Source organism: Bradyrhizobium sp. IAR9, from assembly GCF_013408065.1.
Lineage (GTDB): Bacteria > Pseudomonadota > Alphaproteobacteria > Rhizobiales > Xanthobacteraceae > Bradyrhizobium.
The window spans coordinates 57,672-115,342 of sequence record NZ_JACBZW010000021.1; the positions used below are offsets into that span (position 1 = coordinate 57,672).

50 protein-coding genes (2 of these 50 cut by a window edge) are annotated in these 57,671 nt (G+C 65.1%); 27 read left to right on the forward strand and 23 right to left on the reverse strand.

Going from position 1 to position 57,671, the window contains the following annotated elements; genetic code table 11:
* The 4 genes from GGD67_RS36600 to GGD67_RS36615 form a co-directional block, all read left to right on the forward strand.
* On the forward strand, positions 1-162 hold the 3' end of the coding sequence (locus GGD67_RS36600; RefSeq protein ID WP_179739717.1) for a caspase family protein. 1,380 nt of this gene lie to the left of the window's left edge; 162 of the gene's 1,542 nt are visible here — the last part of the coding sequence; the start codon falls outside the window, past its left edge; its stop codon occupies positions 160-162.
* Between the two features lie 159 nt (positions 163-321).
* Positions 322-984, forward strand: a complete 663-nt coding sequence (locus tag GGD67_RS36605) for an OmpA family protein (protein ID WP_026202583.1) — start codon at positions 322-324, stop codon at positions 982-984.
* 158 nt (positions 985-1,142) lie between these two features.
* Positions 1,143-2,072 (forward strand): efflux RND transporter periplasmic adaptor subunit, encoded by a 930-nt coding sequence (locus GGD67_RS36610; protein ID WP_018321581.1) that lies wholly within the window; start codon positions 1,143-1,145, stop codon positions 2,070-2,072.
* A complete protein-coding gene (locus GGD67_RS36615) occupies positions 2,072-5,206 on the forward strand; it encodes an efflux RND transporter permease subunit (RefSeq protein ID WP_092261379.1) in 3,135 nt (1,044 codons plus the stop codon). Before GGD67_RS36610 ends, GGD67_RS36615 begins: the two co-directional genes overlap by 1 nt.
* A gap of 146 nt (positions 5,207-5,352) precedes the next feature.
* Here GGD67_RS36615 and GGD67_RS36620 read toward each other — a convergent pair whose 3' ends face one another.
* Positions 5,353-6,027 (reverse strand): Crp/Fnr family transcriptional regulator, encoded by a 675-nt coding sequence (locus GGD67_RS36620; RefSeq protein WP_018321583.1) that lies wholly within the window; start codon positions 6,025-6,027, stop codon positions 5,353-5,355.
* A 245-nt stretch (positions 6,028-6,272) separates the two neighbouring features.
* On the opposite strand from GGD67_RS36620, the gene GGD67_RS36625 reads away from it, so the two are divergent.
* From GGD67_RS36625 to GGD67_RS36635, 3 genes are all read left to right on the forward strand, one after another.
* Entirely contained in the window at positions 6,273-8,339 is a 2,067-nt protein-coding gene (locus tag GGD67_RS36625; protein WP_179739719.1) for an AsmA family protein, read from the forward strand.
* Positions 8,340-8,584: 245 nt separating this feature from the next.
* The gene (locus tag GGD67_RS36630; protein ID WP_179739721.1) at positions 8,585-11,032 is read left to right on the forward strand and encodes an adenylate/guanylate cyclase domain-containing protein; all 2,448 of its coding nucleotides are present in this window, start codon (positions 8,585-8,587) and stop codon (positions 11,030-11,032) included.
* Between the two features lie 1,157 nt (positions 11,033-12,189).
* Complete coding sequence (locus GGD67_RS36635) at positions 12,190-13,017, forward strand: hypothetical protein (RefSeq protein ID WP_210286769.1); 828 nt, start codon at positions 12,190-12,192, stop codon at positions 13,015-13,017.
* On the opposite strand, the gene GGD67_RS36640 is transcribed toward GGD67_RS36635, so the two are convergent.
* Together GGD67_RS36640 and GGD67_RS36645 are read right to left on the reverse strand one after the other, a co-directional pair.
* The gene (locus GGD67_RS36640) at positions 13,018-14,328 is read right to left on the reverse strand and encodes a Spy/CpxP family protein refolding chaperone (protein WP_179739727.1); all 1,311 of its coding nucleotides are present in this window, start codon (positions 14,326-14,328) and stop codon (positions 13,018-13,020) included.
* 187 nt (positions 14,329-14,515) lie between these two features.
* A complete protein-coding gene (locus GGD67_RS36645; protein ID WP_179739729.1) occupies positions 14,516-15,559 on the reverse strand; it encodes a LysM peptidoglycan-binding domain-containing protein in 1,044 nt (347 codons plus the stop codon).
* Between the two features lie 179 nt (positions 15,560-15,738).
* Here GGD67_RS36645 and GGD67_RS36650 point away from each other — a divergent pair, with 179 nt between their 5' ends.
* Together GGD67_RS36650 and GGD67_RS36655 are read left to right on the forward strand one after the other, a co-directional pair.
* The gene (locus GGD67_RS36650; protein WP_409411134.1) at positions 15,739-16,458 is read left to right on the forward strand and encodes a hypothetical protein; all 720 of its coding nucleotides are present in this window, start codon (positions 15,739-15,741) and stop codon (positions 16,456-16,458) included.
* A gap of 231 nt (positions 16,459-16,689) precedes the next feature.
* Complete coding sequence (locus GGD67_RS36655) at positions 16,690-19,353, forward strand: EAL domain-containing protein (RefSeq protein ID WP_179739731.1); 2,664 nt, start codon at positions 16,690-16,692, stop codon at positions 19,351-19,353.
* Between the two features lie 55 nt (positions 19,354-19,408).
* Here the strand turns inward: GGD67_RS36655 and GGD67_RS36660 are convergent, their stop codons facing one another.
* On the reverse strand, positions 19,409-19,990 hold the full coding sequence (locus GGD67_RS36660) for a hypothetical protein (RefSeq protein ID WP_179739733.1): 582 nt from the start codon (positions 19,988-19,990) through the stop codon (positions 19,409-19,411).
* A 136-nt stretch (positions 19,991-20,126) separates the two neighbouring features.
* The gene (locus tag GGD67_RS39845) at positions 20,127-20,249 is read right to left on the reverse strand and encodes a hypothetical protein (protein WP_256375112.1); all 123 of its coding nucleotides are present in this window, start codon (positions 20,247-20,249) and stop codon (positions 20,127-20,129) included.
* 131 nt (positions 20,250-20,380) lie between these two features.
* Between GGD67_RS39845 and GGD67_RS36665 the strand changes: the two genes are divergently transcribed.
* The 5 genes from GGD67_RS36665 (at position 20,381) to GGD67_RS36680 (ending at position 23,461) form a co-directional block, all read left to right on the forward strand.
* Positions 20,381-20,590 (forward strand): hypothetical protein, encoded by a 210-nt coding sequence (locus GGD67_RS36665; protein ID WP_179739735.1) that lies wholly within the window; start codon positions 20,381-20,383, stop codon positions 20,588-20,590.
* A gap of 81 nt (positions 20,591-20,671) precedes the next feature.
* Entirely contained in the window at positions 20,672-20,803 is a 132-nt protein-coding gene (locus GGD67_RS39850; RefSeq protein WP_256375113.1) for a hypothetical protein, read from the forward strand.
* Between the two features lie 127 nt (positions 20,804-20,930).
* Positions 20,931-22,073: a lactonase family protein gene (locus GGD67_RS36670; RefSeq protein ID WP_179739737.1), complete on the forward strand. Its 1,143-nt coding sequence runs from the start codon at positions 20,931-20,933 to the stop codon at positions 22,071-22,073.
* 72 nt (positions 22,074-22,145) lie between these two features.
* Positions 22,146-22,316 (forward strand): hypothetical protein, encoded by a 171-nt coding sequence (locus GGD67_RS36675; RefSeq protein WP_018321596.1) that lies wholly within the window; start codon positions 22,146-22,148, stop codon positions 22,314-22,316.
* A 254-nt stretch (positions 22,317-22,570) separates the two neighbouring features.
* Complete coding sequence (locus GGD67_RS36680; RefSeq protein WP_179739739.1) at positions 22,571-23,461, forward strand: efflux RND transporter periplasmic adaptor subunit; 891 nt, start codon at positions 22,571-22,573, stop codon at positions 23,459-23,461.
* 129 nt (positions 23,462-23,590) lie between these two features.
* Here GGD67_RS36680 and GGD67_RS36685 read toward each other — a convergent pair whose 3' ends face one another.
* Positions 23,591-24,439, reverse strand: a complete 849-nt coding sequence (locus tag GGD67_RS36685; protein WP_018321598.1) for a caspase family protein — start codon at positions 24,437-24,439, stop codon at positions 23,591-23,593.
* Between the two features lie 423 nt (positions 24,440-24,862).
* Here GGD67_RS36685 and GGD67_RS36690 point away from each other — a divergent pair, with 423 nt between their 5' ends.
* From GGD67_RS36690 to GGD67_RS36700, 3 genes are all read left to right on the forward strand, one after another.
* Positions 24,863-26,590: a hypothetical protein gene (locus GGD67_RS36690; protein ID WP_018321599.1), complete on the forward strand. Its 1,728-nt coding sequence runs from the start codon at positions 24,863-24,865 to the stop codon at positions 26,588-26,590.
* 235 nt (positions 26,591-26,825) lie between these two features.
* The gene (locus GGD67_RS36695; RefSeq protein ID WP_179739741.1) at positions 26,826-27,551 is read left to right on the forward strand and encodes a thermonuclease family protein; all 726 of its coding nucleotides are present in this window, start codon (positions 26,826-26,828) and stop codon (positions 27,549-27,551) included.
* A gap of 106 nt (positions 27,552-27,657) precedes the next feature.
* A complete protein-coding gene (locus GGD67_RS36700; RefSeq protein WP_179739743.1) occupies positions 27,658-28,845 on the forward strand; it encodes an alanine--glyoxylate aminotransferase family protein in 1,188 nt (395 codons plus the stop codon).
* A gap of 205 nt (positions 28,846-29,050) precedes the next feature.
* Here the strand turns inward: GGD67_RS36700 and GGD67_RS36705 are convergent, their stop codons facing one another.
* A complete protein-coding gene (locus GGD67_RS36705) occupies positions 29,051-30,151 on the reverse strand; it encodes a hypothetical protein (RefSeq protein ID WP_179739745.1) in 1,101 nt (366 codons plus the stop codon).
* The gene (locus tag GGD67_RS36710; protein ID WP_179739747.1) at positions 30,151-31,587 is read right to left on the reverse strand and encodes an MBOAT family protein; all 1,437 of its coding nucleotides are present in this window, start codon (positions 31,585-31,587) and stop codon (positions 30,151-30,153) included. The genes GGD67_RS36705 and GGD67_RS36710 overlap by 1 nt, the downstream gene beginning before the upstream one ends.
* A gap of 313 nt (positions 31,588-31,900) precedes the next feature.
* Here GGD67_RS36710 and GGD67_RS36715 point away from each other — a divergent pair, with 313 nt between their 5' ends.
* The gene (locus GGD67_RS36715) at positions 31,901-34,006 is read left to right on the forward strand and encodes a S9 family peptidase (protein ID WP_179739749.1); all 2,106 of its coding nucleotides are present in this window, start codon (positions 31,901-31,903) and stop codon (positions 34,004-34,006) included.
* Positions 34,007-34,207: 201 nt separating this feature from the next.
* Here the strand turns inward: GGD67_RS36715 and GGD67_RS36720 are convergent, their stop codons facing one another.
* From GGD67_RS36720 to GGD67_RS36745, 6 genes are all read right to left on the reverse strand, one after another.
* Positions 34,208-35,299 carry an SMP-30/gluconolactonase/LRE family protein gene (locus GGD67_RS36720; protein ID WP_179739751.1) on the reverse strand — a complete coding sequence of 364 codons (1,092 nt, stop codon included), beginning with the start codon at positions 35,297-35,299 and terminating at the stop codon, positions 34,208-34,210.
* A 76-nt stretch (positions 35,300-35,375) separates the two neighbouring features.
* On the reverse strand, positions 35,376-36,095 hold the full coding sequence (locus GGD67_RS36725) for a ribonuclease activity regulator RraA (protein ID WP_179739753.1): 720 nt from the start codon (positions 36,093-36,095) through the stop codon (positions 35,376-35,378).
* Between the two features lie 9 nt (positions 36,096-36,104).
* Complete coding sequence (araD, locus tag GGD67_RS36730) at positions 36,105-37,844, reverse strand: L-arabinonate dehydratase (protein WP_179739755.1); 1,740 nt, start codon at positions 37,842-37,844, stop codon at positions 36,105-36,107.
* A complete protein-coding gene (locus GGD67_RS36735; RefSeq protein ID WP_179739756.1) occupies positions 37,841-38,704 on the reverse strand; it encodes an ABC transporter permease in 864 nt (287 codons plus the stop codon). Before GGD67_RS36735 ends, araD begins: the two co-directional genes overlap by 4 nt.
* A 10-nt stretch (positions 38,705-38,714) precedes the next feature.
* Positions 38,715-39,476, reverse strand: a complete 762-nt coding sequence (locus GGD67_RS36740; protein ID WP_018321609.1) for an ABC transporter ATP-binding protein — start codon at positions 39,474-39,476, stop codon at positions 38,715-38,717.
* The gene (locus tag GGD67_RS36745) at positions 39,476-40,495 is read right to left on the reverse strand and encodes an ABC transporter substrate-binding protein (RefSeq protein WP_092263098.1); all 1,020 of its coding nucleotides are present in this window, start codon (positions 40,493-40,495) and stop codon (positions 39,476-39,478) included. Before GGD67_RS36745 ends, GGD67_RS36740 begins: the two co-directional genes overlap by 1 nt.
* A 93-nt stretch (positions 40,496-40,588) precedes the next feature.
* On the opposite strand from GGD67_RS36745, the gene GGD67_RS36750 reads away from it, so the two are divergent.
* From GGD67_RS36750 to GGD67_RS36760, 3 genes are all read left to right on the forward strand, one after another.
* Positions 40,589-41,302: a GntR family transcriptional regulator gene (locus GGD67_RS36750; RefSeq protein WP_179739758.1), complete on the forward strand. Its 714-nt coding sequence runs from the start codon at positions 40,589-40,591 to the stop codon at positions 41,300-41,302.
* A gap of 187 nt (positions 41,303-41,489) precedes the next feature.
* Positions 41,490-41,909 (forward strand): response regulator, encoded by a 420-nt coding sequence (locus tag GGD67_RS36755; protein WP_018321612.1) that lies wholly within the window; start codon positions 41,490-41,492, stop codon positions 41,907-41,909.
* The gene (locus tag GGD67_RS36760; protein WP_179739760.1) at positions 41,887-45,474 is read left to right on the forward strand and encodes a PAS domain S-box protein; all 3,588 of its coding nucleotides are present in this window, start codon (positions 41,887-41,889) and stop codon (positions 45,472-45,474) included. Before GGD67_RS36755 ends, GGD67_RS36760 begins: the two co-directional genes overlap by 23 nt.
* A 161-nt stretch (positions 45,475-45,635) precedes the next feature.
* On the opposite strand, the gene GGD67_RS36765 is transcribed toward GGD67_RS36760, so the two are convergent.
* A complete protein-coding gene (locus GGD67_RS36765) occupies positions 45,636-46,271 on the reverse strand; it encodes a response regulator transcription factor (protein ID WP_026202588.1) in 636 nt (211 codons plus the stop codon).
* A gap of 150 nt (positions 46,272-46,421) precedes the next feature.
* On the opposite strand from GGD67_RS36765, the gene GGD67_RS36770 reads away from it, so the two are divergent.
* Positions 46,422-46,742: a hypothetical protein gene (locus GGD67_RS36770; protein WP_179739762.1), complete on the forward strand. Its 321-nt coding sequence runs from the start codon at positions 46,422-46,424 to the stop codon at positions 46,740-46,742.
* Between the two features lie 53 nt (positions 46,743-46,795).
* Here GGD67_RS36770 and GGD67_RS36775 read toward each other — a convergent pair whose 3' ends face one another.
* The 7 genes from GGD67_RS36775 to GGD67_RS36805 form a co-directional block, all read right to left on the reverse strand.
* The gene (locus GGD67_RS36775; RefSeq protein WP_018321616.1) at positions 46,796-47,299 is read right to left on the reverse strand and encodes a response regulator; all 504 of its coding nucleotides are present in this window, start codon (positions 47,297-47,299) and stop codon (positions 46,796-46,798) included.
* A 141-nt stretch (positions 47,300-47,440) separates the two neighbouring features.
* Complete coding sequence (locus GGD67_RS36780) at positions 47,441-47,758, reverse strand: hypothetical protein (RefSeq protein ID WP_018321617.1); 318 nt, start codon at positions 47,756-47,758, stop codon at positions 47,441-47,443.
* Between the two features lie 2 nt (positions 47,759-47,760).
* The gene (locus GGD67_RS36785) at positions 47,761-48,639 is read right to left on the reverse strand and encodes a protein-glutamate O-methyltransferase CheR (protein WP_179739764.1); all 879 of its coding nucleotides are present in this window, start codon (positions 48,637-48,639) and stop codon (positions 47,761-47,763) included.
* Positions 48,640-48,700: 61 nt separating this feature from the next.
* Positions 48,701-49,087, reverse strand: coding sequence for a response regulator (locus tag GGD67_RS36790; protein ID WP_018321619.1), 387 nt, complete (start codon positions 49,085-49,087; stop codon positions 48,701-48,703).
* Between the two features lie 31 nt (positions 49,088-49,118).
* Positions 49,119-49,595, reverse strand: a complete 477-nt coding sequence (locus GGD67_RS36795; RefSeq protein WP_179739766.1) for a chemotaxis protein CheW — start codon at positions 49,593-49,595, stop codon at positions 49,119-49,121.
* A 24-nt stretch (positions 49,596-49,619) separates the two neighbouring features.
* Positions 49,620-52,415, reverse strand: a complete 2,796-nt coding sequence (locus GGD67_RS36800) for a hybrid sensor histidine kinase/response regulator (RefSeq protein WP_179739768.1) — start codon at positions 52,413-52,415, stop codon at positions 49,620-49,622.
* Positions 52,416-52,842: 427 nt separating this feature from the next.
* On the reverse strand, positions 52,843-53,265 hold the full coding sequence (locus tag GGD67_RS36805; RefSeq protein WP_179739803.1) for a response regulator: 423 nt from the start codon (positions 53,263-53,265) through the stop codon (positions 52,843-52,845).
* Positions 53,266-53,759: 494 nt separating this feature from the next.
* Between GGD67_RS36805 and GGD67_RS36810 the strand changes: the two genes are divergently transcribed.
* From GGD67_RS36810 to GGD67_RS36825, 4 genes are all read left to right on the forward strand, one after another.
* Positions 53,760-54,470, forward strand: coding sequence for a Crp/Fnr family transcriptional regulator (locus GGD67_RS36810; RefSeq protein WP_179739770.1), 711 nt, complete (start codon positions 53,760-53,762; stop codon positions 54,468-54,470).
* A 187-nt stretch (positions 54,471-54,657) separates the two neighbouring features.
* A complete protein-coding gene (locus GGD67_RS36815; RefSeq protein ID WP_179739805.1) occupies positions 54,658-55,356 on the forward strand; it encodes a Crp/Fnr family transcriptional regulator in 699 nt (232 codons plus the stop codon).
* Positions 55,357-55,512: 156 nt separating this feature from the next.
* Positions 55,513-55,890 carry an Hpt domain-containing protein gene (locus tag GGD67_RS36820; RefSeq protein ID WP_179739772.1) on the forward strand — a complete coding sequence of 126 codons (378 nt, stop codon included), beginning with the start codon at positions 55,513-55,515 and terminating at the stop codon, positions 55,888-55,890.
* 99 nt (positions 55,891-55,989) lie between these two features.
* Positions 55,990-56,238, forward strand: coding sequence for a hypothetical protein (locus GGD67_RS36825; protein WP_018322868.1), 249 nt, complete (start codon positions 55,990-55,992; stop codon positions 56,236-56,238).
* Positions 56,239-56,320: 82 nt separating this feature from the next.
* Here the strand turns inward: GGD67_RS36825 and GGD67_RS36830 are convergent, their stop codons facing one another.
* Positions 56,321-56,944, reverse strand: coding sequence for a helix-turn-helix transcriptional regulator (locus tag GGD67_RS36830; RefSeq protein WP_018322867.1), 624 nt, complete (start codon positions 56,942-56,944; stop codon positions 56,321-56,323).
* A 337-nt stretch (positions 56,945-57,281) separates the two neighbouring features.
* On the opposite strand from GGD67_RS36830, the gene GGD67_RS36835 reads away from it, so the two are divergent.
* A protein-coding gene (locus GGD67_RS36835; RefSeq protein WP_179739774.1) for a hypothetical protein crosses the window boundary here: on the forward strand, positions 57,282-57,671 show its 5' end (the start). The gene runs 774 nt beyond the window's last position; only the first 390 of its 1,164 coding nucleotides appear in the window; the start codon lies at positions 57,282-57,284; the stop codon falls past the right edge of the window.

The following is a 57,671-nucleotide window of genomic DNA, read 5'->3' on the forward strand; positions in this document are numbered from 1 at the left end:
GCGGCCCTGAGGATCAACCCGCGTCTGACCTCCTCGCTTTATGGGCGCGGCCTCGCCAAGCAGCGCAATGGCTCCGCCCAGGAAGGCGCGCTTGATATCGCCAATGCCAAAGCGATGGATCCGAACATCGTTCAGGAGTTCGCAAGCTACGGAGTGCGCTAGGATTTTTTTGAATTGAGGCAGGCGGCGCCTCGAACCCCTGGCGGCCCAGGGAAGACTAACGAACGGATGCCGCAGGCAGCCTTCCCCGGGGGGCTCATTGCAGGAACTTTGGCAGGAATTTTCGAACCGCGCGAGCTCGCTGCGCAGGAGGGACTGGCTATGAAATCGGCTGCAAAGGGACTTACCGCGATTCTGTCCATCATCACTCTTGGCGCTGCGCTGTCGCTGCCGGCCTTCGCCGGCGATGACGGCAACAGCAAGAACGTCACCGAGGACGACATCGTCCGCGCGCTGGCGCCGCCGGCCAAGAAGCCCCTGACCCGCGGCCTCTCGCTCGCCCCCCAGGCCGATCCCGCGCCGAACGCCGCCGAGAGCAAGCTGATCCAGTCGGTGCGCGGCCGCTCGACGCGTTCGCTGTCCTCGACCGAGCGCGAGGAAATCGCATCGGTCGCCAAGGACAAGCCGAACATCGATCTCGAAATCACGTTCGACTACAACTCCGCCAATATCAGCGCCAAGTCGATGCCATCCGTGCAGGCGCTCGGTCGCGCGCTGACCAGTCCCGACCTGAAGGGCTCCACCTTCGTGGTGGCCGGCCACACCGATGCCGCCGGCGGCGAAACCTACAACCAGGACCTGTCGGAACGCCGCGCGGATGCGATCAAGCGCTACCTCGTCGACAAGTACAGCATCTCCGCCACCGACCTCGTCACCGTCGGCTACGGCAAGAGCAAGCTGAAAAATCCGAGCCAGCCGATGGCCGAGGCCAACCGCCGCGTGCAGGTCGTCAACATGGAAAACAAGACCACCGCATCGAAGTGAGCACGACAAAATCCTCTGAAGTGACAAGTCGTGATGTGGTGTAAAGTCTCGCTTCCAGAGCGCGTCCCGCAGCCTTGCGGGACGCCGCTTTGTTTCAGGGAAATGCTCTCGATGGGCCTCGCGCGGATGGCCGTGAGCCAGGCCAGGATGATCCGGCGATGAACCTCTCCGAATATCTCAAGCCTGCCGGAACCGTGATGTTCGTCGTCGCGCTCGGCGTCGGCTATTACCTGTTCGAGCATCGCAAGCGCGCCGAGCCGAAGGAGACGCAGAGCGAGGCGCTCGTCATCGTGACGAAGTCGACCAATGCCTGCTTCTCCGACCTTGTACGGGTGACCGGCTTCTTCGTGCCGCGCCGCGAGGCCGTGGTCATCGCCGACCAGGAGGGATCCAAGGTCACCGATCTCTTCGTCACCGAGGGCACCGTCGTTGCCGACAACCAGGAGCTGGCGCGCCTGACGGCGCCGCCGCAGATCCCGGGCCAGCCGCAGAGACCCGGTCCGCAAGGTCCGATCTCGCTGAAATCACCTGCGCCGGGCCTCATCACCGAGGTCCGCACCATCGTCGGCGCGCCTGCTTCCCCGCAGGCCGGCCCGATGTTCCGCATCGCCGTCAACAACGAGATCGAGCTCGATGCTCAGGTTCCGGCGGTGCACATGCCCAAGCTCAACTCCGGCGCCACCGTGCGCATCAGCCGCGATGACGCGCCCGATCTGATCGGCCGGGTCCGGCTGGTTGCGCCCGAGATCGACCGCGCCACGCAGCTCGGCCGCGTCCGCATCAGCGTCACCAACAATCCGTCGCTGAAGGTCGGCGTGTTCGCCCGCGCCTCTATCGACGCCAAGCGAAGCTGCGGCGTCTCGATCCCCAAGACCGCGATCGACCATCTCACCATTCAGGTCGTCAAGGGCAACATCATCGAGACGCGCAAGGTGCGGGTCGGGCTCTCGTCCGACAACGCGACGGAAATCCTGGAAGGCCTCGACGTCGGCGAAATCGTCGTGGCCGACGCCGGCTCTTCGCTCCATGACGGCGACCAGATCAAGACCATGTTCGCCGATGAACTCGATCGCACGCGGGTACGCTGATGGCTCTCAATATCTCGGCTTGGTCGATCCGGAATCCGCTGCCGTCGGTCGTCTTCTCGATCATTCTTCTGATCCTCGGCTGGGTGTCTTTCACCAAGCTCGCGGTGACGCGGCTGCCTTCGGCCGACATTCCCGTGATCTCGGTCGTGGTGTCGCAGTTCGGCGCGGCGCCCGCCGAGCTCGAATCGCAGGTGACCAAGACGGTCGAAGACGCCGTCTCCGGCGTCGAGGGCGTGCGGCACATTACCTCACAGATCACCGACGGTGTGTCGGTCACCACCATCCAGTTCGCGCTGGAGACCAACACCGACCGCGCGCTCAACGACGTCAAGGACGCGGTGACGCGTGTGCGCTCGAACCTGCCGCAGAACGTCACCGAGCCGCTGATCCAGCGCGTCGACGTCATCGGCCTGCCGATCGTCACCTATGCCGCGATCTCGCCCGGCAAGACGCCGGAGCAGCTCTCCTACTTCGTCGACGACGTGGTCAAGCGCGCACTGCAAGGCGTGCGCGGCGTCGCCCAGGTCGAGCGCATCGGCGGTGTCGAGCGCGAAATTCTGGTCTCGCTCGATCCCGACCGTTTGCAGGCAATGGGGCTGACCGCGGTCAATGTCAGCCAGAGCCTGCGCGGCACCAATGTCGACGTCGCCGGCGGCCGCGCCGAGATCGGCAAGAACGACCAGGCGATCCGCACGCTCGCCGGCGCCAAGACGCTGAGCGACCTTGCCGGCACCATGATCCCGCTGTTCGGCGGCGGCGAGGTCCGGCTCGACGACCTCGGTACCGTCACTGACACCATCGCCGACCGCCGCACCTTCGCCCGCTTCAACGGCGAGCCGATCGTCGCGCTCGGTATCAAGCGCTCCAAGGGCGCCAGCGACGTCAAGGTGGCCGAGGCCGTGCAGAAGCGCATCGACGTACTCAAGGCCGCCTATCCCGACGTCGACCTGAAGGTGATCGACACCTCGGTCGAATATACCAACGGCAATTACCACGCGGCGATCTCGACCCTGTTCGAAGGCGCCATCCTCGCCGTCGTCATCGTGCTCTTGTTCCTGCGCGACCTGCGCGCCACCATCATCGCCGCGATCTCGCTGCCCTTGTCGATCTTCCCGGCGTTCTGGGCGATGGACCTGCTCGGCTTCTCGCTGAACCTCGTCAGCTTCCTCGCCATTACGCTATCGACGGGTATTCTGGTCGACGACGCCATCGTCGAGATCGAGAACATCGTCAGGCACATGAACATGGGCAAGTCGCCCTATCGTGCCGCCCTCGAAGCCGCCGACGAGATCGGCCTCGCGGTGATCGCGATCTCGCTCACCATCATCGCGATCTTCGCACCGGCGAGCTTCATGTCGGGCATCGCCGGACAGTTCTTCAAGCAGTTCGGCATCACCGTCTCGGTGCAGGTGTTCTTCTCGCTGCTCGCCGCGCGCTTCGTCACGCCGGTGCTCGCCGCCTACTTCCTCAAGCCCGGCACTCACGAAGAACCGCCGCCCGGCCGCGTGCTGCGGGCCTATCACCGGATCGTGGCCTGGTCGGTAAAACACTATTTCATCACGGTGCTGGTCGGCTTCGGCATCTTCGCCGCCTCGATCTGGAGCATTACACTGCTGCCGCAGGGTTTTCTGCCGGCGCAGGATAGTTCGCGCTCACTGCTGGCCCTCGAGCTGCCGCCGGGCACCCAGCTTGCCTATACCGAAAAGGTCACCGAGGACATCGTCGCGCGGCTGCGCAAGCGGCCCGAGGTGAAGAGCATCTTCGTCGACGGCGGGCGCGTCCCGCCGGGCACCCAGGAAGTCCGGCGCGCCGCACTGATCATCAACTACACGCCCAAGGATGCCCGCGACATCACCCAGCGCGAGCTCGAATTCTCGATCAGCCAGGAGCTGGAGAACATTCCAGACATCCGCTTCTGGTTCCTCGACGAGAACGGTCTGCGCGCCATCTCGCTGGTCGTGACCGGTGTCGACGCCAACATCGTCAACAATTTCGCGAGCGAGCTCGCGACGCAGATGAAGCGGATTCCGACCATCTCCAACGTGATCTCGGAAACCACGCTGGAGCGGCCCGAGCTGCGCGTCGAACCGCGCGCCGATCTCGCGGCGCGGCTCGGCGTCTCGACCGAAAGCCTGTCGCAGACCATCCGCGTCGCCACCATCGGCGACGTCGGACCCGCCCTCGCCAAGTTCGACGTCGGCGACCGTCTGGTGCCTATCCGCGTGCAGCTCGAGGATGCCGCGCGCGGCAATCTGAAGACGCTGGAACAGCTGCGCGTGCCGCTCGGCGAGCACGGCGAGAAGGGCGGCGTGCCGCTCTCGGTCATCGCCGACGTCAAGCTCGACCAGGGCCCGACCAGCATCAACCGCTACGATCGCGAGCGGCAGGCGACGGTCGCCGCCGACCTCGTCGGCTCCGCCGCACTCGGCGACGCCACCAAGAAGATCTACGATCTGCCGGTGATGAAGAGCCGGCCGAAGGGCGTGAAGGTCTCTCCCTCCGGCGACGCCGAAAGCCTCAACGAGCTGTCCGACGGCTTCGCCACCGCTATCACGGCGGGCCTGATGATGGTCTACGCCGTGCTGGTGCTGCTGTTCGGCACCTTCCTGCAGCCGATCACCATCCTGTTCTCGCTGCCGCTCTCGATCGGCGGCGCGATCGCGGCCCTGCTCCTCACCGGCAAGCAGCTGACCACGCCGGTGTGGATCGGCATTCTGATGCTGATGGGCATCGTCACCAAGAACGCGATCATGCTGGTGGAATTCGCGATCGAAGCCATTCACGCCGGCAAGCCGCGCGAAGAGGCGATGATCGACGCCGGCATGAAGCGCGCCCGGCCGATCGTGATGACCACGATCGCGATGGCCGCGGGCATGATGCCGAGCGCGCTCGCGGTCGGCGCCGGCGGCGAGTTCCGCTCGCCGATGGCGCTCGCGGTGATCGGCGGCCTGATCTTCTCCACCATCCTGTCGCTGGTGTTCGTGCCCGCGATGTTCATGGTGATGGACGATTTTGGCGCCCTGATCTGGCGCTTCGCCAAGCGGCTGATCGTGCACAGCGAGGACGCCGAGACGGACAGTCATCACGGCGCGGCGCCGGCATCGAAAGACGTTGCCCACCGTGCTGCGGAGTAAGATTTCGGGCGAGTGGCCGGAGGGGCGCGTTAACGCAGGGCGCCTTCAAGGCGCTATGTTACCCCAATAGCTTTCACGCGGATCACGCTCGGCCCTGGGTCTGCACCGGCAAGCCCTGCATTCGCGGGCTGCTGTGCGGCTGAGCCCTACTCGTTCCGCGCGATCGCGGTCAGCTTGGTCATGTTCCTGAGCAGGATGCGGCCACGCTGAAGATCGAGGATCGCTTCCTTGCGCCAGGCCTGGAGCTGGCGGTTGACGCTCTCGCGGGCGGCGCCGACGAAGACGCCGAGCTGCTCCTGCGAGATGTGCACCTCGGAACCGAAATCGGCGGCCAGCGCGCAGAGCCGCCGCGCCAGGCGCACCGGCAGCGGCTGCAGCATCGATTCCTCCATGCGCTCGCTCTGCCAGCGGATGCGCTGGCACAGCAATGCGATGATCTTGATCGCGACCTTCGGCTCGCGCTCGAGGAAGCTGAGGAAATCTTCGCGCCGCAGCACGAACAATTCGCTGGCCTCGCCAGCGGTCGCATCCGCGGTCCGATTCTGGCCGTCCAGCACCGCGACTTCGCCGAACAGGTCGCCGGGGCCCATGAAATTGAGCGTGAGCCGGCTGCCGTCGGAGGCACCTGTCTCGATGCGGACCTGGCCGCGGCGCACGCCGAACAGCGCGTTGCCAGGATCGCCCTTCTGGAACAGCACCTCGCCATTCCCCAGATGCTGGGTGTGACAGAGATTGGACAGCCGCTGGAGCTCGTCTGCACCGAGATCCGCGAACATCGCGTTCATCTTCAAAATGACCGCAAATTCGGCCTGCTTGCTCATTTCAATGTCCTTGTGAAGTCCTGGTCAGTCATCTTGTCAGACGCTTGGCAAATCGCTTGAAACCATCACCATCAGGATCGCGTAAAACCGCGCCGGGGAAGTGTGTCATAAGTCACATAACTTTGCAGCACCCCCTGACTATTTTTACGCGCTTGGAGCCGCTTCCCGTCCGGGGATAAACTCGGCCGCGAAGGATGGATAACCGGCGGGATTCGACGCCGATTGTCCGTCAGTGGAAAGTCGAGATGAGAGCAGTAAAATTCGCCGGCGCGGCATTGGCCGCGGTCATCATCGTGATCGCACTCCTGCTGGTGGTCGGAATCCCCTCGGGCTTCCTGACGTCGACGATTGCCTCGCGCGTCGAGAGCGCGACCGGCTATCGTCTGTCGATCGACGGCACCACCAAGATCAGCCTGTGGCCGACGCTGAACGTCACCCTGAACGACCTCTCGCTTGCCGATCCCCGGGATCGCAGCGGCATCACGCGCCTGACGATCGACAGCGTGCAGGCCGACATGTCGCTCTCCAGCGTGTGGTCGGGCCGCCCTGAGATCCGCGAGCTGATCGTCACCCATCCGGTGCTTTACCAGCCGCTGCTGCGGGAGCGCCTGCCGAATGCGGGAGGCTCGTCGAAGCCGCCACTCGCGCTCGACGCGGATGGCGCGACCATCGACCGCGTCAAGATCACCGACGGCGAAGTCGCATTCTCGCGCGTGCGCGACCGCGTCGAGGGCCGCATCAGCGCCATCAACGCCGACGCGACGATCGGCCGCGACCGCAAGGTCAATGTCACTGGCACCGCGCGCGTCGGCGACCACCCGACCAAGTTCGACATCAAGGCGACCACGCCGGCGCCGCCGGCCGACCGGCCGACGATCCCGGTGGATTTCGCCATCGACATGCCCGACGTGTTGAAGTCTCAGCTCAACGGTCATGCCGAGATGCGAATGAACGGCGACGTCGTGATGATCAACGGCGTGAATGGCCGGCTCGGCGATGGCACATTCAACGGCTGGGCTTCGGTCGACATTGCCAGCAAGCCGCTGGTCAAGCTCGACCTCGACTTCCAGCGGCTGGCGATTCCGCTGGCGAAATCGCCGGAGGGCGCCGCCGGGCAGCCCTGGAGCAATGCGCCGATCGACGTCTCCGGGCTCAATTATGTCGATGCGCAAGTGCGGATCTCCGCGAACGAAGCCGTGATCGGTGATGCCCGCATCGCGCCTCTGGCGGTCGATGCGAAGCTCGCCGGCGGGGTGCTGAAGGCGGGGACCGCCAATCTCGGCGCCTATGGCGGCCAGGTCTCCGGCGAGGTGATCCTCGATGCAACCACCGGCGCGTCGAGCTTTGCCATGCATTCCGATCTCGTCGGCGTGCGTGCGCTGCCGCTGCTTCAGAGCCTCGCCGAATTCGACCGCATCGACGGCAAGCTGCAGGCCAAGCTCGCCTTGCGCAGCGCGGGCACCAGCCAGCGCGCGCTGATGGCGAACATGCAGGGCACGGCCTTCGTCAATTTCCAGGACGGCGCCATCCGCGGCATCAATGTCGCGCAGATGATCCGTTCGCTGACATCGGGCACGCTGTCCGGCTGGCAGGACAACCAGAATGCCGGCCAGGAGCAAAGCACCGACCTGTCGCAGCTTTCGGCCTCGTTCCGCATCGACAAGGGCCAGGCCGTGACGACGGATCTCAACCTGATCGGGCCGCTGGTGCGCGTCACCGGCGCGGGCACCATCGCCCTCGACACCAAGATGATGGGTTTTCGCGTCGAGCCGAAGCTGGTGATGACGACCGAAGGTCAGGGCCGCGCCAATGAGCCGGTCGGCTTCGGCATTCCCGTGATGATCCAGGGCAGCTGGTCGCAGCCCAAGATCTACCCCGACATGGCCGGCATGCTGGACAATCCGGATGCCGCCTATGCCAAGCTGCGCGAGATGGGCAAGGGCCTGTTCGGTCCTGATGGCGCCGGGCTCGGCAACATTCTGGGCAGCCTCGGTCTCGGCGGCACGACTGCGCCCGGCGGCAATGCGGCCGGCAACGCCAATCCGCAAGCCCAGCAGCCGGGCCAGAACAATCTGCTCGGCGGCCCACTGGGCGAGGCGATCGGCAATTTGATTCAGCAGGGGCTGTCCAGCGGCGCGGGAAGCAGCACCGGCGCCGCGCCGGGCAGTGGCCGCAGCCGCAGCCTGCCGGCAACGCCCTCCACGCCCGCGCCGCAGGCCTCGCCCGCGGCTCCGGCCCTTGCGGACCCGCCGGTCGCGCAGCAGGACAGTCAGCCAATGAACGACGTGCTGCGGCAACTCTTTAACCGGTGATTGGCGGATTGGCGGGCTTAGCTCCACGGCAATCCCCTTACATCAGCTTCCCCGCCACCGGCTTCCTCCGAACGGATGAGGCAACTCACCGGCCTTTCGCCGGCCCCCGCGTCCACAGGGAGTAACCACGCCGGCCGGTCCCCGGCCCGCGCGGCGGTCCTTTGGCCCAAATTGTGATAGAACGGCCGGGAAGGGCCTGCGCGGCCCGTGAGCGCCGGCGTCGATGGCGGCGCGAGAGGATCGGGATGGCAGGAGCGAACGACAAGACACGGTTTCTGCGCGAGGGCCTGTTCGCCAAATACGTCGTCTCCCTCGTCGGCCTCGTCGTGTTCGTGCTCGCCGTCAACGGCGCGATGGAGACCTGGATCTCCTACCGCGCCACCAAGACCCAGCTGACCGACGGGCTGGAGGACAAGGCGCAAGCCGCCGCCCGGCGGATCGAGCAGTCGATCTCGGAGCTCGATCGCCAGATCAGCTGGGTGACGCGGGCGAGCCAGGACACCCTCGAAAAGCGCCGTGCCGACTACGCATCGCTGCTGCACCAGGTCTCGGTCGTCAACCAGCTGTTCCAGCTCAACGGCGAGGGCCGCGAGGTGCTGCGCGTCTCGCGCCAGTCGACCACGACCGGGAGCAACGCCGACCTCTCCCGCGACATGCGCTTCACCGACACCGTCGCCCGCGGCGTCAGCTATGCGCCGGCCTGGTTCGCCGACCGGACGCCGTTCATGTCGATCTCGGTGGCGCATTCCGGCTTCAATGCCGGCGTCACCGTGGCAGAGATCGACCTCAGCTTTCTCTCCGACTTCCTGTCCGACGCGCAGGTCGGCAAGGCCGCCTTCGCCTATGTCGTCGACCCCCGCGGCCGCGTGCTGGCGACGTCGTCGAAAGGGCCGGATGTCGGCAAGGATTTGTCGAAGCTGCCGCAGGTGGCGGCCGCGATCGCGCCCGGCCATGAGGGCGACAGTTCGGGCACCGACTTCAACGGCCATGCGGTGATGAGCGCCGCGAGCACGGTGCCGAAACTCGGCTGGAGCGTGCTGTTCGAGCAGCCGACCACGCAGGCCCTGACGCCGATACGCGACCAGCTGGTGCGCATCGCGCTCTTGATCGGCATGGGCCTCATGGTCGCGATCCTCGCCGGCACGCTGCTCGCCCGCCGCATGATCATTCCGATCACGGCGCTGCGCGACGGCGCCTACAGGCTCGGCGAGGGCGATTTCAATCACCGCATCGAAGTGCGCACCTCGGACGAGCTGGAAGACCTCGCCGGCCAGTTCAACCGCATGGCCGGCCAGATCCAGGAGACCTATTCGGACCTGGAGACCAAGGTCGAGGAGCGCACGCGCGATCTGGCGCAGTCGATCAACGAGCTGAAGGTGCTGGAGGAGGTCGGCCGCGCCGTCGCCTCCTCGCTCGATCTCAACGCCGTGCTGCCGACGATCGCCGCGCGCGCGATCGAGATCACCCATGCCGATGCGGTGCTGATCTACGGCTTCGATGCCGAGACGCGCCGCTTCAAACTGGTCGAGGCCAACGGTATCGACAAATCCGCCGACGGCGCCCATGTCACCATCGACGAAGGCCAGAACATCCTGAGCGATGCCGCCGAAAGCGGCGAACCGATCGCGATCGCCGAGCTTGGCGCCGCCGCCGAGCAGCCGCTGCGCGAGGTCGCGATCGCGGCCGGCTTCCACTCGGTGCTGGTGGTGCCGCTGGTCGACCAGCAGGGCACGCTCGGCTCGCTGGTGGTGCTGCGCCGCGCGAGCGGCGAGTTCGCCGCCAGCATCATCGGCCTGATGCGCACCTTCGCCAACCAGGCCGTGCTGGCGATGCGCAATGCGCGGCTGTTCACCGAGGTCGACCACAAGAGCCACGCCCTGGAGACGGCCAACGAGACCGTGCGCGCCCAGGCCGACAAGCTGCGCGAACAGACCGAGCAATTGAAGAACTGGAACAAGTCGCTCGAGGAGCGCGTCAAGACCCAGCTCGGCGAGATCGAGCGCATCCGCAAGCTCGAGCGTTTCCTGGCGCCGCAGGTGGCGCAGCTGATCGCCTCCTCCGACAGCCCGGAAGGGCTGCTCACCAGCCAGCGCCGCGAGGTGACCGTGGTGTTCTGCGATTTGCGCGGCTTCACCGCGTTCACGGAGGCGACCGAGCCGGAAGAGGCGATGAACGTACTGCGCGAATATCACGCCGCGCTCGGCAAGCTGATCTTCAAATATGAAGGCACGCTCGACAAATATGCCGGCGACGGCGTGATGATCCTGTTCAACGCGCCGATCCAGTTCGAGGACCACACCAAGCGCGCCGTGAAGATGGCGGTGGAGATGCGCGACACCATCGGCCCGCTGACCGAGCGCTGGCGCAACCGCGGGCACAGCCTCGGCTTCGGCATCGGCATCGCGGTCGGCTATGCCACGCTCGGCCAGGTCGGCTTCGAGCAGCGGCTGGAATATGCCGCGATCGGCAGCGTCACCAACCTCGCCTCGCGCCTCTGCGGCGAAGCCAAGCCCAACCAGATCGTGGTGAGCCGCCGCGTCTACGGCATCGTCGAGCCCTGGGTCGAAGCGCGCGCCCTCGACGATCTCCAGCTCAAGGGCTTCAATCACCCCGTGCTGGCGATGGAGATCTTGAACTGGCGCGAGGAAGTCGAGAACGTGGTGGACGCCTCGGCGGTGCGGCGAAGGGGGTAAAGCTGGCGTTGGCGCTGGTGTAGCCCGGATGGAGCGAAGCGAAATCCGGGGTCGTGCCACAAGCGACGGCAGTCCCGGATTGCGCTTCGCTCCATCCGGGCTACAGGCCCTTGTATCGCTCACCGACAGCATTTCACGATCCCGCGGCACATTGCGCCCGGGTTTTGCTTAGGTCTCGCTACCCTTCGAAATGGAAGGGCGCAGGGAAGACCGGGCACCGGCTGGCACCCGCAAGACCCCTGTGCATGAGTGCGTGATAGTCGCTCACAGGGGAGAAACAGGTGCGGCCGAATGCCCGGCCTTCCCTGCGCAGTGGTTGAAACGGCTTATGTCGCGCTCTCGCCGGTGAGACGATCCCTTTGCCACCGTCGCCTTGCGGCTTTCATGGGATGCACAGGTCCGGTCGGACCAGCGCACCGCTGCAAGACTTGACGCCGGATATTCGGGCGTCACGACCACACGATTTTGCCGTACGCGAGGCAAGCACCGTCGTACACGCGCCCGCTGATCGCTCACGGGGACAACCCGCCCTGCGACCGCTCTGGCGCCAACGCCGCCCGCGTCCACCGCCCCCCACCCCACGAACCCTGACGATCGCGATCCGTCCCTTACCATGGGATGAGTTGGGAGGAGCATAGGGTGTTTCGTTTTTCCAGTAAAGCGAATTTTGGATTATTCGAATGACAAATTCTGATACCGAGCAAACAACCCCATGCACAGTAGACGGGGGTTGTCGGATCAATGGGTTATGAGAGACTGGGAACACCACCCAACACGCCGTACTCGGGCCCGCCTGCGGAGCTTTACAGCAAACCCGGTGACTTGCGGCGTCGATCCGCTCGATGTCAGGCGCGGGGGACAGTGGGCCCCTTCCGGGGTCGTCCCCGCGAACGCCGGGCCCCATACCGCGTGATCTATCGGTTGCGTGAGGTAGAAGTACCGAACACCTCATCTTCGCCAAACTTCTCCCTGTGCTTATGGGTCCCGGCGTTCGCCGGGACGACAGCGGAGCGTGAGGCGACGGCGGTGGCAACAATCCCCTTCCCCCGAACCATATCCCTGCTCCCCGCGACTAACCCTCGCCTTAACGGCGAGGCGATTCCAATGGAGACCCACCTGTGGCGCTTGCCTTGCCTTCGCGCGCTTATGATCTGCAGATGCTGGACCGTCCCGCCGATCGCGCGCGTGACCACGGCTGGGTCTTTGGCCTGCCGCCGGGCATCAGCAGCGAGCAATGGCCGCTCGATCCCGTCACCGGCTATCCGCTGATGCACGGCTTCACGCTGCTGCTGCCGGAGGATTATCGCGTCCATGGCGAGGACATCGTCGCAGTGTCGTTCTTTGCCACCGCGCCCGATCACAATGACGGCGGCGCGCCCGACGATCCGGAAATCCGCGAGGCCGTGCAGGCGCGCACCTCGCATCCGCGGCTGTCGCGCATGACCGATATCCTCGACTACGAATATGCTGCGCTGCTGCTGACCAGGGCCGAATATGACGGCCCGTTCGCCACACCGCCGGCGCCGCTTGCGCTGGCGACGGCCGACCGGCCGCGCTGGCTCGATATCGGCGGCGCCAGCGCCTTCTTCGAGACGGCCGCGCCGTTCGCGCAAAAGATGTTCGCCGGCCCGCCGCGTGCCGAACTGGCCGCGAACCTCGCGATCGCGCTGACGCCGCGCGCTGATGATCCCAACGCCGGCAAGGCCCCGCAGGACCCGCACATTCCGCGCGACCCGCCGACCGGCTATCAGTGCTACTACTACTTTGAGGGCGGCGTCCCGACCGCCGACAATTACCGCCTGCACGATTGGTGCAAGGACCACGCCCGCAACCATCTCGGCGGCACGATGCGGCCGTGCCAGGCGGTGCCGGAGACGAGCCCGTTCTACATCGAGTTCGAGGAATATTTCGGCGGCTACAATTTCGGCAGCGGCAACGCGCAGCTCGACTTCAAAGACATGAAGTTCGACTGGGCGTGCGACTGATCACGCCCCCCGCTTCGGCCCGATCGCCTCGAAGCCGGCCTTCTGCTCGTCGCTCAGATCAGCCTCGAAATCGTCGAGCGCATCGGTGACGCCGTTCACGGCTTGCAGCATCGTCTCCAGCCGCGCCTTTGCGGCGGTGAGGCGCGCCTGCGGAGTCGCAGCGGCTTCCGCCGGGCAGGCGCTCAGCGTCTGCATCGTGCGCAGCGTGGTGTCCTGCAGCACCTCGAAGCGGGCGCGGGCGGTCTCGTCGAGGCGGAGCGTGGTGGCGATGTCGCCCGCGGGCCATTGCTGCTGCACGAGCTGCTCGTACTGCCGCTGCAGCTTCTCGTCATAGCGCGGATCGCTGTCGGCGTCGCAGGCGTTTGAGGCCTGCGCATCCTTGCTCGTATCCTTGCTCGTATCTTTGCGCTGCATGGCCGCGAGCGCGGCACGGCGCTCATTGCCGAGAGCGTTGAGCCGGGCCTTCTGATCGTCATCGAGCGACTTGGTGAACTTCGCCAGCGGCGGCGCGATCGCATCAGTTGCCTTGATCATGGCCTCGAGCCGCTCGCGCATCAGGCCGAGGCGCTCCGCCGCGGTCGCGGGCACTTGCGATGGGCAGGCGGCACGGATGCTGTCGCGGGCTTCGCTCCAGGCATTTACGAGCTCGTCGAGCGCGGTGCGTTGCAATTCGTTGGGCTGCACGGTGGCGGCGATGCGATCCACCGGAAAGCCGGGGGGATCGCTGGCATCGCAAACGTTCTGCGCCGACGGAATTCGGCGCGCGCGTTTGCCCTGCGGCGCGGTGTAGGCGGCCAGCTCGGCGGCCGCGTAGGGCGCAAAGATCGCAGCGTAGATGTCGCCATAGCCGTAGAGCGAGAGGCTGGTCGCATCGCCGAAGATCACGGCATTGGTGAGGTCGTCATGCGCGAACGGCCAGAACACCGGGCCGACCCAGCCGTAGCTGCCATCGGGATGACGCCACCAGCCTTGCGGGCGGCGGCCGCCTTGCCAGCCTGAAAGCGCGGCCTGCGCCGTGAGCGCCGCGCGCAGGACGTAAGGGTTGGCTGGCTGGCCGCGCTCGGCACCGCGCGGATCTTGCGATCTCAAGGCAGCGGAGCGGTAGCGGCCGCCCCGCACTGCCATACGGGAATGGCGCAGCCGCGACATGCCGATCATGTGGCCGACGGCGAAACGGGCGACACCGAACGGGCCGCCACGCAATCCGAACTGCGCTTCAGCCTTACCGGGCAGCAGCACTGCTGCAATCAGGATGGTCGCGCCCGCCAGCGCCAGTCCCACGCGTCCTGACAGAACCGCTGACCTGACCAATTCGGCCTCCTCCCAGCCAAGCGCGCACTGCGTCGCATCGAGATGACGCGCCGGGGAACCAAATGTTCCTTGGGGATACAGGGCAAAGCGTCGCGGTTGATCTCTCAGGCTGGGCAATTGCCTGTGGTGCAGGATCGGCGCTCGGCTTCCTCTCCCGCAAGCGGGAGAGGAAGAGCAAGACCGCCCCTCACTCCGCCTTTTGCGGCATCACAAACGTCTGGCCGGGATAGATCAGATTGGGATTGTGGATCTTGTCGCGGTTGGCCTTGAAGATCACGGCGTAGCGGGCGCCGTCGCCATAGGCGAGGCGGCTGAGTGCCCACAGGCTGTCGCCGCGGGAGATCACCCGGCTGCCTGTCTCTGCCGGCGCAACGCTGAGGGCGTCCGCCGGCGATGCAGATGCAACGGTCGTCGCCGCTGGCGCCCTCGCCATGACCCGGGGCTTCGGCGCGCCGCCCAGCCTCGGCCGGACCGCGGGCCTTTCGGCTGTTGAGGCGAGGTGCGGCGAGGCCGACGGCAGGGATGCCACGACATCCGATTTGTCGTCCGGCTTCTCGGCCTGCTTCGAATCTTGCCGCACGTCTTGCTTCGCGACCGGTGCCGGACGCGCGGGCGGCGGCGCCGCGGCGGCGATGGTCACCGGCATGGTCCGGCTGGATTGCGTGACCGTGCCATCCGGCGCTCTGGCGCGGAGCGTCAATTCATAGGAACCGGCGGGAAGCTGCGGCGGGGTCATCACGAATTGGCCCGAGGCGTCGGCAGTCACCGTATCGAGCGGCTTGCCGTCGCGCAGCAGCTCGACCGTTGCCCCCGGGGCGGCCTGGCCCGCGATCACCGCGGCCTCGCCGTGATCGTCGACGCGGGCGACGTCGAAACGGGGGCCGGTGTCGGCGACCGCCGGCGGCGGCTTGACCGGTGCAAGATCGGCGAGCGCGGCCGTGACCTGCTTCTGGGTCTCGGCCAGCGCGCCCGCCTTCGGCTCGGGGGCTGGTGCGGGCGCAGGCGGCGTGGCGGCGGCAAGCCTTGGCTGTTCCGGTTTCGGCTCCGGCTTGAGCTCGGCCTTGGCTTCGACCTTGGGCTCGGCTTTGGCCTCGACCTTGGGCGTGGCGGCGACGACGGTCTTGGTCCCGTCCGGCAGCAGGCGGCGCAGCTCGGTCGGGCCGATCACCAGCACGGTGCCGACCAGGGCGAGCAGGCAAAGAGCAATGAAGGCCTTGGATGCGGTCATCATCGGAAAAGAACCTTGGATGGCAAATCAGCCGAGGGGGCAAGGTGCGCCGAATTGGCTGCGGCAGCAAGACGGTCGATGGGATGAGACCGCCGTCCCGGCACTCAGGGATGAACCGGCGCCACCCCGCCGGCGTCAAATCTCGCGAGACCGCATCGCGGCATTTTTTGAGGAATTTTCCCGTGACCACATTTTGCCGTTCCGCCCCAAATCTGGCGCTCGGTCTGGCCCTCGGGCTGGCGCTTGCCCTGACGCTCACAGCTTCCCCGGCGCTCGCAGCCTCCGGCCCGCCGCCGGGCTTCGTCCTCACCGACAATGCCGACCTCGCCTTCACCTCGCCCGACGGTGCCACCAGGCTCGAGCAATACATGAAGGACAGTGAAGACCTGTTCGAGGTCAAATGGCAGGTCTGGGCGCGACGCGGCGACCAGATGACGGAGCTGAAGCCGGAGCAGGGCTACGGCGCGGGCTTCCGCTTCACCAGCGACTCGCAATGGCTGGTGCGGATGCAGAAGACCGGCTCAGGCTCGCAGGATCTGTTTCTCTATCATGTCGAGAACGGCGCCTTCGTCAGCGCGACGAAACAATCACTCAGCGATCTCGCTTGGGCCTATTTCCACAGCCGTGCCGACACGAAGAAGATGAAGCTCGACTATCATATCTCGGCCAATCTGATGAAGGGCACCGAAACTGCCTATCGCTGGCTCGGCGTTGACTGGCCCAACAACCGCTACCTCCTGATCTCGCTGTCGGGCGAAATGGACAAGCATCCGAAGAACGTCGCCGTGAAAGGGCTCGCGGACTGGAAATGCCGCTATGACCTCAAGACCGGCCAGTTCGATGTCCCCAAGATGTTCGCCAAGGGCAACGCGGAAGCGCTGAACTGGGAGATCAAGCGGTGAATGGTGGTCTCGTAGGGTGGGCAAAGCGTAGCGTGCCCACCGATCACGTTGGATGATGCGGATAGGGGTCGTGGGCACGGCGCGAAGAGCGCGCCTTTGCCCATCCTACGGCAGCTTCCGCGATCGATGGAACCAACCCACTGATTCCGTTCCGATTCATAGTTCCCTAACCTTCGCTGGTAACGGGGTCTTGTCGGTTTTGCTGCACCTTGCATCCCACGGGAGGGCTGCATGGGCACATCGATCCGATGGACCGCGCGCATGCGCGCGCTGCTCCGTCGCTGGCGGGGAGCGCCACTGACATGGCTGATCGTCGGCGGCTTCGTGCTGATGGCCGCGACCGCAATCGGCACCGCGCTCACCGTCGACCGCTTCCGGCAGAATGCGATCGAGAGCGGCCGCGACAGCCTTGAAAACACCGTGCGCCTGCTGGCCCGGCATTTCGACCGCGAGTTCGAGGATTTCGCGGTGCTGCAGAAGAGCATCATCACCGAGCTCGAGAGCCGCGGCATCGAATCCGCCGACGTCTTCCGCAGCGAGATGGGCACGCTCGCCATGCACGAGGTGCTGCGTGCGAAAGCCAGCGGCTGGGCCGACGTTGCCGGCGCCAATGTGTTCGATGCCAGGGGCATGCTGATCAACTCGTCGCGGCGCTGGCCGGTCGCCGACGTCTCGGTCGCGGACCGCGGCTACTTCAACCGCCTCAAGAACGATCCGACCGCGCAGGAGGACGTGGAGGTGGTGCACGGCCGGATCGGCAACGGACCGGCGATCGTGTTCGCGCGGCGCGTGTCCGGCCCGCATGGCGAATTCCTTGGGGTGGTCTCGCGCGCGATCGCGCCCGAGCAGCTCGAATCCTTCTTCGCCTCGACCGGGCTCGGTGAGGAATCCTCGATCGCGATGCATCACCAGAACGGTCAATTGCTGGCGCGCGTTCCGCGCGTCGATGCGATGATCGGGCAGAACTTTCGCAAGGGCACGCCGGAGCAGATCGCGGTGTTCGACCGCACCTTCGTCTCGATGCAGATCGCCAGCCCGATCGACGGCAAGGACCGCATCGTCGCCTCGCGCCTGCTCGCCGGCGAGCCGCTGGTCGTGGTCGCGACGAAGTCGCTGGATGCGACGCTTGCGACCTGGCGCACGCAAACGAAATTCTTCGTCACCATCGCCGTGCTGTCGATCAGCCTGCTGGTGCTCACGCTGTCCCTGATCTTCCGCCAGGTGACGCACCGGCTCTCGCTGGAGAAACAGCGGCTCGACACCGCGATGAACACGATGACGCAAGGGCTCCTGATGTTCGATCAGGACGAGCGGCTCATCGTCTGCAACCGGCGCTACATCGAGATGTACGGCTTGTCCCCCGAGGTGGTGAAGCCCGGCGCCACTTTCCGAGACGTGATCCGGCACCGCCATGACACCGGCTCGTTCCACGGCGACGTCGAGACCTATTGCGACGACATTCTGAGCCATATCGGGCGCACCCAGAGCGCCATCGTAGAGACCGCGGATGGCCGCCTGGTCGAGATCAAGAACCAGCCCGGCGCCGCCGGCGGCTGGCTCGCGACCCACGACGACGTCACCGCGCGCATCCGCGCCGACGAGCGCATCGCGCATATGGCGCATTACGACGCGCTGACCGACCTGCCCAACCGCGTGCTGCTGCGCGGCCATCTGGAGCGGCGCGTCGCCGAGCTCAGCCAGGGCAAGCCGTTCGCCATCCTCTATATCGACGTCGACGAGTTCAAGGGCGTCAACGATTCGCTGGGACACGAGGTCGGCGACGAGTTGCTGCGGCAGGTGGCGAACCGGCTGCGCGCCTGCGTTTCCGGCAACGACCTCGTCGCGCGGCTCGGCGGCGACGAGTTTGCCATCGTCAAGGCCGGTACTCGCGATCCGGCCGAGCTGTCGGCGCTGGCGGAAGATATCCTCAAGGCGTTGCGCGCGCCGGTGGACTGCAAGGGCCAGGACATCCCGACCGATGCCAGCATCGGCATCGCGATCGCGCCCGACCACGGCGACAATCTCGACGACCTGCTCAAGCGCGCCGATCTTGCGATGTATGCGGCGAAGTCGGAGGGGCGCCGCACCTACCGCATCTTCACGCCGGAATACGACGCCAAGGCGAGGCTGCGCCGGCAGCTCGAGCTCGATCTGCGTCAGGCGCTGGCTCGCGGCGAGTTCGAGGTGCACTACCAGCCGCTGGTCGATCTCGCGGCCAATGTCGTGACCGGCTGCGAAGCGCTGCTGCGCTGGCGTCATCCCGAGCGCGGCATGGTCTCGCCCGCGGACTTCATTCCCGTCGCCGAAGACACCGGACTGATCGGGGAGATCGGCGAGTGGGTGCTGAAGCAGGCCTGCCGTGAGGCCGCGTCCTGGCCCGGCCAGATTCACATCGCCGTCAACGTCTCACCGGTGCAGTTCCGCTCGCGGACGCTGGCGCTGAAGGTCGCGGCCGCGCTCGCGGAGTCCGGACTTGCGCCCGGACGGCTCGAGCTCGAGATCACCGAGACCGTGCTGATCCGCGACGACGAGGAGGCGCTGACGATCCTGCAGCAGTTGCGCGAGCTCGGCGTGCGTATCGCGCTCGACGATTTCGGCACCGGCTATTCGTCGCTGAGCTATCTGCACCGCTTCCCGTTCGACAAGATCAAGATCGACCGCAGCTTCATCAGCGACATCGGTCAGTCCGAAGATTCCTCGCCGATCGTGCAGGCCGTGGTGCACATGGCCGCCGCGCGCCACATGGCGACGACCGCCGAAGGCGTCGAGACCGAAGCCCAGCGCGAGGTGCTGCGCCAGCTCGGCTGCAGCCAGATGCAGGGCTGGCTGTTCAGCCCGGCCGTGCCGGCGGCGAAATTGAAGCAGCTGCTGGCGACGCAGGCGGTTGCGGCTTAGCGGCACCACGTCTGGCTTTAAGGCCAAATCCGGACTTGATGAGCCGCACCCCTGCTCAACAAACTCTTGGTTGCTGGTTTGCCTCGCTCGTTACCGTGAGGAAGTGCTTGATCGGCTCTAAGGCGTCAATGGCTGGAATACTCTCGCAGGCCTGGGCGCTTGAACACCAGGGATACGGCAAGGCCGCGAGCCATTGCATGATCGGCTTCGACATCTCGGCTGGAAGTACACTCATGACTTCGATTTCGATCGCGAGCTTCTCGACGCGGCCGTCATGGCCGGAACCGAAGCGCCAGTCATAGCGTCCGCAGCCGACGCGAACCGCACCACCTTGCCTTGCCGACATCCCGACGAGCCAATCGCAACGGAAACGCGGTAGCTGCTGTGAGGTCGGACGGGAGAGGCAAAAAGTCCGGACGTTCTGGTATTGATCGCCGAAGCTCGTCACCAGTACGTCGGTAACTTGCTCCAGCCCTTTTGCGGAGCTTGGGAATGAGATGGCGTCGGTCTTTACGACCATCTCCAATTCGCAGTCTGAGGCAAAGGCGTCCCTCATCATCTGCGGTCGATTGCCATCCTTTGCAAAGACGTACGTGCTGATCGCGTCGGCGGCGCTGATGGGTGCGGATGGGCTCATTCAATTTCCCCTGGCACATCCAAGCCGGACCAAAGCCGGCGCCGGCGATTGAAGCTGAACAAGCCGATCGAGACAAGGCTTCAAGGCGTCCGCAAAGGGTCACAGGCGGTCATCGCCGACGACTCCTCGCGCGGGCTCAGAGCTTCTGTTTTGCCGCGGTGATCTCGACGAACTCCGCGTCGGGGTGGCTGACGATGGTGGCGACCATGATGCCGCTGATGATCAGCGACCAGGCGGTGTTCCAATAAATCCAAAACACGAGCCAGCCTCCGTTTTGATCTGTCACGCCCGCGGGACCGGGGTAACGGCACAGCGATGCCCCCGTTCCCGACGCGCGGCGCGGCACGGCCGCGCGGCGAGGCGCTATTTTGATTTGGTCGGCGGCGAGGCGTGATCGGTTTGGCCGGTGTGGCGCTTTGCCACGACGTCCTCATCGTGTTCGCCTTGGTGTGGGCGCGGCGGCGACTTGGGCTGGCCGGCTTGACCGCCATGTTTGCCGCCCATGTCGGGCTTACCTTCGAGATCGTTTTCACGGGGCATGCCGGTTCAATGCGCTCGCGCGGCATTGGTTCGCCTTGCGCCCGCCGTTTTCGCCTGTGAACGAGTTCATAGGATTGCCGCGGTTTGCAGTGCACGATTCCGGGTGCCCCGCGACTTCATGACAGCGACGGATTCGACCAGATGCGGAAACGGCTCATCGCCTGGACCATCCTGACGTCCGCTCTGGTTGCGGTCGCGGTCTGGGCCGTGCTCGGACCACCCGCGCATCCGTCCAGCCCGCATCTGCCCTCCCGGACCGCGGCGATGCGGTAGTCCCTCCCCCGCGACCGATACAATTTCGGCATCGATCAATCCCAACTGGAATTTGGTGCGGCGGCGCGCCGCCCGCTATCCTCGCCGGCAAAACGACAAGGCCGCGACCGGCCCTCAGGAGGAGCCCATGTTGAGACCGACCCGACGCATCGCATCCAAAGCACCACGCGCTGCAATCGCCACCACCCTGTTCGCAGCCCTCACTCTCATTTCTGGAGTCCACGCCGGCATGGCCGAGACCTTCGCCTATGTCGGCAACGCCGACAGCAACGACATCAGCGTGTTCAAGATGACCGAGAGCGGCGAGATGATTCCGGTGCAGACGGCCGCCTTCAAGGGCGTCGACAAGCCCGGCTCGTCGACGCCGCTCGCGATCACGCCCGACCGCCGCGTGCTGATCGCCGGTGTCCGCTCGCAGCCGTACCTCGCGGTCAGCTTTGCGATCGATCCCAAGACGGGCCAGCTCAGCCCTATCGGCAGCGGCCCGCTCGCCGACAGCATGGCCAACATCGCCGTCGACCGCAGCGGCAAATTCCTGTTCAGCGCCTCCTATGGCGGCAACAAGGTCGCGCTGAATCCGCTTCTTGCAAACGGCGTCGCCGGCGATCCGAAACAGGTGATCCCGACCGGGCTGAACGCGCACGCCTTCCTGCCCTCGCCCGACAACCGCTTCGCGTTCGCGACCAATCTCGGCTCCGATCAGGTACTGGCCTTCGCGTTCGATGCCACGGCCGGTACGCTGACGCCGAGCGATCCGCCAGCCCACAAGGTGCCGGAGAAATCGGGCCCGCGGCACTTCGTATTCCATCCCAACGGCAAGTTCGTCTATCTGATCCACGAGTTGAACGGCGACGTCGCCGCGTTCACCTACGAGGCCAGGAGCGGCGCCTGGGACGAGATCCAGCGCACCACCGCACTGCCGGAGGGCTTTAACGGAAAAGGGTCTGATAAGAAGCCTTGGGCCGCCGACATCCACATCACTCCGGACGGCCGCTTCCTCTACGCCTCCGAACGCACCACCAACACGCTCACCGCCTACAAGGTCGATGCGGCCAGCGGCAAGCTGACCACGATCGGCAGCGTGCCGACCGAGAAGCAGCCGCGCGGCTTCCACATCGATCCGACGGGGCGCTACCTCGCCGCGGTCGGCGAGCTCTCCGACAGCATGACGGTCTATGCGATCGACCAGGGCAGCGGCGCGCTGGCCAAGCTGAAATCCTACCCCACCGGCAAGAAGCCGAACTGGGTGGAGTTCCTGAACCTGCCGTGAGGGAGCGCCGCCGCCGACCTACGTAATCATCCGTAATTTCGGAAAGCGCGCCTTGTCGTCATATCATCGGTCATGGACCGTCAGATCGTCTTCAAATGCCCGCAGACCGGCATGAACGTGCAGCATCGGCTCGGCGACGAGCCGGCCGACCGCACGCATGTGTCGGTGTCCTGTCCGGCCTGCACGCGCCTGCATTTGATCGACCGGGCCAACGGCAAGCTGCTGGGAGAGCGCCGCGGCTGACGCGCCGTTTACCGCCCGCGCCGCGACCTGCGCCGTTGACCGATGAGAGGACCGTGATCGACGGCACTTTGGAGTAGTGCCGACCCGCGGCGCGCCGCCCGGGAAATGCGAACCTGTTCTCCAATCCCGCGACTAATCAAAGGCTTGCTGCGTCGGCCCGCGGTGGCGTGGCCTTCTTTTTGAGACAACGCTGCCGTAGTCCGCAGCCCTGCCATCTGCTATCGATTGGAGGCATAGAACCCGTGGAATTTCCGATGCGTCATTTGCCCCGTGCCGTTGCTCGAAGCCTGTGTCCCGCAGCCGTCGCCGGCATGCTCATCCTCGGTCCATATCCGGTTCGAGCCGCCGATGACGACGCGCCCAAGGGGCCGGCGGTCACGGTACTGAAAGTCGCAAAGTCCTGCTTCTCCGACATCGTCGAGGCCACCGGCACGATCATCGCGCGGGAGGAAACGTCGGTGCGGCCCGAGCGTCCGGGCCTGAAGGTCACCGACGTGCTGGCGGAAGCCGGCGACACCACCACCGCCGGCCAGGTGCTGGCGCGGCTGGCGCTGCCCGAGGGCGGCACCCTGCAGGTCACCGCGCCGGTGGCGGGCGTGATCGCGACGTCGACCGCCCAGATCGGCAATTTGGCCTCGGCCAAGGGCGAGGCGCTGTTCACGATCGTGGCGCGCAGCGAATACGATCTCGTCGGTCTGGTGGCGACCACCGATATGCGCAAGCTCGCGGTCAATCAGCCGGCGACCGTGCGGATCGCGGGCGCCGGCGACATCGACGGCAAGGTGCGCCGCATCGGCCCGACCGTGGAGCCGAACATCCAGCAAGGCATGGTCTATATCGGCATCTCCTCGCAGAAGCGGCTGCTGCTGAAGGCGAGCGGACGCGCGCTGATCAAGACCGGGCAGAGCTGCAACGTCGCGGTGCCGCTGACCGCCGTGCAATATTCATCCGCCGGCACCGTGGTGCAGGTGATCCGCCGCAACCGGGTCGAGACCAAGCGGGTCGAGGTCGGATTGATGTCGGGCGGCAATATCGAGGTCCGCGACGGCCTCAACGTCGGCGATGTCGTCGTCGCCCGCGCCGGCGCGCTGCTGCGCGAAGGCGATCCGGTACGCCCGGTGATGGCCGCGGAAGCAGCGAAGTAGCAGGCGATCTCGTAGGGTGGGCAAAGCGAAGCGTGCCCACGTCTTCTATCGAGATGACGGAGAAAAATGGTGGGCACGGCGCTTTGCGCCCTTGCCCACCCTACGAGAGCTCGCGCGCCCTCGAAAAAACTAGCCGCCGGCTTCGCCGAAATGGACGTCTTCGAGCAGCGAGGAGGACACGGTCGGGACCTGATCGCCTTCGCTGGCGCGGGAGATGGCGACGCGGGTCTTGTTGAAGACGCTTTCGGCGCTGCCCTTCGCACTGAGGTTGTTCAGGAACTCGCTGACCAGCACGCTGTGCTCGCCCTTGCCGTCGTCGACGACCTTGCCGGGCGAAGCCGAGGACAGGATCAGCGCATTGTCGGACGCGTTGATCGGCGCGAGGCCGTGGCTGTAGGAGCGGAAGCGACGCTCGTAAGGGTTACGGCGAGAGGCATCGACGACGACGAGCTTGGCCTTGGCGCCCTGCTCCTTCATCATGTCGATCACGCCGTCGATCGAGACGCCCTGGCGGCGGACGTCGCTTTCCTTCCAGATCACGGCATCGACCGGCAGCATGTAGCTCTCGCGTCCCGCCTGCACGCCGTAGCCGCCGAAGAACAGCATGACGACGGTGTCGCGCTTGATCCGGGACTTCAGGCGATTGACGGCGCGAACCATGTCGTCCTTGGTCGCGTCTTCCACCATGTCGACGTCAAAACCGTTCTTGCGCAGGGACGAGGAGAGGGCGCGGGCGTCGTTGATCGACTGCGTCAGCGGCGCGCTGGCGTCGGGATAATGTCCATTGCCGATGACGAGGGCGAGGCGCGAGGTCTGGGCGATCGAGCCCGTGATCTGGTCGGTCGAGACGGCCTTGGCGGCGTCGATCGCGCGCATGTTCAGAGCAGCATGGGCGCCGATCACGAGCGACACCGTGCCGATGAGGGCCGCGGCCAACGCGATCGTGCGTCGGGAAATGTCGAGCTGCCTAACATTCATCTCGCTTCATTCCTGTCAGTGCCAAAGACCAGCCAAGCGCGCGCACACTGTTTGAGTAGCGCGATAGCGTCTTTAGGTTTGAGGGATTGGCCGGGGATGTGCCCCCGAATTGCGCGCAATTTGCGGCGCCGCACCAAACAAACCCTTAACCGGATATCGCCTCCCCGGCAATAGATTGCCCAAAAATTGAGCTAAGCGACTGAAGATGTTCGTTAATTCTCCAAGCTAGATTTGTGCGTTTTTGCCCCCTGGCACCCCATTTCGAGCCTCGATCATGCAGCCTTCGTGCCGGCTTTTTCCGTGACCTCCATCACATTTGTATTTCCTGCGAATCCGGGTAGCCTTTTCAACGACTTGGCAAGGGGGCGGCGCGCAGATGGGAGCGTGCCGGCCCCCGACCAAGGCCCCGCGACCAGGTATTTCATGAGCCTTCATTATTTTGCCGGCGCCGCCTGCCGGGCGCTGACCGCCCGGAAGGACGGCCCCTCGCTTTACGACGTCTGCGACCCCGTATTGTCTGTCACGGCCAGCGGCGATCCGCATCTGGCCAAATTCTACAAGACCGCGCTCGGCAATCCCGCGTTGCGGGTGCTGCTGCGGCGGGCTGGACTGCCCGAGCTGCGTGACGAGGCCAGGCTGACGGCGCTGCGCCAAGCGCTGGTTCGCGCCCGCGACGAGGCCGAGCCCGATTGGGCGGCGGTCGGCCAGCCGGTCGCCGATCTCGTCGACAGCATCGCGCTCGACCACCCCAAGCCGCCGCCGGCCATGTTCACCGGCTCCGCGCCGCCAGAGGCGCAGATCGACGGCGTGATCCGCGACTGCGCGCAGCATCTGCTCGGCTCCTACCGCAAGAACGGTTTCCTGCCGACCTACGCCGCCTTCAACCTGATCGGCGATCCTGATTTCCGCGGCCGCGAGCTGATCATGGCGCTCACGGGCCTCAACGCGCGCGGCTACAAGAATTCCTCGCTGCTGTTCAACCTCGCCCGCGTCTTCATCGCGCGCTCGCCAGCCCGGGCCGTCGTCAATCCGCCCTGGCGAGGGGTCGCCGAGCCGATGTGGGAACCGGTGCAGATCCGCCACCGCTCGGCCTATTACGATGCGTTCTTCATCGAGGCGCTGCTCAGCTATGGCGAGACCGGACTCGCCTCCCAGGCCGACAAGATTGCGGCCGAACGCGCCATCGCCGACATGGTGAATTTTTGCGTCAACATCAGCCGCGAGGAGGTCGAGGGCATCGACGGCGCGCGCTTCAACGTCGTCACCGCGCTGGCGCCTCCGCCGCATCCGCGCTTTTCCCGTTACTTCGCGCAGATCAAGCAGGATCTCGGCTTCGGCGTTTACGTGCCGGATTGCGACACCACGGCCTGCTCGATCTCGGCCGCGACGCAGGCCGGCTGCCTTGATGAGATCATCGACCAGCCGCTGCTGGATTTCTACGCCGGCTACCAGGTGCGCGCCGGCGTCAACGAACCGCGCGTGACCGTGCCGCTCAATGACAATATCGACTATGAGGGCGGCGTCGCGACCTGGATCGACAATCTCAAGGGCGAGCGTCCCTATGGCAACGATCTCGATCCGACGCTCAATCTCGACATTCTCGAGGTGAGCTTTCGCAACCTCGCGCGCTGGAAAGTCCTGGAGACGCCGTCGCGGCTCGCCACGGTGCATCGCATCATCGGCTTCCAGAAGCGGCTGGCGGCGAGCGGCGCCTTCGCCAATCCGCGCTCGCACATTTACTATCTGCCCGAGCTCTACAGCGCCTATTTCGGCCGCTGCTATGCGGCGTTCCTGGCACTGCCGCTGGCCGCGCAGGCCGCGATCGATCCCGCCGGCGATTTCGACTTCATCCGCCATCGCGTGCTGTCCTACGTCAAGGGCGAGCTGATGGCCGCTGAGATGAACGTGTTCGACGCGGCGCTGGCGCTGATCGCGCTCGGCCATCTCGGCGCCGACCCGCGCGCCTTCGCACCGGCGCTGAACGTGATCGTCGCCGGTCTCGGCGAAGGCGGCCGCCGCGGCCCGTTCCGCGCCTATGAGTGGAACAAGATGAAGACGCCGACGCGGATTTTGGTCGGCGGGCCGGAGGTGACATCCGCATTCGTGCTGATGGGGCTGGCGGTGGCGAAGCGGGCGATGACGGGGCGGTGAGGGTGAGTGCCTCAGACACGGTGCCGTAGGGTGGGCAAAGGCGCCCCTTCGCGCCGTGCCCACGATCTCTCGCCACGAAAGACATCGTGGGCACGCTTTCGCTTTGCCCACCCTACGAGACCTTCCGTGATGACGGGAAGTTGAAAGCCTATCTGTTAGGCATACGCTGGCCCGACGGCCAAAAGCCGACCACAATTGCGCGATCTATCGAGATTTTCATCACACGCGGACCGGCATGCTGCGAAAAATCCTGATTGCGCTGTCCTTGCTCGCCCTGCCCTCGCTGGCTGAGGCCACCGACATCACCGGCATGGCCAAGGTCCGCGCCGGCGATGCCGTCGTGATCGGCAACACGCGGATCCGGCTCGGCGGCATCGACGCGCCTGCGGTCGACCAGCTCTGCCTGAACACCAAAAGCGAGCGCTGGACCTGCGGCGTCGCGGCGCGCGACGAGCTCGCCAAATATGCCGAGGGCAAGAGCTGGGTCTGCCACACCCGTTCAATCGACCGGCGCGGCCGCACTGTGGCGCGCTGCGAGGTCGGCGGCGAGGACATCCAGAAATGGCTGGTGCGCAGCGGCTGGGCGCTTGCCTACACCCGCATCTCCAAGGACTACGAGCCCGACGAGGCCGCTGCGCGCGAGGCGAAAGCCGGGATGTGGCAGGGCGCCTTCATCGCGCCCTGGGACTGGCGCGTCCGCAACAAGAAGACCGCCATCCTCGGCGCCACCAAGCCGCCCGACGGGGCGCATGCGGTGCTGCTCGCCTCGGCCTCGGGACCGGTCGCGCCTTCCCCGGACTGCACCATCAAGGGCAACGTCAACAGCGCCGGCGAGTGCATCTTTCACCAGCCGACCAGCCGCTGGTACACCCAGATCAAGATGAAGATCAGCAAGGGCACTCGCTGGTTCTGCTCGGTCGAGGAGGCAGAAGCCGCCGGCTGCCGCGAGACCAAGAGATGAGAACCCCAGACCTGCGTTTTGCGTGCTTTTCTTGGGGGTCCACGGCGCGTAAAACGTGAATCAGCAATCCCACCAGTCCGTTCTCAAGCAACAAGGACCAACAGCAATGACCGTTCGCGCGGGCCGGGAATTTCTGGCCATCCCCGGGCCCACCACGATGCCCGACGAGGTGCTGCGGGCGATGCATCGTCCGGCGATCGACATCTACTCCAAGGAGATGCTCGACCTGACCGAGAGCCTGCTCAGTGACATCTCGAAACTGTTTGTGACCAAGGGTAAGTCCTACATCTACATCGCCAACGGCCACGGCGCCTGGGAAGCGGCGCTGAGCAACGTGCTGTCGCGCGGCGACAAGGTGCTGGTGCTGGAGAGCGGACGCTTCGCGATCGGCTGGGGCAATGCGGCAGCGCTGATGGGCGCCGAGGTCGAGGTGCTCAAGGGCGACTGGCGCCGCGCAGTGCGGCCGCACGAGGTCGAGGAGCGCCTGCGCCGCGACAAGGAGCACACCATCAAGGCCGTCGTCGTGGTCCAGGTCGACACGGCCTCGGGCGTGCAGAACGACATCGAGGCGATCGGCAAGGCGATCAAGGCGAGCGGCCATCCGGCGCTGTACATGGTCGACACTGTCGCCTCGCTCGGCTGCATGCCGTTCGAGATGGACAAATGGGGCATCGACGTTGCGATGTCCGGCTCGCAGAAGGGCCTGATGACGCCGCCCGGCCTCGGCTTCGTCGCCGCCAATGCGCGTGCGCTCGAGGTGCACAAGAAGGCCGACATGTCGACGCCCTATTGGAGCTGGAGCGAGCGCGAGGGCACAGAGAATTATCGTAAATACGCCGGCACCGCGCCGGTGCATCTCTTGTTCGCTTTGCGCAAGGCGATCGACATGCTGCACGAGGAAGGCCTGGAGAACGCCTTCCGCCGCCACAGCCTGCTCGGCGAAGCCGCACGCCGCGCGGTTGGCGCATGGTCGGAAGGCCAGGTGCTCGGCTTCAACGTGGCGGAGGCGAGCGAGCGCTCCAACACCGTGACCACGGTGACCATGAGCAACGGCCACGATCCCGCGGTGCTGCAACGCTATTGCAAGGACAAGTGCGGCGTCGTGCTCGGCACCGGCATCGGCGACCTCTCGGGCCAAGCCTTCCGCATCGCCCATATGGGCCACGTCAACGCGCCGATGTTGCTCGGCACGTTAGGGGTGATCGAGATTGGCCTGAACGCGCTGAAGATCCCGCACGGCAAGGGCGGACTGGAAGCGGCGGTCGCGTATCTCGGCGAAGAGGTGGCGGTGTAGAGCGCCAGCCACAAACGCCACTGTCGTCCCTGCGAACGCAGCGCTCCTTTCTTCCTTCTCCCCTTGTGGGAGAAGGTGGCGCGAAGCGCCGGATGAGGGTTGTCTCCGCAAACTCAATTTCGAGATCGATTCGCGGAGAGATACCCCTCACCCGTCTCGCCGCTCCGCGGCGAGCCACCCTCTCCCACAGGGGGAGAGGGGAAGATCAGCGCGCGACACGATACGCCTCGACCTGCGCCTTCAGCTCATCCAGCGACGCCGTCGGCGTCTTCGGATCGACGCGATACTCCCCGCTCGCCAGCCACTGCAGCACCTTCGCATCGACGACCGGCGAGTGGTGGATGACGTCGCCGTAATTTTCGAGGTCGTGCGTCACCGCCTTGATCGCGCGGAAATCGTGCAGGCGCACATTGGGAAGCTGTGTCAGGCGCTGCGAAATGACTGCCGTCAGATCGGTGACGATCTTCAGCGTCTCGGGCGAGGCATCGCGCATTGCAACGAATTGCAGGATCGAATAGGGCGGGAAGTAGATGTCGAAGGTCACGTCGGGGTGGCGCGCGATCAGGCCGACGGCATCGCGCTCGAAATGCCTGACCATGGCGTCATAGCCGTAGCCTTCGCCGAGAAAACGGCTGCGCACCGGGCTCGTGATGTAGGCGAAGGCGGCGAGCGTCCTCCTGGCATTGTACTCGCGAGCAATGTCGAAATCCCGCGGCAGCGCGTAGATGTCGTCGACATCGGCGAACGCGAACTTGACGGGAAGAAACGGCGCCGCGCGGGTCAGCGGCCCTTGCAACGGCGGGACCGACCGCAGCAGCGTGAACAGGGACTCTTTCGCCATCGCGGCGCTGAACAGATAGGATGCGATGCCCTTGGCCGTCCCGCGATAGAGATCGACGGACAGATAGGGATCGGCCTCGATGTCGGCCGCATCGACGAAGATGAAATCGTCCATCGCCCAGATCACGCGCCTTGCGCCGCCCGCGATCGCCTGCTCCAGCACGAAGGCCTGCTGGCGTGAGTTGGAGCCGGTCATCGCCAGCTTGAGCGAGCGAACGCCGAGCGCACGGTCGATGTCGCTCTGGCGGAAATGGATCGCGAGCGAGGTGCCCATGAAGGCGGTGTCGAACGACTGGCTGCGGATCAGTCCGGCATTCTGCACGCGCGTGTCGTCGGAATAGAAGGCGGTGCGCGAGGGGCGAAACAATTGGAGGGGATCGACGACGTAGGTGAGCACGGCCGCACTAAGCACGAATGCGACGCTCGCGAGCAGAAGACGCTTGAGACTGGTGAACGGCCTGCGCATCAGAACCGGAAATAGATGAATTCGCTGTGGCTCTGGATGCCCAAGATGCCGAATGCAAGCACCAGCGATGCGCCATAGAGAAACAGCGGCCGCATGCGCCCTGCCCGCAAGCTCTCGCCGACCCGGCGGTTAGCGTGATCGAATCCCAGGATGCCTTGCGTGTTCGGCGCCAGCCACACCAGCGCGGCGTAGACGGCGACCAGCACCAGCGCCGCGATCTCCTCGCGGCCGAAGACGATGTTGGAGGGATCGGCCATGGCGCGGAGCACCCGCAGCGCCCACGCAACGCTCTCGGCGCGGAAGAACACCCAGGCGACGACGACGGCGAGGAAGGTCAGCACTGCTCCGGCGATGCGGGCCGGGCGCGTGAGAACAGATGGGATGTTCGGCATCAGCGCGTTGAAGGCGTGGTTGACACAGAGATAAGCGCCGTGCAGCGCGCCCCAAATGACAAAAGTCCAGGCGGCGCCGTGCCAGAGCCCGCCGAGCAGCATCGTGATCATCAGATTGACGTAGCGCAGCACGCGGCCGTGGCGGTTGCCCCCGAGCGGGATGTAGAGATAGTCGCGAAGGAACTGCGACAGCGTCATGTGCCAGCGGCGCCAGAACTCGACGATGCTGGTCGCCTTGTAGGGCGAGTTGAAATTGACGGGCAGGAAGATGCCGAACATCAGCGATATCCCGATCGCCATGTCGGAATAGCCCGAGAAATCGAAATAGAGCTGGAACGTGTAGGCGAGCGCACCACACCACGCCTGATCGAAGCTCGGCGAGCGCGCCTCGAAGGCGAGCGCGACCAGTGGCTGGATGCCGTCGGCAAGACAGGTCTTCTTGAACAGGCCGATGGCGAAGATGATGACACCGCACAGCATCAGATGTCCGTCCGGATACTTCGCCTCCTTCCGCTCGAATTGCGGGATCATGTCCTTGTGGTGGAGAATGGGCCCGGCGATCAGATGCGGGAAATAGGTCACGAACAGCGCGTAATGCGGCAACGCATAGGCCGCGACCCGCCCGCGGTACGCGTCCACCAGGAAGGCAATCTGTGTGAAGGTGTAGAAGGAGATGCCGACCGGCAACAGGATGTGAGCCGCAAGATGCGAGCCGAACAGTGTGTTGATGTTCTCGGCAGCGAAGCCGGCATATTTGAAGATGCCGAGCACGAGCAGATCGCCGACGACACCGAGTGCGAGCGCCGCCTTTCGGTGTGACGGACCGAGCTTCGCCACGATCAGGAGATGGCCGACGCCGTAATTGAAGCCGATCGACAGCAGCAACAGGGCCACGAACTGCCAGTTGCCGATGGCATAGAAGGCGAGCGAGGCCAGCGCCAGCCAAATCACCGGCGTGAAATTGCTGCGCCGCCCAAGCCAGAAATAGCCGACCAGCACGGCGGGGAGGAACAGCAGGATGAACGAGTAGGAATTGAACAGCATCAGGCTGGACCGGCGGCGGGGATTTTGGTCCGTAAAGCATACAAGGGGCCGGTCAACAACCCGGCAGGCTTGGCGGAGTCGTGCTGGCAATTCGCAGAAGCGGGACGATATAAGGGAACGCGGCGAGCCGCTTCCTTCCCCCTCTCCCCGCATGCGGGGAGAGGGTCGGGGTGACGGGGAGTCTCCGCAAGGACGGTGAGAGTTGGACTCGCGGAGAGTCCCCCTCACCCGGATTGCATCTTTGATGCAATCCGGCCTCTCCCCGCAAGCGGGGAGAGGCGAAGCAGCGACGTCGGACACGAATGAGGACCGAGTGACACAAGCCAAGACGCCTTCCCAGCCCCCCGTCGCCCCGCGCCGGCCGCATTCCTTCACGCGGCACGGGATCACCGTGACCGACGACTATGCCTGGCTGAAGGACGCGAAATGGCAGGAGGTGCTGCGCGATCCCAAGGTGCTGGATCCCGACATCCGCAAATATCTGGATGAGGAGAACGTCTACACCGAGAGCCTGCTCGGCCACACCGCATCCCTGCAGAAGACGCTGGTGCGGGAGATGCGCGGACGGATCAAGGAGGACGATTCCAGCGTGCCCTCGCCCGACGGCCCGTTCGCCTATTTCCGCAGGTTTCGCGAGGGCGGACAGCACGAGCTGTTCGGCCGCATGCCGCGCGACGGCGGCGACGGCGAGATCGTGCTCGACGGCGACGCGCTCGCCAAGGACCACAAATATTTCAGGTTCGGCGGCAGCCGGCACTCCTACGATCACAAGCTGCAGGCCTGGAGCGCCGACACCAAGGGCTCGGAATATTTCTCGATCCGCGTGCGCGACTGGGCAACGGCCAGGGATCTCGACGACGTGGTCGAGGAGACCGATGGCGGCGTGGTCTGGGCCGCGGATTGCAAGAGCTTCTTCTATGTGAAGCTCGACGACAATCACCGGCCGATGCAGGTGTGGCGGCACCGGCTCGGCACCAAGCAGGCCGACGACACGCTGATCTATGAAGAGCAGGATGCCGGCTGGTTCACCCATCTGCACGAGAGCACCAGCGGCCGCTTCTGCGTGATCGCCGGCGGCGATCACGAGACTTCGGAGCAGCGGCTGATCGATCTCGCCAACCCCGAGGCGCAGCCGCGCCTCGTCGCGGCGCGCGAAGAAGGCGTGCAATATTCGCTGGCCGATCGCGGCGATCAGCTCTTCATCCTCACCAATGCCGACGATGCCATCGACTTCAAGATCGTCACGGCGCCGCTCAATTCGCCCGAGCGCAAGAACTGGCGCGACCTGATCCCGTATCGTCCCGGCATCTACCTCATCGACCTCGATCTCTATGCCGGCCATCTGGTGCGGCTGGAGCGCGCCAACGCGCTGCCGGCGATCGTGATCCGCGATCTCGCCTCGAACGAGGAGCACGCCATCGCCTTCGACGAGGCCGCCTATTCGCTGGATACGATGGGCTCCTACGAATTCGAGACGACGAATCTGCGATTCGCCTATTCGTCGATGACGACGCCGTCGGAAGTCTATGACTACGACATGGTCAAGCGCACGCGCACCTTGCGCAAGCGCCAGGAGATTCCGTCGGGCCACGACGCCGCCGATTACGTCACCACCCGCATCACGGCAAGATCGCATGATGGCGCCGAGGTGCCGGTGTCGATCCTCTACCGCCGCGGGCTCAAGCTCGACGGCACGGCGCCGCTGCTGCTTTACGGCTACGGCTCCTACGGCATGGCGATGCCGGCCTCCTTCAACGCCAACCGCCTGTCGCTGGTCGACCGCGGCTTCGTGTACGCCATCGCCCATATTCGCGGCGGCGCCGACAAGGGCTGGGGCTGGTATCTCGACGGCAAGCGCGAGATGAAGACGAATTCGTTCGACGATTTCGCAGCCAGCGCCCGCGCGCTGATCGATGCGAAATACACCAGCGCAAAACGCATCGTCGGCCATGGCGGCTCGGCCGGCGGCATGCTGATGGGCGCGGTCGCCAATCGCGCCGGCGAATTGTTCGCCGGCATCGTCGCCGAAGTACCGTTCGTCGACGTGCTCAACACCATGCTCGACGACACCCTGCCGCTGACGCCGCCGGAATGGCCGGAATGGGGCAACCCGATCGAGAGCGAGCAGGATTTTCGAACGATCCTGTCCTACTCGCCCTACGACAATGTCGCGGCAAAGGACTATCCGGCGATCCTGGCGATGGGCGGCTTGACCGATCCGCGCGTCACCTACTGGGAGCCCGCCAAATGGATCGCGCGCCTGCGCGCCACCATGAGCGGCGGCGGCCCGGTCCTGCTCCGCACCAATATGGGCGCCGGCCACGGCGGCGCGTCGGGCCGATTCGACCGGCTGGATGAGGTCGCGATCGTCTATGCGTTCGCGCTGTGGGCGGCGGGGATGGCGGAGGCTGGGGTGTAGCCACATCCACCGCCGTAGCGACATCCTCCGCTGTCGTCCCCGCGAACGCGGGGACCCATACCGCGTGATGTATCGGTGGAAGGCGAAAGCAGTACCGGCGAAGATTTCTTAACTGCAAGTCTTCGCCAAATTGCTCCCTGGGGTTATGGGTCCCTGCGTTCGCAGGGACGACGGTCTTGTAGCGCGGGGAGAGGCGAAGACTCACACCGCCCCGTGCGCCTCGACATACAGCGCATACACCGAATGGCTGCTCGCCATATAAAGCCGGTTGTTCTTCGGGCCGCCGAAGCAGAGGTTGGCGCAGCGTTCGGGCAGCTTGATGAAGGCGAGCGGCTTGCCGTCCGCGTTGAACACCATGACGCCGTCGAGATCTTCCGGCTTGGCCCTGAGCTGAAACACCTTGCGGCCGCCGACATCGGTCGGCTCGCCCTGCAGCGCGCCGTTGGAGCCCCAGCCGCACCAGAGATTGCCGTCGCGGTCGACGCGGAAACCGTCCAGCGAGCCCTGGTCGGCGGCGTCGATCAGCTTGGTCTTGCCGCTGAGCGAACCATCGTCGCCGACATTGTAGCTCCAGATGCTGCGGTTGGGCGTGCCCTTCCATTCGACCACATAGAGCTTCTTCTCGTCCGGCGAGAAGGCGAGGCCGTTCGGATTGACGAGGTCGGTGAGGACGGCGGTGATCTTGCCGTCCTTGGCGATGCGGTAGACGTTGGTGGTGGCCTGCTCGGCCTTCTCCTTCTTGCCCTCCCACTCGCCGTTGATGCCGAACAGGGGATCGGTGAACCAGATGCTGTCGTCGGACTTCACCACGATGTCGTTCGGCGCGTTCAGCCGCTTGCCCTCGAACTTGTCGGCGAGCACGGTGACCTTGCCATCCTTCTCGGTGCGGGTGATGCGGCGGGTGACGGAATGCTCGCAGGTGACGAGACGGCCCTGGCGGTCGCGCGCATTGCCATTGGCGTAATTGGCATTGGCGCGGAACACGCTGGTCTGCCCGGTCTTCTCGTCGAACTTCATGATCCGGTTGTTGGGAATGTCGGAGAACAGGAGATAGCCGCCCTCGGGGAAATAGGCCGGGCCTTCGGCCCAGCGCATGCCTGATGCGACCTGCTCGACCGTCGAGGAGTAGAGCCGGTATTTTGTGAAGCTGGGATCGAGGATCTGGACGGCGGAGTCGGGGTAGCGCTGGTTGGGAGTGAACGGGAACGACTGGGCGCCGGCGGCGCGGGCCAGAAGCGTGGACGCCACTGCTGCGCCGGCGCCGGCCACGAGATTGCGTCGCGTGAAATTCATAAAATCCTCCCTGGGTGATAAAAGGCCGGCGCTTGATGTGGCCGGCCCGTTTTCTTGACTTGGTTTGGCGCTGGCCTTACCGGCCGTTCTTCTTCCGCCACGCCGCGAAGTCGGTGAGCGTCTGCGGATCGGTGGCGGGATAGAGACCGAAGATGCCGCGCCCCTTGCCGACCTCCTCGGTGACGAAATCCTCGAACGCCGTCATCTCAAAGGTTTCGTTGGCGATCTCATCGGCGAGATGCGCGGGGATCACGATGACGCCATCGGCATCGCCAAGAATGACGTCGCCGGGAAACACCGGCGCATCACCGCAGCCGATGGGGACGTTGATCTCGATCGCCTGGTGCAGCGTGAGGTTGGTCGGCGCCGACGGGCGATGGTGATAGGCGGGGATGCCGAGCTTGGCGATCTCGGCGGAATCGCGAAAGCCGCCGTCGGTGACGACGCCGGCGACGCCGCGTTTCATCAGGCGCGTCACCAGGATGGCGCCGGCCGAGGCCGCGCGCGCATCCTTGCGGCTGTCCATCACCAGCACCGCGCCCGGAGGGCAATCTTCGACCGCCTTGCGCTGCGGATGCGAGCGGTCCTTGAACACGTCGATGGTGTTGAGGTCCTCGCGCGCCGGCATGTAGCGCAGCGTGAAGGCCTCGCCGACCATGGTCGGCTGGTCGGCACCGAGCGGATGCACGTCCTGGATCATCTGGATGCGCAGGCCGCGCTTGAACAGCGCGGTGGCGACGGTCGCGGTGGAGACCGATTTGAGTTTTGTGCGGGTGGCTTCGCTGAGTTCTGACATGTGCGTCCTTTAGTAAATCGACGGCTCGCCGATTGGCGCGCCGAAATCGGTCTCGAGGAAGTCGAAGTCGCAGCCGTCATTGGCCTGCTTGATGTGCTTGGTGAACATCCAGCCGTAGCCGCGCTCGAAGCGGCGCTCGGGCTGCTTCCAGGCGGCGCGGCGTTTTTTCAGCTCGGCTTCGGGGACGTCGAGATTGATGGTACGCGCGGCAACGTCGAGCGTGATGCGATCGCCGTTCTGCACCAGCGCCAGTGGGCCGCCGATGTAGGATTCCGGCGAGACGTGCAGGATGCAGGCGCCGTAGCTGGTGCCGCTCATGCGCGCATCCGAGATGCGCACCATGTCGCGCACACCCTGCTTCACCAGTTTCGTCGGGATCGGCAGCATGCCCCATTCCGGCATGCCCGGCCCGCCCTGCGGCCCGGCATTGCGCAGGATCAGAATGTGATCCTCGGTGACGTCGAGATTGGGATCGTCGACCGCCTTCTTCATCGAGGGGTAATCGTCGAACACCAGCGCGGGTCCGGTGTGCTTGAGGAAGCGCGGCGCGCAGGCGCTAGGTTTGATCACGCAGCCGTCGGGCGCGAGATTGCCCTTGAGCACGGCGAGCGCGCCCTCCTTGTAGATAGGGTTGTCGATTCCGCGGATCACGTCGTCGTTGTGGACTTCGGCGCCCTCGATATTCTCAGCCAGCGTCTTTCCGGTCACCGTGATGCAGTCGAGATGCAGATGCGGCTTGATCTGGCCCATCAGCGCCGGCAGGCCGCCGGCATAGAAGAAGTCCTCCATCAGATAGGCATCGCCGCTCGGCCGCACGTTGGCGATCACGGGCACCTTGCGGCTCGCAACCTCGAAATCGTCGAGGCCGATGTCCTGACCGGCGCGGCGGGCCTGCGCGATCAGATGGATGATCGCGTTGGTCGAGCAGCCCATCGCCATCGCGACCGCAATGGCGTTTTCGAACGCCTTCCGGGTCTGGATCACCTTTGGCGTCAGATCTTCCCACACCATCTCGACGATGCGTCGGCCGCATTCAGAGGCCATGCGGATGTGATTGGCGTCGGCAGCGGGGATCGAGGAGGCGCCGGGCAGCGTCATGCCGATTGCTTCGGCAATCGCCGTCATGGTCGACGCGGTGCCCATGGTCATGCAGGTGCCGTAGCTGCGGGCGATGCCGGCCTCGATGTCGAGCCAGTCCTTGTCGGAAATCTTTCCGGCGCGGCGCTCGTCCCAGTATTTCCAGCCGTCGGAGCCGGAGCCGAGCGTCTTGCCCTTCCAATTGCCGCGCAGCATCGGGCCGGCCGGCAGATAGATCGCCGGAATGTTCATCGAGGTCGCGCCCAGCAGCAGCGCTGGCGTGGTCTTGTCGCAGCCGCCCATCAGCACCACGCCGTCGACGGGATGGCTGCGCAGCAGCTCCTCGGCGTCCATTGCCAGCAGATTGCGATAGAGCATGGTGGTGGGCTTGAGCAGCGATTCCGATAGCGACAGCGCCGGCAGCTCCAGCGGCAGGCCGCCGGCCATCAGGATGCCGCGCTTGACGTCGTCGACGCGCGACTTGAAGTGCATGTGGCAGGGCTGCGCATCGGACCAGGTGTTGAGGATCGCGATGATCGGGCGGTCCTTCCACTCCTCCGGCGCGTAGCCCATCTGCATGGTGCGGGAGCGGTGGCCGAACGAGCGGAGATCGTCGGGCGCGAACCAGCGCGCGCTGCGGAGCTGGTCGGGCGCTATTTTCTTCTTGGTCATGATTGGGTGCCCCATTTCTGCACGGTGTTCCGCTCGATGGCGCGGAAGATCAGGTTCTCGACAAAGAGCCCAATGATGATCACCGTCAAGAGGCCCGCGAACACCGCGGGTATGTCGAGCAGATTGCGGTTCTCGAAGATGAACCAGCCGAGGCCGCCCTGCCCCGACGACACGCCGAACACCAGCTCGGCCGCAATCAGCGTGCGCCATGCAAAGGCCCAGCCGATCTTGAGACCGGTCAGGATCGAGCCGAACGCCGCGGGGATCAGGATCTTTGCCACATAGGGCAATCCGCGCAGGCCGTAATTGCGGCCAACCATGCGCAGCGTGTTGGACACGCTCTTGAAGCCGGAATGAGTGTTGAGCGCGACCGGCCACAGCACCGAGTGGATCAGCACGAAGACGAGGCTGCCATTGCCGAGCCCGAACCAGATCAGCGCAAGCGGCAACAGCGCGATCGCCGGCAACGGATTGAACATCGCCGTCACCGTCTCGAGGAAGTCGGTGCCGATCCGAGTGGAGATCGCGAGCACGGTGAAGATCGCGGCGAGCACGATGCCGGCGGAATAGCCCATGAACAGCACTTTCAGCGACGTCCAGGCCCGCATCGGAATGGTGCCGTCCTTGACGCGGTCGAACAGCGTGATGGCGGTATCGTGCAGCGTCGGGAACAACAGCGGATTGTCGAGAGCGACGCCGTAGGCTTCCCAGACCGCCGCCAGGAACAGGATGATCACCGACTTGCGGACGAAGCCGTCGTTCCACAACAGCTCGAGCACGCTCAGCTTGCGCTCGACCTCGCCCGCGGCTGAACTGGCGGCGGCCGGCTCGGCCCGCAGCAATATCTTGGCTTCGCCCATCAGAGGCTCCTCAGTGCGCGGTGGCTTCGCCGGCGAACAGGAGATCGTGGATCTCCTTCTCCAGCCGGCCGGCGCTGCCGTCCTCGTTCGAAACCTTGTCGACGTCGATCACCTCGGCCTTGACGCGGCCGGGATGCGGCGACAGCAGCAGGATGCGGTTGCCGATGCGAATCGCTTCCGCAATCGAATGGGTCACGAACAGCACGGTGAATTTGGTCTCGCTCCAGAGCTGGAGCAGCTCGTCCTGGCAGGTCCGGCGCGTCAGCGCGTCGAGCGCCGCGAACGGCTCGTCCATCAAGAGGATGTCGGGCTCCATCGCCATGCCGCGCGCGATCGCCACACGCTGCTTCATGCCGCCGGACAGCGTGTGCGGATAGGCATCGACCACGCGGGTGAGGCCGACCTTCTCGATATAGGCCCGTGCCTTGGCCTCGGCGTCCCTGCGCGACAGTTTTCGCGCGGTCAGCAGCGGAAACATGACGTTGGCGAGCACGCTCTTCCAGGGCAGGAGCTGGTCGAACTCCTGGAAGATCATCATGCGGTCGGCGCCGGGACCGTGGATCTCGCGATCGCCGATGGTCATGCGGCCCTCGCTCGGGGTCATGTAGCCGCCGACGGCCTTGAGCAGGGTCGACTTGCCGCAGCCGGAGGGACCGAGCAGCACGAAGCGGTCGGATTTGTCGACCGTGAAACTCACCCTCTCGGTGGCGGTGACGACTGCGCTGGAGGTCTTGTAGCGCAGCGTCACGGAGCTGACGTCGAGCAGCGCCATCAGTTGCCCTTCAGATCGTGCGCGACGGGGAGATAATAGTCCGTCCAGGCCTTGGGCTGGCTCTTCAGCGTGCCGGTCTTGAACAGATGCGCGGCGAACTTCATCGTGCCCTGCGGCTCGAGATTCCACTCCATCATGCCGGGCTCCTTGAGCAGATCGAGCAGCTCCTCGACCGAAGTCTTGTCGCCGGTGATCTCCTTGTAGATCTCGACCGCCTGTTTCGTGTCGCTGCGGATCAGGGCCTGCGCTTCCTTGGTCGCGTCGCGCACGGCCTGGATGATCTTCGGATTGGCCTCGGCGAACTTGGTGGTCGTGAAGAATTGCGCCTGACTGAGCGGCCCGCCCATCACGTCGGGCGATGAAAGCACGATATGCGCGCCCGGCACGTTCTTCAGCTCCAGGAAGGTGAACGGCGGGATCGAGAAGTGATTGTGCACCTCGTGCTTCGGGTTGGACAGCGCCGCATAGGCGTCGGGATGGCCGAGCTGCACGGTGTTGGCATCCAGCTTCGACCATTGGTCGGCGCCAAAGGCCTCGGCGGCTGCGATCTGCAGCACGATCGCCTGGGTGGAGACCTTGACGGTCGGCACCGCGATCTTGTCCGCCGGGCCAAAGTCCTTGATCGACTTGATGTTGGCGTCGCGGCTGATCAGCGTCATCGGCTGTGCCGAAGTCGCGACGATACCCTTCACCCCGCCGCGGGTGCGGTCCCAGAGCAATAGAAGATTGCCGGTGCCGGTGTTGAGGATGTCGACGCCGCCCGCGAGCAGCGCATCGGTCTGCGCGCCGCCGCCGGAGAAAGTGATCCATTTGGTGGTGATGCCTGCGAGGCCGAGTGAAGCTGCGTGCTTCTCGATCAGCTTCAGCTTCTCCATGATGTGGCTCGGCATGTAGAAAATGCCGGGCTGGCGCGACAGCGCGATCTCGGATTTCTGCTGCGCACGCGCCGGCGAAGCCGCCAGCACGGTTGCGACGATCAGGGCGATGGCGGCAGCGCCACGCTGGAATTGCTTGATCATAATTGTTCGTTTCCTCCGGCCGCCATTGACGAGCGATCTGCTGATGCACTAATGCATTAGTGCATCAAAGGCAAGTCTGCCGGAGCCGTTGCCATGGAAACAGCCCATCCCGCGCCCCGCGCGGCCCGCCCCGGCGCGCGGCTCGACCGGGCTCGGCAGGCCGCGCCGCAGGTGTTCGAGCGGCTGCGCAACGCCATTCTCGCGCTCGAACTGCCCCCGGGCTCGCCGCTGTCGCGCACCGATCTCGCTGCGCAATTCGGCGTCAGCTCGACGCCGATCCGCGACGCCCTGATGCGACTCGAGGAAGAAGGGCTCGTGGACGTGTTTCCGCAGCACGCGACCGTGGTCAGCCGGGTCGATGTCGGCCGCGCCGAGCAGGCCCATTTCCTGCGCCAGGCGCTCGAGCTCGAAATCGTCCGGCTGCTCGCCGAGCAGCATGACCAGGCCCTGGTCCTCCGCCTGGACCATGTGATCGCGCTTCAGCAGCAGTTCGCCAAGGCCGGCGATTTCGAGAGCTTCATCGCCGCCGACAATGATTTTCACGCCCAGCTTTATGCTGCCGCTGGCAAGCAGGAGCTGTGGACGCTGGTGCGCAGCCGCAGCGGACATATCGACCGGCTGCGCCGGCTGCACTTGCCCTCGCCCGGCAAGGCCCAGAACATCGTCCGCCACCACAAGCTGATCACCCGCGCGATCGAAGCCGGCGACCCCGACGCCGCGCAACAGCATCTGCGAAAGCACCTATCGGGCACGCTCAGCGAGCTCGACAAGATCCGGAGCCATTATCCGGAGTATTTGACCGATTAGACAGATCACCAGCCTGGCGACCCCCCTATGCACGTAACCGTGCATAATCATGCTTCCCTTGGGCGAGCATTCACCGGGCACTCGCGAAGTGCTTGCAGGCCGGGCGGAATCCGCGCAACAATTTCGTCTTTGATGGTTTGATTTGCGGCCGGTGGGGACGTCCTGTCCGGCCCGGAGGAATTCAGACGTGGCCAACATCCTGATCGTGGATGACGACCCGGCCGTTCAAATCACGATTCGGCTGCTCCTGGAGAGGGCCGGTCATCACGTCACGGTCGCCGGCGATGGCCGCAAGGGACTTGCGCTGTTCGAGGCCAGCCGGTTCGACCTCCTGTTTCTCGACATCTTCATGCCCGGCATGGACGGGCTGGAGACAATGCGTCACATCCGGGTGCTGGCTCCGGCCATTCCGATCATCGTCATTTCCGGCCGCTCGATCACGCCGGACGCCTATGCGGAACCGGACTTCCTGAAGATGGCGACCAAGCTCGGCGCGGTGGCAAGTCTGCAAAAGCCGTTCCGGCCTGACGCCCTGCTTGCCGCTGTCGATGGCTGCCTGAAAGCAGGCGCGCCGGAGGGGTCCGATGTCAGCTCCGGCCACCGATGAAGGGCGCGCCGCGGCTCCAGGCCAGACCAGGCGTGGTCATCCGGGAAGCTCTGCGAACATCCGCTTGACCCTCGCAACGCGGCTGGCGATCGCGATGATCCTGCTGGTGGCGGTCACCGTGGCCGCAGTCGGATGGCTCGGCTTTCGCAACACCACGCAAGCGGTGATTCCGCGCGTCCTGGAGCGGGTCGGGGCCCAGTCGCGCCTGCTCGCGGCCAATCTGGAATCCTATGTTGCCGGGGCCCGCGGCGATTTGATCGGCTATCGCTCTGCCGCGGCGATCAATGGCCTGATCCGCGCTCACGTGGCCGGAGGAATTGACCCTTCAGACGGCGTCTCGGAGCAAACCTGGCGCGAGCGTATCGCCACGCGGCTCGCGGCCGAGATCGAGGCCAAACCCATCTACGGGCAGTTTCGCATCATCGGTCTCGACGACGATCAGCGCGAGCTGGTCCGCGTCGACCGCTCTGGCCCGAATGGAACGGCACGGATCGTCCCCAGCGGCGAACTGGAGCGCAAGGGCGAACGAACGTACTTTGAGGACACGATACGCCTGGCGCCGGGCGAGATTTACGTTTCACCCATCGATCTCGCGACCCGCCAGGGAGGCACCACCGCCCTGCACGTTCCGACGCTGCGGGTCGCAACGCCGCTGTTCACGCCGGATGGCAAGCCGTTCGGGATCATCATCGCCAATATCGACATGCGTCCGGCGCTCGACCGCGTCCGCGCGACATCGACCTCGGGGGGCGAAATCTACGTCGTGAATTCGCGCGGCGACTATCTCGTTCATCCGGATCGCACGCGAGAATTCGGCGCATTGCATGATCGTCCCAACGACTGGCGCAAGGACTTTCCGTATTTTGGTGCCGGTACGCTGGAGGGATCCACGCGCCTCATGACCGACGGGTCGGGCCGGCCGAGCGGGGCGGCGATCGCGCCGGCGCTGCTCGTGGGCAAAGAATGGGTCGCAATCATCGAGACAATCCCCGCGCCGGTGTTCGGCCTCGTACCGGCGGCGATTCAAAGAACGTCCTTACTGGTCGGTATCCTCGCTGTCCTCGCCGCGGCCTTACTCGCGGTGCTGCTTGCGCGCTCGCTAACTCGTCCGATCGGTCGCCTGACCGCGGCGGTGGAGGCCATCGGCAACGGACGGCCAGCCGACATCCCCGTCGATGCCAGCGGCGAGACCGGCGTGCTGGCGCGGGCCTTCGCCCAGATGGTCGAAGAGACGCGGGCGAAAACGGCAGCGCTCCAACGCGAGATCGTGGAGCATCGCCGCACCGAGGCCGCGCGAAGCCATCATGCGGCGCGGGAGCGCTTGTTCAGCGCTGCCGTCGAATCGTCCGACGATGCGATCGTGATGCAGACGCTCGACGCCATCATCACGGGCTGGAATCCGGCCGCCGAGCGGCTCTATGGCTATTCGGCGAGTGAGGCGATCGGGAAATCCACCGCGATCATCGTGCCGCCCGACCGCCGCGAGCATGGCAAGGGCTATCTGGCGCGGATCGCGCGGGGCGAGCCGATCGAGCGGTTCGAGACGGTGCGCCTGCGCAAGGACGGCACGCCGGTCGAGATCTCACTCAGCCTCTCGCCGATCAGGGGGCCGTCCGGCGAGATCATCGGCGTCTCCGGGACCGCGCACAGCCTCACCGAGGCGCGGCGGGCCGAGCGGCAGCTGCAGCAGCAGCTCGAAGAGCGCCGGCAGATCTTCGACACCTCGCAGGATCTGATCATGGTCATGGACCCGCGGGGCCATGTCGCGCAGATCAGCCCGAGCAGCGAGACCATTCTCGGCTACCGGCCGGACGAGATGATCGGCCGCAGCGGCGCGGACTTCATTCATCCCGACCATCTGGCACAATCGCGCGAGGACATGCGCGCGATGCGGCGCGGCGAGCGCCCCAAGCTCGGCGACACCCGCTGCTTCCACAAGAACGGGCACGAGGTCTGGCTGTCCTGGCTCGGCAACTGGTCCGAGCAGGCGCAGCGCTTCTTCTTCGTCGGACGCGACATGACGGAAGCGCGGCTCGCGCAGGAATCGCTGCGCGAGAGCGAGCGGCTCGCCCGCAACATCGTCGAGACCTCGCTCGACGCCTTCATCCAGACCGACGAGACCAGCAGCATCCTGAACTGGAACTCGCAGGCCGAGCAGCTGTTCGGCTGGCGCCGCGACGAGGTGCTCGGCAAGAGCACGATCGACCTGATCGTCGCCGAGAGCGAACGCGAAAGGGTCAGGGCCGGTCTGAAGCACTTCCTGGAGAACGAGGGCGACAGGACGCTGAACCGCCGCCGCGAGCTGATGTGCCGCCGCCGCGACGGCAAGGAATTCAAGGCCGAGCTGAGCGTCACCGCGCTGAAGCGCCGCGAAGGCCTGCTGTTCAACGTCTTCTACCGCGACCTCACCGACAAGATCGCCGCCGAGGAGCGCATCCGCCATGCCGAGAAGATGGAGGCGGTCGGCCAGCTCACCGGCGGCGTGGCGCACGATTTCAACAACATCCTCACCGTCATCACCGGGACGATCGAGATCCTCGCGGAAGCCGTCGAGAAGGAGCCGCAGCTTGCGGCCATCACGAAGATGATCGACGAGGCCGCCGCGCGCGGCGCCGATCTGACCCAGCACCTGCTGGCCTTCGCGCGCAAGCAGCCGCTCCAGCCGCGCGAGATCGACATCAACTCGCTGGTCGTCGACACCGCGAAGCTGTTGCGGCCGACGCTGGGCGAGCAGATCCAGATCGAATCGGTGTTCGAGGACGAGAATTGCGTCGCGATCGTCGATCCCAACCAGCTCACCACCGCGATCCTCAATCTCGCGCTCAATGCCCGCGACGCCATGCCCGGCGGCGGCAAGCTGATCGTGGAGACCGGCGCCGCCTATCTCGACGAGGTCTATGCCAGCGGCAACGACGTCCGTCCCGGCCATTACGTGCTGATCGCCGTGAGCGACACCGGCACCGGTATCCCTGCGAACATGCTGACCAGGGTGTTCGACCCCTTCTTCACCTCGAAGGGACCGGGCAAGGGCACCGGGCTCGGGCTGTCGATGGTCTACGGCTTCATCAAGCAGTCCGCAGGCCACATCAAGATCTACAGCGAGGAAGGCCACGGCACCACGATCAAGATGTACCTGCCACCCGGCACGACGCCGACAGCGGTCGGCGAGGGCGTGACGCCGGCGACGATCGAGGGCGGACACGAGACGATCCTGGTGGTCGAGGACGACCGGCTGGTGCGCGACTACGTGCTGGCGCAGCTGCATGCGCTGGGTTACGTCACCTTGCAGGCCGCGAATGCGGCCGAGGCGCTGGCGATTGTTGCCGCCGGCAAGCCGTTCGACCTGCTGTTCACCGACGTCATCATGCCCGGCAAGATGAACGGACGGCAGCTCGCCGACGAACTGATGAAAACACGCCCCGATCTCAGGGTGGTCTACACGTCGGGCTATACCGAGAACGCGATCATCCATCACGGCCGGCTGGATTCCGGCGTTCTGCTGCTGGCCAAGCCTTATCGCAAATCGGATCTCGCGCGGATCATCCGCAAGGCGTTGAGCGCTTGAGGCGCAGCTCCGTGTCCCGGACAAGGCGTAGCGCCCTGGCGCTGCACCGCAGAGCCGGAACCCAGAACTGTCAGCGGTGAGTTTGGAGAGATGGGCCCCGGCTCTGCAGCGCATCACTGCGTGACGCGCTGCGTCCGGGGCACGAAGAGAGAACCAGCCGCCTACGACGCGCGCTGGGCCGCGGTCATCACGATGCGGATCAGATCGGCGGCGTTGCGCGCGCCGAGCTTTTTCATGATGTTGGCGCGGTGATCCTCGATGGTGCGCGGGCTGATGCCGAGGGTGCGGCCGGCTTCCTTGTTGGACGCACCGGAGGCGAACTGCTCGAGCACCTCGCGCTCCCTGCGCGTCAGCGGCTCGCGCCCGGGGAAGTGCAGCGAGCCGAATTTCGGCGAGGCGTTCTCCGCCTGCCTGCGCGCATAGGCGCCGATCGCCTCGTCGAGCCGGCCGACGATCTCGCTGCCGCGGAACGGCTTCTCGATGAAGTCGAGCGCGCCGCTCTTGATCGCGCCCACCGCCATCGCGATGTCGCCCTGCCCAGAGATCATGAAGATCGGCGCCGGATAATCCTCGCCGTGCAGCTCCTTCAGGATGTCGAGGCCCGACTTTCCGGGAATGTTCACGTCGAGCAGGATCGCAGCCGGTGTGCGGTTTCGCGCGACGGAGAGCAGCGCTGCGCCGTCCGCAAAACAGATCACCTCATAGCCCGCCGCCTTCAACACCATCGACAGGGTGTCGCGAACGGCAGGGTCGTCGTCGACCACGAAGATTTCACCGCGAGAGCTTTGTTCGGCCATGTGCCACATCCAGTTGGCATGAAGGACTCGCGTCCGCGCCAAACCGTTATGGCGTTCGGCGCGGATTCGGCCCACCCGTATTTGTACGGGACATGGACTTAACGCACAAGTAGCGGCAGGGTGCCTAATTGCGGGGTACGGAGAATATCCATGCTAAATTTCGTTGGCACACCCCCGCTCATCGCGATGCCTGAAACTGACAGCCGTCAGTTGATCGCTGCCGATCTTCGCGCCCTGATCACACGGATCGAGAGCAGCATGCGCCTGATCGACGCAGCCATGATGGAAGCTGGCCTGCTGGAAATGGGTCTGGCGCACGACGATAACGGCGATCGGGCCGGTTCCGCCGACATTTTCGTGCTCGACGACGTCACGCCGCGCTATGCGACGGCGAGCGCCGCTCTCAACGCCTGCCGGGCGGGCCTCGGCCACGCCCTGCAATGTCTGTCGGAAACCGGCACCCCGGCATAGAGCGCGATCAGCGGCACGCCGGCCGCATCCATCGCATGGCAGCTCCGCAAGTCCTAGGCGCGGTGTCGTTCCACGATCGCGTCGGTGGCGACACCACCCCAGGTATGGATCGCCGGAAGGCCCATCGCGGTCTTGCCGAGATTGGCGAGGCTGATGCGCAAGGCCGCGAGGTCGAGCGGCTTCGGCAGGCTCTGGAGCTCGATCCCCACGGACCGGGCGAAGCTGCGGGCGGCACTGCGGCGCTTGCCGTCCATGCCGCTGATGACGATCACGGCGCCACCGAATTTCGCTGCCGCCATCTCGCGCAGCACGTCGATGCCGTCGCCATCCTCCAGCACGAGATCAAGCGTCACGCAGTCGAAGCGCGCGGCGCGGAGCTTCTCGATCGCATCCGCCACTGAAGGCGCCACGGTGACTTCGTGGCCGGCCTGCTTGGCGGCGACCGTGATCAGGCTGCGCTGCGTGGCGTCGTCATCGACCACCAGGAGCTGAAGCGCACGCCGCTCGGCGCCGTCGGGCAGGTTTGAGGAGATGGGGGAAAGAGAACTTCTGGGCATTTCAGTATCCTGAGATTGGGACCATCAGTGGATACACGGTTCGCGCTTAGGCCACGTAAAGGCCCTGTCGCGAATTCATTCGGATGTTTTCAGAAAATGTGAAGCAACGGACCGGAAAAGACGGCGACGGATGCGGGCGGATCACGCCGCTTCGTCGCGGCCGCCGGCCGCGCCGCGCTTCTTCCTGTTCTTGCCGCGCAGGAACTGAATGTCCATCTCGGCGCCGTTGACGCGGACCAGCTCGCAGCGGCGGTAGGCGAGGCCCGTGGACGACAACAGCAGGAAGAACTCTTTCAGGTTCAACCCCTGGATCGAGCCTTCCACCGTGAGGATGGCGTCGGTGTCGGAGATCGCGTTGAGCTTGCAGTCGCGGCGCCAGGTGCCGTCGATGGCCATGATGCAGACATCGTAGCCGCGACTGAAAGTCACGCGTTCCGTACCCTTGCCATCCTCGGCCATGTCTATCGTCCTGCCATGGCCGCCAGGCGCGGCGCCGCGCCGGCGAGAGCCGGCTTGACGGCTGCGGCACGCGGATCGTTCGGCTTGTAGAGGCCGCGCCGCTCCGGAATCGGCCGGAACGTATCGGTCAGGCCGACCACGGTTTCGGCCGCGCCCAGCACCAGGAAGCCGTCGGGCTCGATCTGGCGGGCCAGCCGGTTGAAGATGTTGATCTTGGTGTCCTGATCGAAATAGATCAGCACGTTGCGGCAGAAGATCACGTCGAAGGTGCCGAGCTGCGCGAAATCGTGCAGGAGGTTGAGCTGCCGGTGCTGGATCATCGCCCGCAATTCGGGATTGACCTGCCAGGTCTCGCCGGTCTGCTTGAAATATTTCATCAGCATCTGGATCGGCAGGCCGCGCTGCACCTCGAACTGGCTGTAGATTCCGGCCTTGGCCTTCTCCAGCACCTCCTGCGACAGGTCGGTCGCGATGATCTCGATGCGCCAGCCGGTGAGAGCCGCGCTCATCTCCTTCAGGCACATCGCCAGCGAATAGGGCTCCTGCCCGGTCGAGCCGGCGGCGCACCAGATCCGTATGCTGCGGCGGGCGGCCCGCGCCTTGATAATCTCGGGCATGATGGTGTCGCGGAAATGATCGAACGGGACCTTGTCGCGGAAGAAGAAGGTCTCGTTGGTGGTCATGGCTTCGACCACGTCGGTGATCACCGTGCGCGCGCCGCCTTGCAGCTTCTGCACGAGCTCGCCGATGCCGGAGAGTCCGGCCTTGCGGGCCAGCGGCAGCAGGCGGCTTTCGATCAGATATTGCTTGTCTGCGGAAAGATCGAGACCGGAATTTTCCTTTAGGAACTTACGCAGATACTCATACTCGGTCGGGGTCACGGATGGCCTCTTCGAAGCTTGTACTGGAACACTCTGGCCTGAATACGCGGGCCAGACACACTCAGACCATGGCTTGTCCGACCGGGATCAAACCAACTTCAGCGAACTTGTCGGCGATGATGTCTTTGTCGAAAGGCTTCATGATGTACTCGTTGGCGCCGCCGCTGAGCGCCTGGGCGATATGCGCCACATTGTTCTCGGTGGTGCAGAACACCACCTTGGGCTGGTCGCCGCCGGGCAGGCGGCGCATGTGGCCCATGAATTCGAAGCCGTCCATCACGGGCATGTTCCAGTCGAGCAGCACCGCATCGGGCAGCTGCCGCTGACAGATCTCGAGCGCCTTCGAGCCGTCCTCGGCCTCGGTAACTTCGAATTCCAGGCCTTCCAGGATCCGGCGGGCGATCTTGCGCACCACGCTGGAATCATCAACCACCAAGCAGGTCTTCATTTTGGTTCTCCGGCTTCGATGTTTCGTTGGCTCACGCAGCCATCTGCACTTTGGTTTCGAGCTCGAGGACGCGATCGACGTCGAGGACGACCATGAGCTGGCCCTCGAGGCGGTGGACGCCGCCGGCGAGCTTGGCCATGCGGGGGTCGAGGTTGACGGGATTTTCTTCCATGCCGGCTTCGGGCAGGCGCAGCACCTCGCCGATCTGGTCGATCAGCAGGCCATAGGATTCCCCGCGGAGGTCGACGCCGACCGCCATCGGCACCTTGCCGTCCTCGGGCTGCGGCAGGCCGAGCCGGGCGCGCATGTCGACCACGGTGACGATGCGGCCGCGCAAGTTCAGCACGCCCGCGATCTCGCGCGAGGACAAGGGCACGCGGGTGACGCGTTCGGGCATGAACACGTCCTGGACGCGGGAGATCGGCAGCCCGAACAGCTGGCCGCCGATCATCGCGGTGACGTATTCGACCATGGCGCCTTCGCTGGACTGGGTCTTCTTGCTGGTCATAAGCGTATCTCCTGGTCCCGTCCCTTAGGCCGCCGCCCGGTTCAGCTCGGAGGCGCCGGCGGCGCCCGCGGTCTGCTCCTTCAGCGCCGCGATCAGACCGGGACGGTCGAACTTGGCGACATAGTCGTGGAAGCCGGCCTGACGGCCCCGCTCGATCGCCGCCGGCGACACCAGCGCGGACAGGCCGATGATCGGCATCGAGCCGAGATTGTTGTCCGAGCGGATAACTTCCGCGAACTCGAACCCGTTCATGTCGGGCATCTCGATGTCGGTCAGCACCACGTCGAAGCTCTGGGCCCGGAGCGCAGCCAAGCCCTCCTGCGCGGTCGGCGCGGTGCGGACGCGGTAGCCGGCGGCTTTCAGCACCGGCGCCAGCATGTTGCGGAAGAACGCGGAGTCGTCGACCAGCAGCACCGACTGCGAGTGCATCGACGGCTTCATCTCCTTGCGGGTGAACCAGTCGGCGAACGCCATCGGGAGGAAGTGGCCGACGTCGATCACCTCGGTGGCCTGGCCCTTGATCACGGCCGAGCCGAGGATGCCGGAGGCGGAGCCGCCGACCTCGATGTTGAGCCGTTCCTCGACGATGTCGATGATCTCGTCGACGACGAGGCCCATGGAGCGGCCGTCATCGGCGAACACCAGGATCGGCTGGGCGCCCTGGCTCGCGATGGTGACGCCTTCCATGGCAACGAGCGGCATCAGCTGCTCGCGGTACTGCACCATGTAGCGGCCGTTGCTGAACTCGATCTTGTCGGCGGGCAGCTCTTCCAGGCGGGTGACGAGGCCAAGCGGGACCGCCTTGGGCTGCGACGAGCCGGCGCGGAAGACGAGGAGCGAGGTGGTCTGCTCGCCCGAGCCGATGTGATGTGCGCCGTTCTCGTCGCCCATGTCATGGGCCGAGGAGCCGGCGGCGCCGAGCGCCTTGGCAATGCCGTTGGGGTCGATGATCATGATCACCGCGCCATCGCCCAGAATGGTGTTGCCGGAGAACATGTCGATGTGACGCAGCTTGGTCGACATCGGCTTGACCACGATTTCTTCGGTGTGGAACACGCCGTCGACGACGATGCCAAAGGTCTGGCTGCCGACTTGCGTCACCACGATGAAGCCGTTCTCGGGATCCGAGGCGGCGCCGTCGTCGATCTTGAGCAGCTTCTTCAGATGGATCAGCGGCAGCAGCTTGTTGCGCAGACGAAGGACCGCGGTGTCCTTGATGCGCTCGATGCGGTGCTCTGAATTGGCGCGGGCCCGCACGAGCTCGACCACCGAGAGCTGCGGGATCGCAAAGCGGTCGCCGGCGGCCTCCACGATCAGGGCGGAGACGATCGCCAGGGTCAGCGGGATCTTGATGGTGACGCTCGAGCCCTCGCCGGCCACCGACTTGATGTCGATGGTGCCGCCGATCTGGTCGATATTGGTGCGCACCACGTCCATGCCGACGCCGCGGCCCGAGACCGAGGTGATGGCCGCTGCGGTGGAGAAGCCCGGCGCGAAGATGAACTTGTGGATCTGGGCTTCGCTCATCTTCTCGAGCTCGGCCTCGGTGACGAGGCCGCTCGAGATCGCCTTGGCCTTGATCTTCTCGGTGTTGAGGCCACGGCCGTTGTCGGCGATGCAGATGATGATGTGGCCGCCCTCGTGATAGGCGGACAGGCGGATGGTGCCCTGCTCGCCCTTGCCGGAGGCGAGGCGCTCGGCGGGGGTCTCAAGGCCATGATCGGCGGAGTTGCGCACCATGTGGGTGAGCGGGTCCTTGATCAGATCGAGCACCTGGCGGTCGAGCTCGGTGTCGGCGCCGTGCATCTCGAGTTCGATCTGCTTGCCGAGTTCGCTCGAGAGGTCGCGGACGATGCGGGGCAGCTTCTGCCAGGCATTGCCGATCGGCTGCATGCGCGTCTTCATGACGCCTTCCTGCAGCTCGGCGGTGACGTTGGACAGCCGCTGCAACGGCACCTTGAACTCGGTGTCCTCGTTGCGGCGGGAGATCTCCAGCAGCTGGTTGCGGGTCAGCACCAGCTCGGAGACCATGGTCATCAGATGCTCCAGCGTATCCACGTTGACGCGGATCGACTGGTTGGCGATGCGGTCGCCTTCGCCGGCGCCCTCGTCGGCCATCGACTTCTTCGGCGCGGCCTTCTCCCTGGCGGGCTTTGCTTCCTTGGCGGCGGGTGCGGGCGCTTCAGCGGCCGGCGCGGGCTCGGCCTTGGCTTCAGCCTTGGCAACGGGCGCGGGCGCCGGCGCTTCGATCGCGGTCTCGCGGAAGGCGCGCTCGAGCTCGTCGAGCGAGACTTCGCCCGGACGCAGCGGGCGCTCCAGGGTCTGCTCGATCAGCGAACCCGTGGTCATGTTTGCCGGCGCAGCAGCGGCAACCGGGGCTTCCGGCACCAGCGGCGGAGCTTCGGCAACCGGAGCTGCGGCAGCGCCCGCAGCCATTGCCGCCATGCCCTGCTCGACCATCGCTTCCAGCTTGTCGATGAGATCGCGGTCGTTCCCCTCCGGCTCGGCTTCGGTGGCTTCCAGGCCGGCCAAAATTTCCTTGATGCGGTCGATCGAGGACAGGATCACCGTCACCGCCTGCCCGGTCACCGGCATGCCGTCACGGAATTTGCCCATCAACGTCTCGCCGGCATGGGCCAGCGCTTCAAGCCGCGGCAATCCGAGGAAACCGCAGGTGCCCTTGATGGTGTGGACCAGGCGGAAGATGTTATCCAGGATCTTGGCGTTGTTCGGCTCCTGCTCGAACTTCACCAACTGGTTGTCGACGGTGTCCAAGCTCTCGCTGGTCTCCGTCAAAAACTCCCGCAACAGATCATCCATGAGCTACGCCTTACTGACCTGACCCTGGACTTCGGCGCCTGCGCCGCTTTTTGGCATGGACGGAAGTCTCTATTCTGGATCGTTAGACATCCCTTTTCACAGTCCCGTTAATTTCATCCTCCGTCCTAATACGGATATTGAAGAGAAGTTTGCGGTTCGCCCGCATGCGGCTGCGCTATTCGGCAAAAGCGACTCCGCGCCGCAACGGCGGGGACGCGTGAGGTAAACGGGCCGATAACAGCGGGCGAGGCGCGCCGGAAAATCCCGCTCTTGAAGGACGATAGGGGCCGCCTGCGGGGCATCGAACAGCGCCGCCGGCAACCGGAGGCGCAGTTGCGCCCCTCGGTTCGCGTCGGCGGCGCGATCTGCGTAGTCCGCAGACGCGGTAAACGAACGGTTACCTGTGGCCATAGCGGCCCGCGCCGCGCTAACCCAATCGCGCGGCCGAGGCGATGTCGCCGTCGGGACGATGATCCGCCAGACAATCGTTGATGGCAGCGAGCAGCGCATGCGGCGTGAACGGCTTGCGCAGACAGCGTGAGGCGCCGAGCTCGAGTGCCATCCGGAGGAAATCGGGTGCAGGCGAATTCAGATTTGCAAAGGCGTAGCCGGACATCGCGATCAGCGGAATGACCGGCGCCCGCTCATGGAAGATCCGGATCGATTCGAACCCGCGCATGTGCGGCATGAAGATATCGATGATCATCAGATCGAATTGCTGGTGTTCGAGCGCACGAAGTCCGGCTTCACCTCCTTCGGCAATCGTGACTCGAAAATTGTTACGCTGGAGATAGACCTCGATGGCCATGCAGACCATCGGGTCGTCGTCGACAACGAGAATATGGCGCAGACCTTCTGTCCCCATTTGAGTTTCCCGTTTTGGCGATTCAATAATTGAACCGTGGGGCACGCCGTTCTCCTTTGCTTTCAGTCGAAAAATGGATGGTCGCGAATGCCGTTGGCGGCACGGGGAAGATGGACGCGAAATCTGCGGCCACGCGACGCCAGGCTTCATCGCAATAGTGGATGGCTGTAAATGCTGGTCCAACGGACGACACTGCGCGGGTCGACCGACGTCTGATCGCAGCGCGGATGCAATGCTTCCGGCCCATGACAGCCCCCCTTGCAGCTTTTTCCTGCGCAACCCCTGCAGGACCGGCGCACCGGCTCGTAAGCGAATCAGCGCGCCATTCTTATTTCCGTCGCAAATGCCGCAGCCTGTCTGCCCTCTAACGGGTATATGGACAGCGCCACAACCTTTACAATATGTTTTTGTCGCCGCGCAACTGGATGACGAGCGGGCTTTACACCGATCGTACATCGAACACGCCGGATTGACCTTCGATGATTGCGAGCGGCCGCCCGTCCAACCAATTGCTGCAAATGCTCGACGCGGCAGATCTCGATCTGCTGCGCCCGCATCTCGCGACAGTCGAAATGGTCAGGAAATCTGTCTTGTGCGAGGCGGGTGCTGCGCTGAGATATGTCTACTTCCCGCATGGTGGATCCGTTTCGATCACGGTGGGCCTGTCTGAAGGACAGATGATCGAGGTGGCGATGCTGGGCCGCGACAGTGTCGTCGGTGGCGGCGCTGCGCTTGCCGGCGGCATCGCGCTGACAGACGCGGTCGTCTTGTTCCCAGGGACTGCTTCCGTGCTTGAAATCGCAGCTTTCCGTACGGTCGCTGCCGCGAGCGCGCCGTTTCGCCAGTTGATGGTCCGCCATGAGCAGGCCTTGCTCGCGCATGCGCAGCAGTCGCTGCTCTGCAATACGCTGCACCCGGTCGAGGCGCGGCTCGCGCGCTGGCTGCTGCGCGCCCGTGATCTCTCGGACAGTGAAATCCTGCCGCTGACCCAGGAGGCGCTGGCGCAGATGTTGGGCGTACGGCGCAATGCCGTCTCGCTGGTCGCGCATGCGCTGCAGCGGGCCGGCATCATCCACTACAGCCGTGGCCAGATCGAAATCCTCGATCTACGGGCACTGGAGAAGACGTGCTGCGACTGCTATTCGGCAGTGAAAGCACACCACCTCCGCCTGGTGGGAACCGTGCCGTGACGACAGCTCGGCGCAATCAACTGTATGCCGGCGCACGCAGCGTGGCAGGACCGCTGCCATGGTCGGGACAACTTGTCCCAATTGCCAATATATCCCGACGTGAACATGATGGAACTTACGCGCGCTGGGCGTGATTTCGTCCATCGCGATTCGATGGCGCGGGAACGGGAGGCAGCTTTTGGAAACGATGGTGCGTTCAGCCAACGGTTTCCTGTCTGCACTGTCGGCAGACGACTATGAATCGATCCGCCCGCACCTGCGAACAGTCGATCTGCCCCATGACGCGGTGCTGGTCGAGACCGGCGAGGCGCTGAAGCGCGCGTATTTTCCCCACCGCGGCGTCATCTCGCTGGTTGTGAAGCTCGCCAAGGGCGAGCATGTGCAAGTCGCCATGATTGGGCGCGACAGCCTGCTCGGGACGCTCTCGACCATGGGCGATGCGTGCGCGCTGAACACCGCCATCGTGCTGGTTCCGGGCGTCGCGTCGGTGATGGATCTCGACCGGCTGCGGATCGCCGCCGACCAGAGCAGCACCCTGCGCACGTTGCTGGCGCGCCACGGGCTGGCGGTCTACGCCCAGGTCCAGCAGACGGCAGGCTGCAATGCCGCCCATCCCGTGGAGTCGCGGCTGTCGCGCTGCCTGTTGCACACGCATGACCTCTCGGGCGACTACCGGCTGCTGCTGACCCAGGAGGCCATGGCGCAGATGATCGGGGCGCGGCGCAACAGCGTGTCGCTGGTCGCCAACACCCTGCAACAGGCCAATTTCATCCATTACAGCCGCGGGCACATCCAGATCACCAACCTCGACGGCCTGCGCCAGACGGCGTGCGAATGCTACGCCACCGTGAAGGCCCAGTACGACCGGCTGCTCGGCGCGGGCTGAGGGCCGCACGCGCATGGTAAACTGCCGGCTAATGTCGGCCTGCAAACACCTTGTGTCCTGCTACCGGAACTGAAATTCGAATGCCGTAGACATGGGGCCGCCCTCGCGCCCGGACGTGCCGCGCGACCAATGACCCGTGATCAAGGCAGCAGGCCCATGTTTGAAGTCACCGTCGCGCCCGCGCAGAAGGCGCTCGATGCCGAGCCTGCGCGCGAGCCGCACGCTTACGAAGCGCTGGTGCGAGAGATCGGCGAGGACGGTGCCTGCGAAGTGCGCGATGTATTCTGGAGCGAGACCGGTGCGCGCCTGCAATTATTTCGCACGCTCTCGCTGGCGCAGCACCATGCCAGGATCGCGCGCGAAGCGCATTCGCTGAATAGCGCAGCCGGAACGTTCGGCTATGCCAGGCTCGCGGCGCTGGCGCTGCGACTGGAGAAGTCCGCGGAGAGGCTGGGCGATGGCGAATTCCGCGATCTCCTGGACCTGATGGACGCCGCCTATGCCGCCGCGCGCGCGCAGGAGCCGCAGGGCTAACCACTCGCGTGTGCATTCCCGCCGTACTTCTACGGCTTGGGATTTTTAGAGATGGCTAATCATAGGTGGCGATAGTCGCCGGAAACCAGGAGGGTTTCCATGTTCACCTACGAGACCGCGGACCAGAAAGAGGTTCGCCGCTTCCGTATCGCACAGTTCAACGGCCGCATGGCAACGGTGAAGGCTGGCGAGTCCACGGTGACCGGCTTCGTGCGTTCGGTGCTGGAGCATGAATCGAGCATGCCGCCCCGCTGGACCATCACGATCATCCCGAACGGGCCGAAGGAAGAGATCAAGCCGTTGCGTCCGATCTCGCGCGCGCGTCCCTTCGCCGAAGACTATTTCTGAGCGCGATCGGGTTTTTAAGACGTCCCGGGAGATCTCTCGGGGTCTTGTCCGCACCGCCTGCCGGCGATGCAACACACCAGCCTCAGTCGATCGAGTGCAGCAGCGCCGCGCGGACGAGATCCGCGGTGTTGCGCGCACCGAGCTTGCGCATCGCTTCGGCGCGATGGCTCTCGAACGTGCGCGGGCTGATCTGCATCCGAAGCGCGCCCTGCTTGTTCGAATAACCTTCGCTGATCAGGCTCAGCACCTCACGCTCGCGCTTGGTCAGCCGCTTCTGACCCGACAGGCTGAGGAGCTCGGCGCTCGGCACGCGCTGGGCCTGCTGGGCGCGGACGGCCTTCGATTCCGCGTCCTCGACGCTGGACGGGATCGACAAGCCACCCTTGTGAGGACCGGCAAGCTGCTTGACCACACCGCAAACCCGCTCGGTTTGTGCCAGCGCGTTCTCGATCACCCGCTGCAAATAGGCGCGGTCGCCGGTCACGGGCGCGAGTTGATCGCTGTGATGCTTGATCTCGCCCATGTAGAGCAGCAGGGCAGTCAGGGGGCCGTTGAGCTCGCGGGCGATGGCAGCGGCCATTTCGTCGGCGGCTTTGGCCCGGGCGGCACTCAGGCGGACGAAATCGAGCTCTTCAGTTGGAGCAGCGCTGCTTTCGTACCATTCCGACGGCCGCGAATCGGTGGCCGTATCATTCTGTGACCCCATGTCACTCGTTTAGCGGAACCGGGGGCGGTCTGTGGTTAACTTTTTGCTCCGTAAGACTACGGTGATTTTGTCGGTTTTGCGTTAAAGTGGTGACGCCGGCACAATTTGTGCTTGCGTTTGGCGGCGCGCGCCCACGCTGGGGTTGAGTTTTTCGCCAGAAACTTGGGCAGACAGGCGAAATCGTCCTTAACCGCAGCCTTCGCCCCGACGCCTCCCCCCGGTTTTTACGGATTAATTAACGGCGACTTGCTTCTCTTAGGGGAAGTTGAGAGCGCGCAAATGCCTCCACGCATTGGGCCCGCACGCCCGCGGGAAACGCTGCGAAAGATTGCGTGCCATGAACGAGATCGATCGGCTGTCGGAATTCCTGCAGAGGCTGACGCCGCTGTCGCGCAGCTGTCTGCTCAGCGAACTCGAACGGCTCGAGCTGTGCGGCATCGACATGCCCGGCTCGTTCGACATACAGTCGCGCTTGCGCGCCGAGTTTCGCAAGGACGGATCGACCCAGGCGCGCGCCACCAGCCCGTCGCGCTATTTCTTCGCGCCGCTCGAACTGCTCCTGATCGATGGCGCGCCCGAGCACGCCAATATGGGGCGGATCTCGCGCAACACCCTCACCCCGATCTGGGAGTGGATCTGCCGCGACCTGCTGCCGACCATGGCACGCGACTACATCAAGGCGATCAACGACCAGGTCGCAGCCAACAACCCGAAGGAAGTCCTGAAG

Bases quoted from the DNA above. Each gene is read 5' to 3' on its own strand.
- GGD67_RS36605 (WP_026202583.1), top strand. From the start codon at position 322: ATGAAATCGGCTGCAAAGGGACTTACCGCGATTCTGTCCATCATCACT.
- GGD67_RS36610 (WP_018321581.1), top strand. From the start codon at position 1,143: ATGAACCTCTCCGAATATCTCAAGCCTGCCGGAACCGTGATGTTCGTC.
- GGD67_RS36615 (WP_092261379.1), top strand. From the start codon at position 2,072: ATGGCTCTCAATATCTCGGCTTGGTCGATCCGGAATCCGCTGCCGTCG.
- GGD67_RS36620 (WP_018321583.1), bottom strand. From the start codon at position 6,027: ATGAGCAAGCAGGCCGAATTTGCGGTCATTTTGAAGATGAACGCGATG.
- GGD67_RS36625 (WP_179739719.1), top strand. From the start codon at position 6,273: ATGAGAGCAGTAAAATTCGCCGGCGCGGCATTGGCCGCGGTCATCATC.
- GGD67_RS36630 (WP_179739721.1), top strand. From the start codon at position 8,585: ATGGCAGGAGCGAACGACAAGACACGGTTTCTGCGCGAGGGCCTGTTC.
- GGD67_RS36635 (WP_210286769.1), top strand. From the start codon at position 12,190: ATGCTGGACCGTCCCGCCGATCGCGCGCGTGACCACGGCTGGGTCTTT.
- GGD67_RS36645 (WP_179739729.1), bottom strand. From the start codon at position 15,559: ATGATGACCGCATCCAAGGCCTTCATTGCTCTTTGCCTGCTCGCCCTG.
- GGD67_RS36655 (WP_179739731.1), top strand. From the start codon at position 16,690: ATGGGCACATCGATCCGATGGACCGCGCGCATGCGCGCGCTGCTCCGT.
- GGD67_RS36660 (WP_179739733.1), bottom strand. From the start codon at position 19,990: ATGAGCCCATCCGCACCCATCAGCGCCGCCGACGCGATCAGCACGTAC.
- GGD67_RS39850 (WP_256375113.1), top strand. From the start codon at position 20,672: ATGCGGAAACGGCTCATCGCCTGGACCATCCTGACGTCCGCTCTGGTT.
- GGD67_RS36670 (WP_179739737.1), top strand. From the start codon at position 20,931: ATGTTGAGACCGACCCGACGCATCGCATCCAAAGCACCACGCGCTGCA.
- GGD67_RS36675 (WP_018321596.1), top strand. From the start codon at position 22,146: ATGGACCGTCAGATCGTCTTCAAATGCCCGCAGACCGGCATGAACGTG.
- GGD67_RS36680 (WP_179739739.1), top strand. From the start codon at position 22,571: ATGCGTCATTTGCCCCGTGCCGTTGCTCGAAGCCTGTGTCCCGCAGCC.
- GGD67_RS36685 (WP_018321598.1), bottom strand. From the start codon at position 24,439: ATGAATGTTAGGCAGCTCGACATTTCCCGACGCACGATCGCGTTGGCC.
- GGD67_RS36690 (WP_018321599.1), top strand. From the start codon at position 24,863: ATGAGCCTTCATTATTTTGCCGGCGCCGCCTGCCGGGCGCTGACCGCC.
- GGD67_RS36695 (WP_179739741.1), top strand. From the start codon at position 26,826: ATGCTGCGAAAAATCCTGATTGCGCTGTCCTTGCTCGCCCTGCCCTCG.
- GGD67_RS36700 (WP_179739743.1), top strand. From the start codon at position 27,658: ATGACCGTTCGCGCGGGCCGGGAATTTCTGGCCATCCCCGGGCCCACC.
- GGD67_RS36705 (WP_179739745.1), bottom strand. From the start codon at position 30,151: ATGCGCAGGCCGTTCACCAGTCTCAAGCGTCTTCTGCTCGCGAGCGTC.
- GGD67_RS36710 (WP_179739747.1), bottom strand. From the start codon at position 31,587: ATGCTGTTCAATTCCTACTCGTTCATCCTGCTGTTCCTCCCCGCCGTG.
- GGD67_RS36720 (WP_179739751.1), bottom strand. From the start codon at position 35,299: ATGAATTTCACGCGACGCAATCTCGTGGCCGGCGCCGGCGCAGCAGTG.
- GGD67_RS36725 (WP_179739753.1), bottom strand. From the start codon at position 36,095: ATGTCAGAACTCAGCGAAGCCACCCGCACAAAACTCAAATCGGTCTCC.
- araD (WP_179739755.1), bottom strand. From the start codon at position 37,844: ATGACCAAGAAGAAAATAGCGCCCGACCAGCTCCGCAGCGCGCGCTGG.
- GGD67_RS36735 (WP_179739756.1), bottom strand. From the start codon at position 38,704: ATGGGCGAAGCCAAGATATTGCTGCGGGCCGAGCCGGCCGCCGCCAGT.
- GGD67_RS36740 (WP_018321609.1), bottom strand. From the start codon at position 39,476: ATGGCGCTGCTCGACGTCAGCTCCGTGACGCTGCGCTACAAGACCTCC.
- GGD67_RS36745 (WP_092263098.1), bottom strand. From the start codon at position 40,495: ATGATCAAGCAATTCCAGCGTGGCGCTGCCGCCATCGCCCTGATCGTC.
- GGD67_RS36750 (WP_179739758.1), top strand. From the start codon at position 40,589: ATGGAAACAGCCCATCCCGCGCCCCGCGCGGCCCGCCCCGGCGCGCGG.
- GGD67_RS36760 (WP_179739760.1), top strand. From the start codon at position 41,887: ATGTCAGCTCCGGCCACCGATGAAGGGCGCGCCGCGGCTCCAGGCCAG.
- GGD67_RS36765 (WP_026202588.1), bottom strand. From the start codon at position 46,271: ATGGCCGAACAAAGCTCTCGCGGTGAAATCTTCGTGGTCGACGACGAC.
- GGD67_RS36770 (WP_179739762.1), top strand. From the start codon at position 46,422: ATGCTAAATTTCGTTGGCACACCCCCGCTCATCGCGATGCCTGAAACT.
- GGD67_RS36775 (WP_018321616.1), bottom strand. From the start codon at position 47,299: ATGCCCAGAAGTTCTCTTTCCCCCATCTCCTCAAACCTGCCCGACGGC.
- GGD67_RS36780 (WP_018321617.1), bottom strand. From the start codon at position 47,758: ATGGCCGAGGATGGCAAGGGTACGGAACGCGTGACTTTCAGTCGCGGC.
- GGD67_RS36790 (WP_018321619.1), bottom strand. From the start codon at position 49,087: ATGAAGACCTGCTTGGTGGTTGATGATTCCAGCGTGGTGCGCAAGATC.
- GGD67_RS36795 (WP_179739766.1), bottom strand. From the start codon at position 49,595: ATGACCAGCAAGAAGACCCAGTCCAGCGAAGGCGCCATGGTCGAATAC.
- GGD67_RS36800 (WP_179739768.1), bottom strand. From the start codon at position 52,415: ATGGATGATCTGTTGCGGGAGTTTTTGACGGAGACCAGCGAGAGCTTG.
- GGD67_RS36810 (WP_179739770.1), top strand. From the start codon at position 53,760: ATGATTGCGAGCGGCCGCCCGTCCAACCAATTGCTGCAAATGCTCGAC.
- GGD67_RS36815 (WP_179739805.1), top strand. From the start codon at position 54,658: ATGGTGCGTTCAGCCAACGGTTTCCTGTCTGCACTGTCGGCAGACGAC.
- GGD67_RS36820 (WP_179739772.1), top strand. From the start codon at position 55,513: ATGTTTGAAGTCACCGTCGCGCCCGCGCAGAAGGCGCTCGATGCCGAG.
- GGD67_RS36825 (WP_018322868.1), top strand. From the start codon at position 55,990: ATGTTCACCTACGAGACCGCGGACCAGAAAGAGGTTCGCCGCTTCCGT.
- GGD67_RS36830 (WP_018322867.1), bottom strand. From the start codon at position 56,944: ATGGGGTCACAGAATGATACGGCCACCGATTCGCGGCCGTCGGAATGG.